49 protein-coding genes and 1 pseudogene (1 of these 50 running past the window's edge) are annotated in these 54,250 nt (G+C 58.4%); 22 read left to right on the top strand and 28 right to left on the bottom strand.

From position 1 onward, the window contains the following. The 5 genes and pseudogenes from glyA to ACR0JA_RS20635 form a co-directional block, all read right to left on the bottom strand. Positions 1 to 172: pseudogene (gene glyA, locus ACR0JA_RS20655) on the bottom strand (serine hydroxymethyltransferase); the annotation flags it as partial. A gap of 70 nt (positions 173 to 242) precedes the next feature. Next, on the bottom strand, positions 243 to 1,214 hold the full coding sequence (locus tag ACR0JA_RS20650; RefSeq protein ID WP_480579188.1) for a 2-hydroxyacid dehydrogenase: 972 nt from the start codon (positions 1,212 to 1,214) through the stop codon (positions 243 to 245). Next, entirely contained in the window at positions 1,214 to 2,101 is an 888-nt protein-coding gene (gene sucD / locus ACR0JA_RS20645) for a succinate--CoA ligase subunit alpha (protein WP_480579185.1), read from the bottom strand. The genes ACR0JA_RS20650 and sucD overlap by 1 nt, the downstream gene beginning before the upstream one ends. Further along, positions 2,101 to 3,297, bottom strand: a complete 1,197-nt coding sequence (locus ACR0JA_RS20640; protein ID WP_480579182.1) for a malate--CoA ligase subunit beta — start codon at positions 3,295 to 3,297, stop codon at positions 2,101 to 2,103. The genes sucD and ACR0JA_RS20640 overlap by 1 nt, the downstream gene beginning before the upstream one ends. Positions 3,298 to 3,325: 28 nt before the next feature. Then, positions 3,326 to 4,567 (bottom strand): pyridoxal-phosphate-dependent aminotransferase family protein, encoded by a 1,242-nt coding sequence (locus ACR0JA_RS20635; RefSeq protein ID WP_480579179.1) that lies wholly within the window; start codon positions 4,565 to 4,567, stop codon positions 3,326 to 3,328. 221 nt (positions 4,568 to 4,788) lie between these two features. On the opposite strand from ACR0JA_RS20635, the gene ACR0JA_RS20630 reads away from it, so the two are divergent. From ACR0JA_RS20630 to ACR0JA_RS20605, 6 genes are all read left to right on the top strand, one after another. Then, positions 4,789 to 5,418: a response regulator transcription factor gene (locus ACR0JA_RS20630; RefSeq protein WP_480579176.1), complete on the top strand. Its 630-nt coding sequence runs from the start codon at positions 4,789 to 4,791 to the stop codon at positions 5,416 to 5,418. A gap of 181 nt (positions 5,419 to 5,599) precedes the next feature. After that, entirely contained in the window at positions 5,600 to 6,613 is a 1,014-nt protein-coding gene (locus tag ACR0JA_RS20625) for an NAD-dependent epimerase/dehydratase family protein (RefSeq protein WP_480579173.1), read from the top strand. 141 nt (positions 6,614 to 6,754) lie between these two features. Further along, complete coding sequence (locus tag ACR0JA_RS20620; RefSeq protein WP_480579170.1) at positions 6,755 to 8,302, top strand: trimethylamine methyltransferase family protein; 1,548 nt, start codon at positions 6,755 to 6,757, stop codon at positions 8,300 to 8,302. A gap of 108 nt (positions 8,303 to 8,410) precedes the next feature. After that, complete coding sequence (locus ACR0JA_RS20615) at positions 8,411 to 9,514, top strand: mandelate racemase/muconate lactonizing enzyme family protein (RefSeq protein WP_480579167.1); 1,104 nt, start codon at positions 8,411 to 8,413, stop codon at positions 9,512 to 9,514. A 17-nt stretch (positions 9,515 to 9,531) separates the two neighbouring features. Continuing rightward, positions 9,532 to 10,263, top strand: coding sequence for an SDR family NAD(P)-dependent oxidoreductase (locus ACR0JA_RS20610; RefSeq protein WP_480579164.1), 732 nt, complete (start codon positions 9,532 to 9,534; stop codon positions 10,261 to 10,263). Continuing rightward, positions 10,260 to 10,994, top strand: coding sequence for an SDR family NAD(P)-dependent oxidoreductase (locus ACR0JA_RS20605; RefSeq protein ID WP_480579161.1), 735 nt, complete (start codon positions 10,260 to 10,262; stop codon positions 10,992 to 10,994). Before ACR0JA_RS20610 ends, ACR0JA_RS20605 begins: the two co-directional genes overlap by 4 nt. Positions 10,995 to 11,003: 9 nt before the next feature. Here ACR0JA_RS20605 and ACR0JA_RS20600 read toward each other — a convergent pair whose 3' ends face one another. Genes ACR0JA_RS20600 through ACR0JA_RS20585 form a run of 4 tightly spaced genes read right to left on the bottom strand, consistent with a single transcriptional unit; the run spans position 11,004 to position 15,479 of the window. Beyond that, a complete protein-coding gene (locus tag ACR0JA_RS20600; RefSeq protein WP_480579158.1) occupies positions 11,004 to 12,344 on the bottom strand; it encodes an NAD(P)/FAD-dependent oxidoreductase in 1,341 nt (446 codons plus the stop codon). Further along, on the bottom strand, positions 12,341 to 13,837 hold the full coding sequence (locus tag ACR0JA_RS20595) for an aldehyde dehydrogenase (protein WP_480579156.1): 1,497 nt from the start codon (positions 13,835 to 13,837) through the stop codon (positions 12,341 to 12,343). The genes ACR0JA_RS20600 and ACR0JA_RS20595 overlap by 4 nt, the downstream gene beginning before the upstream one ends. A 5-nt stretch (positions 13,838 to 13,842) precedes the next feature. Beyond that, on the bottom strand, positions 13,843 to 14,760 hold the full coding sequence (locus tag ACR0JA_RS20590) for a dihydrodipicolinate synthase family protein (protein ID WP_480579153.1): 918 nt from the start codon (positions 14,758 to 14,760) through the stop codon (positions 13,843 to 13,845). 8 nt (positions 14,761 to 14,768) lie between these two features. Beyond that, positions 14,769 to 15,479 (bottom strand): GntR family transcriptional regulator, encoded by a 711-nt coding sequence (locus tag ACR0JA_RS20585; RefSeq protein ID WP_480579150.1) that lies wholly within the window; start codon positions 15,477 to 15,479, stop codon positions 14,769 to 14,771. Positions 15,480 to 15,951: 472 nt separating this feature from the next. Between ACR0JA_RS20585 and ACR0JA_RS20580 the strand changes: the two genes are divergently transcribed. Beyond that, positions 15,952 to 16,902: a GlxA family transcriptional regulator gene (locus ACR0JA_RS20580; protein WP_480579147.1), complete on the top strand. Its 951-nt coding sequence runs from the start codon at positions 15,952 to 15,954 to the stop codon at positions 16,900 to 16,902. 14 nt (positions 16,903 to 16,916) lie between these two features. On the opposite strand, the gene ACR0JA_RS20575 is transcribed toward ACR0JA_RS20580, so the two are convergent. After that, a complete protein-coding gene (locus ACR0JA_RS20575) occupies positions 16,917 to 18,035 on the bottom strand; it encodes a mandelate racemase/muconate lactonizing enzyme family protein (RefSeq protein WP_480579144.1) in 1,119 nt (372 codons plus the stop codon). 621 nt (positions 18,036 to 18,656) lie between these two features. On the opposite strand from ACR0JA_RS20575, the gene ACR0JA_RS20570 reads away from it, so the two are divergent. After that, complete coding sequence (locus ACR0JA_RS20570) at positions 18,657 to 20,480, top strand: BCCT family transporter (RefSeq protein WP_480579141.1); 1,824 nt, start codon at positions 18,657 to 18,659, stop codon at positions 20,478 to 20,480. Between the two features lie 492 nt (positions 20,481 to 20,972). Here ACR0JA_RS20570 and ACR0JA_RS20565 read toward each other — a convergent pair whose 3' ends face one another. The 4 genes from ACR0JA_RS20565 to bcoG form a co-directional block, all read right to left on the bottom strand. Next, entirely contained in the window at positions 20,973 to 22,481 is a 1,509-nt protein-coding gene (locus tag ACR0JA_RS20565; RefSeq protein WP_480579139.1) for a hypothetical protein, read from the bottom strand. Between the two features lie 203 nt (positions 22,482 to 22,684). Next, positions 22,685 to 24,109, bottom strand: coding sequence for a carnitine 3-dehydrogenase (locus ACR0JA_RS20560; protein WP_480579136.1), 1,425 nt, complete (start codon positions 24,107 to 24,109; stop codon positions 22,685 to 22,687). Continuing rightward, positions 24,106 to 24,870 carry an SDR family oxidoreductase gene (locus ACR0JA_RS20555; protein WP_480579133.1) on the bottom strand — a complete coding sequence of 255 codons (765 nt, stop codon included), beginning with the start codon at positions 24,868 to 24,870 and terminating at the stop codon, positions 24,106 to 24,108. The genes ACR0JA_RS20560 and ACR0JA_RS20555 overlap by 4 nt, the downstream gene beginning before the upstream one ends. Next, on the bottom strand, positions 24,867 to 25,784 hold the full coding sequence (bcoG, locus tag ACR0JA_RS20550) for a 3-dehydrocarnitine:acetyl-CoA trimethylamine transferase BcoG (protein WP_480579130.1): 918 nt from the start codon (positions 25,782 to 25,784) through the stop codon (positions 24,867 to 24,869). Before bcoG ends, ACR0JA_RS20555 begins: the two co-directional genes overlap by 4 nt. A gap of 385 nt (positions 25,785 to 26,169) precedes the next feature. On the opposite strand from bcoG, the gene nadA reads away from it, so the two are divergent. Genes nadA through nadC form a run of 3 tightly spaced genes read left to right on the top strand, consistent with a single transcriptional unit; the run spans position 26,170 to position 29,641 of the window. Beyond that, on the top strand, positions 26,170 to 27,222 hold the full coding sequence (gene nadA / locus ACR0JA_RS20545) for a quinolinate synthase NadA (protein ID WP_480579128.1): 1,053 nt from the start codon (positions 26,170 to 26,172) through the stop codon (positions 27,220 to 27,222). Positions 27,223 to 27,230: 8 nt separating this feature from the next. Next, a complete protein-coding gene (locus tag ACR0JA_RS20540) occupies positions 27,231 to 28,796 on the top strand; it encodes an L-aspartate oxidase (RefSeq protein WP_480579125.1) in 1,566 nt (521 codons plus the stop codon). Beyond that, the gene (gene nadC, locus ACR0JA_RS20535) at positions 28,793 to 29,641 is read left to right on the top strand and encodes a carboxylating nicotinate-nucleotide diphosphorylase (RefSeq protein WP_480579121.1); all 849 of its coding nucleotides are present in this window, start codon (positions 28,793 to 28,795) and stop codon (positions 29,639 to 29,641) included. The genes ACR0JA_RS20540 and nadC overlap by 4 nt, the downstream gene beginning before the upstream one ends. A 25-nt stretch (positions 29,642 to 29,666) precedes the next feature. Here the strand turns inward: nadC and ACR0JA_RS20530 are convergent, their stop codons facing one another. The 8 genes from ACR0JA_RS20530 to ACR0JA_RS20495 all read right to left on the bottom strand — a co-directional run bounded on the left by ACR0JA_RS20530 (position 29,667) and on the right by ACR0JA_RS20495 (position 37,502). Next, entirely contained in the window at positions 29,667 to 30,395 is a 729-nt protein-coding gene (locus tag ACR0JA_RS20530; protein ID WP_480579118.1) for a metallophosphoesterase family protein, read from the bottom strand. 31 nt (positions 30,396 to 30,426) lie between these two features. After that, positions 30,427 to 31,482 carry an aldolase/citrate lyase family protein gene (locus ACR0JA_RS20525; protein ID WP_480579115.1) on the bottom strand — a complete coding sequence of 352 codons (1,056 nt, stop codon included), beginning with the start codon at positions 31,480 to 31,482 and terminating at the stop codon, positions 30,427 to 30,429. 12 nt (positions 31,483 to 31,494) lie between these two features. Next, positions 31,495 to 32,295, bottom strand: coding sequence for a 2-oxo-hept-4-ene-1,7-dioate hydratase (gene hpaH, locus ACR0JA_RS20520; RefSeq protein WP_480579112.1), 801 nt, complete (start codon positions 32,293 to 32,295; stop codon positions 31,495 to 31,497). Continuing rightward, positions 32,292 to 33,146 (bottom strand): fumarylacetoacetate hydrolase family protein, encoded by an 855-nt coding sequence (locus ACR0JA_RS20515; RefSeq protein ID WP_480579109.1) that lies wholly within the window; start codon positions 33,144 to 33,146, stop codon positions 32,292 to 32,294. The genes hpaH and ACR0JA_RS20515 overlap by 4 nt, the downstream gene beginning before the upstream one ends. Then, positions 33,143 to 34,540, bottom strand: coding sequence for a pyridoxal phosphate-dependent decarboxylase family protein (locus tag ACR0JA_RS20510; RefSeq protein ID WP_480579106.1), 1,398 nt, complete (start codon positions 34,538 to 34,540; stop codon positions 33,143 to 33,145). Before ACR0JA_RS20510 ends, ACR0JA_RS20515 begins: the two co-directional genes overlap by 4 nt. A 44-nt stretch (positions 34,541 to 34,584) precedes the next feature. After that, positions 34,585 to 35,427, bottom strand: a complete 843-nt coding sequence (gene hpaD, locus ACR0JA_RS20505) for a 3,4-dihydroxyphenylacetate 2,3-dioxygenase (RefSeq protein ID WP_480579103.1) — start codon at positions 35,425 to 35,427, stop codon at positions 34,585 to 34,587. 164 nt (positions 35,428 to 35,591) lie between these two features. Beyond that, positions 35,592 to 37,100: a 5-carboxymethyl-2-hydroxymuconate semialdehyde dehydrogenase gene (hpaE, locus tag ACR0JA_RS20500; protein WP_480579100.1), complete on the bottom strand. Its 1,509-nt coding sequence runs from the start codon at positions 37,098 to 37,100 to the stop codon at positions 35,592 to 35,594. Positions 37,101 to 37,103: 3 nt separating this feature from the next. Next, complete coding sequence (locus ACR0JA_RS20495; protein WP_480579098.1) at positions 37,104 to 37,502, bottom strand: 5-carboxymethyl-2-hydroxymuconate Delta-isomerase; 399 nt, start codon at positions 37,500 to 37,502, stop codon at positions 37,104 to 37,106. Between the two features lie 106 nt (positions 37,503 to 37,608). On the opposite strand from ACR0JA_RS20495, the gene hpaR reads away from it, so the two are divergent. Beyond that, complete coding sequence (gene hpaR, locus ACR0JA_RS20490) at positions 37,609 to 38,049, top strand: homoprotocatechuate degradation operon regulator HpaR (protein WP_480579095.1); 441 nt, start codon at positions 37,609 to 37,611, stop codon at positions 38,047 to 38,049. Between the two features lie 32 nt (positions 38,050 to 38,081). On the opposite strand, the gene ACR0JA_RS20485 is transcribed toward hpaR, so the two are convergent. Both ACR0JA_RS20485 and ACR0JA_RS20480 read right to left on the bottom strand, forming a co-directional pair. Continuing rightward, complete coding sequence (locus tag ACR0JA_RS20485; RefSeq protein WP_480579092.1) at positions 38,082 to 39,434, bottom strand: aminotransferase class III-fold pyridoxal phosphate-dependent enzyme; 1,353 nt, start codon at positions 39,432 to 39,434, stop codon at positions 38,082 to 38,084. Between the two features lie 34 nt (positions 39,435 to 39,468). Further along, positions 39,469 to 40,248, bottom strand: coding sequence for an IclR family transcriptional regulator (locus tag ACR0JA_RS20480; protein WP_480579089.1), 780 nt, complete (start codon positions 40,246 to 40,248; stop codon positions 39,469 to 39,471). Positions 40,249 to 40,356: 108 nt separating this feature from the next. Between ACR0JA_RS20480 and ACR0JA_RS20475 the strand changes: the two genes are divergently transcribed. Genes ACR0JA_RS20475 through ACR0JA_RS20455 form a run of 5 tightly spaced genes read left to right on the top strand, consistent with a single transcriptional unit; the run spans position 40,357 to position 46,197 of the window. Further along, a complete protein-coding gene (locus tag ACR0JA_RS20475) occupies positions 40,357 to 41,286 on the top strand; it encodes a tripartite tricarboxylate transporter substrate binding protein (RefSeq protein ID WP_480579086.1) in 930 nt (309 codons plus the stop codon). Positions 41,287 to 41,344: 58 nt separating this feature from the next. Beyond that, entirely contained in the window at positions 41,345 to 41,881 is a 537-nt protein-coding gene (locus ACR0JA_RS20470) for a tripartite tricarboxylate transporter TctB family protein (RefSeq protein WP_480579083.1), read from the top strand. 9 nt (positions 41,882 to 41,890) lie between these two features. Next, a complete protein-coding gene (locus tag ACR0JA_RS20465; protein WP_480579080.1) occupies positions 41,891 to 43,423 on the top strand; it encodes a tripartite tricarboxylate transporter permease in 1,533 nt (510 codons plus the stop codon). 7 nt (positions 43,424 to 43,430) lie between these two features. Further along, positions 43,431 to 44,915, top strand: coding sequence for an aldehyde dehydrogenase (locus ACR0JA_RS20460; RefSeq protein WP_480579077.1), 1,485 nt, complete (start codon positions 43,431 to 43,433; stop codon positions 44,913 to 44,915). A 28-nt stretch (positions 44,916 to 44,943) separates the two neighbouring features. Further along, a complete protein-coding gene (locus tag ACR0JA_RS20455) occupies positions 44,944 to 46,197 on the top strand; it encodes a Tm-1-like ATP-binding domain-containing protein (RefSeq protein WP_480579074.1) in 1,254 nt (417 codons plus the stop codon). Between the two features lie 72 nt (positions 46,198 to 46,269). On the opposite strand, the gene ACR0JA_RS20450 is transcribed toward ACR0JA_RS20455, so the two are convergent. From ACR0JA_RS20450 to paaG, 4 genes are read right to left on the bottom strand one after another with little or no spacing between them, the layout of a single operon-like run. Further along, positions 46,270 to 46,866, bottom strand: a complete 597-nt coding sequence (locus ACR0JA_RS20450; protein WP_480579071.1) for a TetR/AcrR family transcriptional regulator — start codon at positions 46,864 to 46,866, stop codon at positions 46,270 to 46,272. A 3-nt stretch (positions 46,867 to 46,869) separates the two neighbouring features. After that, positions 46,870 to 48,180 carry a phenylacetate--CoA ligase PaaK gene (paaK, locus tag ACR0JA_RS20445; RefSeq protein ID WP_480579068.1) on the bottom strand — a complete coding sequence of 437 codons (1,311 nt, stop codon included), beginning with the start codon at positions 48,178 to 48,180 and terminating at the stop codon, positions 46,870 to 46,872. Positions 48,181 to 48,204: 24 nt separating this feature from the next. Further along, on the bottom strand, positions 48,205 to 48,630 hold the full coding sequence (paaI, locus tag ACR0JA_RS20440; RefSeq protein WP_480579065.1) for a hydroxyphenylacetyl-CoA thioesterase PaaI: 426 nt from the start codon (positions 48,628 to 48,630) through the stop codon (positions 48,205 to 48,207). Positions 48,631 to 48,632: 2 nt separating this feature from the next. Beyond that, the gene (gene paaG, locus ACR0JA_RS20435) at positions 48,633 to 49,418 is read right to left on the bottom strand and encodes a 2-(1,2-epoxy-1,2-dihydrophenyl)acetyl-CoA isomerase PaaG (RefSeq protein ID WP_480579062.1); all 786 of its coding nucleotides are present in this window, start codon (positions 49,416 to 49,418) and stop codon (positions 48,633 to 48,635) included. Positions 49,419 to 49,680: 262 nt separating this feature from the next. Between paaG and ACR0JA_RS20430 the strand changes: the two genes are divergently transcribed. From ACR0JA_RS20430 to paaZ, 5 genes are all read left to right on the top strand, one after another. Then, the gene (locus tag ACR0JA_RS20430) at positions 49,681 to 50,700 is read left to right on the top strand and encodes a TRAP transporter substrate-binding protein (RefSeq protein ID WP_480579059.1); all 1,020 of its coding nucleotides are present in this window, start codon (positions 49,681 to 49,683) and stop codon (positions 50,698 to 50,700) included. A 57-nt stretch (positions 50,701 to 50,757) separates the two neighbouring features. Beyond that, a complete protein-coding gene (locus ACR0JA_RS20425) occupies positions 50,758 to 51,264 on the top strand; it encodes a TRAP transporter small permease (RefSeq protein ID WP_480579056.1) in 507 nt (168 codons plus the stop codon). Continuing rightward, positions 51,261 to 52,613: a TRAP transporter large permease gene (locus tag ACR0JA_RS20420; RefSeq protein WP_480579053.1), complete on the top strand. Its 1,353-nt coding sequence runs from the start codon at positions 51,261 to 51,263 to the stop codon at positions 52,611 to 52,613. Before ACR0JA_RS20425 ends, ACR0JA_RS20420 begins: the two co-directional genes overlap by 4 nt. Positions 52,614 to 52,852: 239 nt before the next feature. Further along, on the top strand, positions 52,853 to 53,800 hold the full coding sequence (locus ACR0JA_RS20415) for a cytochrome P450 (RefSeq protein WP_480579050.1): 948 nt from the start codon (positions 52,853 to 52,855) through the stop codon (positions 53,798 to 53,800). A 122-nt stretch (positions 53,801 to 53,922) separates the two neighbouring features. Beyond that, positions 53,923 to 54,250, top strand: partial view of a phenylacetic acid degradation bifunctional protein PaaZ gene (paaZ, locus tag ACR0JA_RS20410; protein ID WP_480579047.1) — the 5' end (the start) only. The gene runs 1,700 nt beyond the window's last position; the window shows 328 of its 2,028 coding nt (coding positions 1-328); its start codon is at positions 53,923 to 53,925; its stop codon lies off the right edge, out of view.

Genomic DNA, 54,250 nt, shown 5'->3' with positions numbered 1-54,250 from the left:
TCACCGAGCCCTGCGCCTCCATCACGGCGGCAGAGACGATGTTCTCGGATGCGATCAACTCGATCTCGTCGCGCTGACGGCCCAGCTCGGACGTGATCGAGCCATAAAGCTCGGGGTCGCGATCCGAAAGGGATTGAGTGAAAAAACCGTTTGTTCGATGAGGGGCATTCACGGTTCAGATCTCCTGAAAAAGAGGGTGAAACCGCCGTGCGGCAGTATCGGTCTAGATATCGAAATGGGTCTCAGATCACGCGGTCGCGCGGCTCACGGCCTGAGAAAAAGTCGCTCAGGTTGTCGAGGACGCGGAACCCCATGGCCTCGCGGGCTTCGCGGGTGGCACTGCCGAGGTGGGGCAACATCACGAGGTTATCGCATTGCAGAAGGTCCGGACTGATGCGGGGTTCCCCGCTAAACACGTCCAGCGCCGCACCACCGATCATGTCGAACATAAGGGCCTGAATCAGAGCCCATTCGTCGATCACCTCACCTCGCGCCGTGTTGATCAGGAAAGCGTCAGACTTCATCAGATTCAACCTGCGCGCATTGATCAGGTGACGGTTTGCGGCGCCACCGGGGCAGTGGAGCGACACGAAATCGCATCGCGGCAGCAACTCATCGACCGTATCGACCTGCGTCGCATTGCACCGGGCCAGAACCTCTGGTGCGATCTGGCTGCGATTATGTACGATGATCTCCATCCCGAACCCGTGATGCGCCCGGCGGGCCATTTCCTGCCCGATGCGACCATACCCGATGATGCCCAGCGTCTTGCCGCTGACTTTGGTGCCGATCAGATGCGTGGGCCGCCAGCCGGTCCAGTTGCCGGCGCGTAGCTCGCGCTCGCCTTCGCTTGCGCGGCGCGCCACCATCAGCAGCAGGGTCATCGCGATATCGGCGGTGCACTCGGACAGAACATCGGGCGTATTGGTCACGGTCATGCCCAACCCACGCGCGGATGGCTCGCAGATGTGGCTGTAGCCGACCCCGTAATTGGCAAGGATCTTTGTCTGCGCCCGGCCGACATCCAAAGCCTCGGCGCTGAGCGCGTCGGTAACTGTTGGCAGCACCGCGTCATAAGATTTCAGCGCTTGCCGGAGCTCGGCTGGAGACATGGGCGCATCCCCGGTATTCAGAACCGTGTTGTAGTTTTCGGCCAGCTGCGCCTCGACTGCGGCGGGCCAGCGACGGGTAACAAGGACCGAAGGTTTGACCATTACGCGGCCTCCATCACTCGGGCGATCGTTTCGCCGATAACGGCCGGATTTTCGGCCACGGTCACGCCGGCAGCAGACAGAATCTCGACCTTTTCGCTGGCGCTTTCTCCAAAGGCCGAGATGATGGCACCGGCGTGGCCCATGGTTCGACCCTTGGGCGCGGTCATTCCGGCCACGTAGGCAACCACCGGCTTGGTGACGTGGTCGCGGATATAGACTGCGGCTTCGGCCTCTTGCGGGCCGCCTATTTCGCCGATCATGGCGATGATTTCGGTATCCTTGTCCTGTTCGAAACGCTCCAGAATGTCACGGAAGGACGACCCGTTAATCGGATCGCCGCCGATGCCGACGCTGGTCGACACACCGATCCCACGCTCTTTCAGTTGAGCCGCTGCCTCGTATCCGAGGGTGCCGGATCGGCCGATGATGCCCACGTTCCCGGGCAGATAGATATGACCGGGCATGATCCCCAACAGCGACTTACCGGGGCTGATTGTTCCCGCGCAGTTCGGGCCGGTCAGAACCATACGTTTGTCCTTGGGATAGCGATACATGTACCGCTTGACCCGGATCATGTCCTGCGCCGGAATGCCATCCGTTATGCAGACGCAATAGCGGATGCCAGCGTCTGCGGCCTCCATGATTGAATCCGCGGCAAACGGAGGTGGCACAAACACAAGGCTGGCATCAGCGCCCGTCGCTTGGACAGCCTGCTTGACGGTGTCGAAAACCGGCACACCCTCGACGGTTTCGCCGCCCTTGCCGGGAACCACACCACCCACCACATTGGTGCCATAGCGCAGCATGTCCTTGGTATGGAACCGGGCCATGCGCCCGGTGATGCCCTGTACGATAACTCGGGTTTCACGATCGAGAAGAATGCTCATTACACAGCCCTCATCCTGGTGCCTTGGTTCAGGTCGTTTTTCCATGCGCCGACGGCGCGTTCGGCTGCTTCCATCAGCGTTGTGGCGCGGATGATCGGCAGGCCGGATTGGGCCAGAATCTTCTGGCCTTCCTCGACATTTGTTCCAGCCAGACGGACGATGACAGGGATATCGATATTGAGCTCGCGCAGCGCCTGCACGACGCCTTCGGCTACCCAGTCACAACGGTTTATACCGGCAAAGATGTTGACCAGCACCGCCTGAACATTGTCATCGGACAGAACCAGACGAAACGCCTTGGCCACACGCTCGGGCGAGGCGCCACCGCCAATGTCGAGGAAGTTGGCCGGTTCTCCTCCGGCCAGCTTGATCGTGTCCATGGTTGCCATGGCCAGCCCGGCACCGTTAACGATGCAGCCGATATTGCCTTCCAACCCGACATAGGACAGTCCGCGATCCGCCGCGCGGCTTTCGCGCGGGTCTTCCTGACTTTTGTCGCGCAGTTCCGCGATTTGCGGATGGCGGAACAAAGCGTTGTCATCAAAGCTCATTTTGGCATCCAGCGCCAGAACGCGGTCATCGCCGGTGATCACCAGAGGGTTGATTTCAACCATGGTTGCATCGAGGTTGCGGAAGGCGGAGTAACAGCCCCGCAACGTGCGCACCATTTGCTGAACCAGTCGCGGCTCCAGCCCCAACTCAAAGGCGATCTCTCGCGCCTGGAATTCTTGCAGTCCGACTGCGGGTTCGACGATTGAACGAACGATGCTATCGGGACGTTCAGCCGAGATTTCTTCGATCTCCATGCCGCCTTCGGATGAGGCCACGATCATTACGCGTTGGCTGGACCGGTCCAGAACGAAGCCCAGATAGATTTCGCGGTCAATCGGAACGGCGGATTCGACGTAGACACGGTAGATACCTTTGCCCTCGGGTCCGGTCTGATGCGTAACCAGCTTGCGACCAAACATCTCGTCACATGCTTCGTGAATTTCGTTCTCCGAATTGCACAGTTTGACGCCGCCAGCCTTGCCCCGGCCTCCGGCGTGGACCTGCGCCTTGACGATCCATTTGTCGCCGCCCAACTCGCGCGCGCGGTAGGCGGCTTGTTCGGGGCTGTAGGCCAGCGCCCCCGAAGGGATGGCGACGCCAAAGTTCGCAAGAACCTCTTTCGCCTGATATTCATGGATATCCATCTGCATTCCTCCCGTTCATGCAGTCCGACTAGGCGGCGATCGATGTGCCGTAACGGCTTTCGAGCAGCGCCTCGACCTCTTCGAAATCGACATTGGCCCCCAGTTCTCGCATGGCTTCGGCAAACAAGCGCACGATCCGGCTGACGGCTTTTCGGTTCAATTGGTTGAGGATGCCGATGCGGACCTGGACCGGCGCGCTGAGCGTCGGCCAAATGCCAAAGCCGCGTGCCCGACAGTTCTGCACCAATTCCATTTCGCGCCCCGCAAGCGATGGCGGCAGGTTCAGGACAACAAGGCTGGGCATGTCGGATGTCACTTCGCAGCCAAGTGCGGTGACCGCATCGCGCAGCACCTGTTCGTGAATCCGGTATGAGGTGGCGCGTTTTGCCAACCCATCCGACAGTGTCAGCCGCAGGGATTCGTGGAACGCGGCCACCGCATAGCCCGAATGCGTGCGGTGATAGGTTCCCTTCTCGACGTCCTGCCCGTCGACAACGCCCCAGTGGCGGGCTTCGAATATCGGATTGTGGACATAGGAATATGCGCCAGTCGAATTGATCGTACTGATATAGGCGTCCGTGAAACTGACAGGTGCGTAGGTCAAAGGCAGGCAGCACAGGCCTTTTTGCGGGCACGATGCCCAACCCGCGATACCGGGATAATCGTCAATCCGGAACTCATCGACGCCCAGCGACGAGACCGCATCGATAAGGCCCATTGTCCCATGCCGTTCGCAGGCATCCGAGAAACCGCGCAGATCGTTGATGCGACCCGAGCCGGTCTCCCAATGCGCCATGAACGCCCATTTGGGTTTGTGCCGTGCCAGCGCCTTTTCGACCATCTCGCCGGTGACAGGTTCGCCATGCGGGATCTCGATTACCGTGACGCTTGCCGCTTGAGGGTCAAGCGGGCTGGCGGCGTGTTCTTCGGGCGTGGCTGCCTTGATCCGCAAAGTCAGGCTATCAATGCCCGAGAAGGTGCCATTGGCGAAAGCGACAACCTTGTCGCCTGGCATGACGGCCGAAAACATGGTGTCCAGCGCGCTCCAGCCGGTGCCGGCGACCGCAAAAGTATAGGTGTTGTCAGTGCCCCAGATCTGCCGCAGCATGTGTTTGCATTCAATCATGCCGCGCAGAACATCACCCTGCATGTGGTCGGCGACCCCGGCATTGGCGAACGCCTGCAACACACGGGCATCCGTGTTGCCGGGGCCGGGACCCGCCGCAAGCGTGTCGGGGATTTCAAGCGCAGGGAAGATCTGAAATGTCATCGTTAAATATCCTCGGCAATTGGTCGGGCGCTGACGCCATGTTTGTGGTTTCGCCGACAGAAAATCCGAAACTTGCCATATGACGCAACGTAACATACTACTGCTAATGGGCATCCATATTGGTGGGTAAAAAACTACCCAAAAGTGTAAGAATGCCGTTGTATGCCAAGAAAGAAGCCACCCATACGGGTAGTATTGGAAAAATTGGACAGTGAAAACAAATGGCTGAGTATTCGCATTCTCCGATAGACATCATGTTGGCAGACAACAATCCGCTGGTCTTGTCAGCGATGTCCGAAATTTTCGAGCGCGACCCGCGATTCTCTCTGGTGGCGACTTCGGCAACCGCCGAAGGGTTTCTTGGCGCCGTGATGCGCGTACCGGTGAAGGTCTGCGTTGTGGCGTGGAACCTGCCGGTTCTGGGGGCGGCGAAGTTGATCGAAGTGCTGCGCGAGCAGGAAAACGCCCCGCGCTTTGTGATCTATGGCGACGAGGCGGGTGATATTCCGCGACTGGCAATGCAGGCAGGTGCCGCCGGTTTCGCACCCAGGTCAGGCGAGGTCGAGGGTCTATTGGAGACATGCATCGATGTCGCTGCCGGGAAGATGGCGTTCCCCTTCATCGACGTCCGAAAAATGCAGCGGGATCCGATCCAAAACCTGTCGCGCAAGGAGCGGGTGATTTTGGAAGCATTGGCCAAAGGGCTATCAAATCGCGAACTTTCAAAGGAACTGCAAATTTCGACAAATACGGTGAAGTTTCACCTGTCGAATATCTATGAAAAGCTTTCGGTCAAGAACCGGGCGCAGGCGATTGCATTTTATTACTCGACCAATCAGGGATCAGGATAGGCACCCCAAAAAACACACGACCGTGAATTTCTTGCCGAGGTCCTGACTTGACGCTCCGGATTGCAGACCCGATGTGTTCCGCAAGGGCTTGATGCCGAATTGTTGGTTTGAACAATGATCCTATTGGCATCATAAGCACACAGGCGCGCAAACACATGAAAAAGAACAGGGAAGCAGACGGGTGCAAAAAGTACTGATTACGGGCACAGCCGGGTTTATCGGGTTTCACCTCGCCAGGTTGCTGCTTGCGAACGGAGACCGGGTACACGGATTTGACGGGATGACGGACTATTATGACGTCCGTCTGAAACAGCGCCGACATGCGACCCTGCTGCAAAACCCCAATTTCTCGTGTGACGAGGCGATGCTGGAAGATGTTGCGCGATTTGATGCTGCTGCAGATGGTTTCGAGCCGGATGTCATCGTGCATCTGGCTGGTCAGGCGGGTGTTCGCTACAGCCTCGATAACCCGCGCTCGTATATTGAGAGCAATATCGTCGGCACGTTCAACGTCATGGAAGCAGCACGTCGTCACAAGGTCCGACATCTGTTGATGGCGTCGACCTCTTCCGTTTATGGCGCCAACACCGACATGCCTTACACCGAATGCGATAAGGCCGATACACAACTGACCATTTATGCGGCGACGAAAAAGGCCAATGAGAGCATGGGGCATTCCTACGCCCATCTCTGGGACCTGCCCACCACCATGTTCCGCTTTTTTACAGTCTATGGAACCTGGGGTCGGCCTGACCTTGCGTATTACAAATTTGTTAACGCGATACTGGAAGACAGGCCGATCGACATTTACAACCACGGCAACATGTACCGTGATTTCACCTATGTGGACGATCTGGTGCGTGCGATCTCACTTCTTATCAAAGCGGTGCCTGAGCGCCCGGAAAATCCCGAAGACATTGAAGAGGGCGACAGCCTGAGCCCGGTTGCGCCCTACCGCGTTGTCAACATCGGCAACTCGGACAAAGTGAAACTTCTGGATTTCATTGACGCAATCGAAGACGCGCTGGGCAAGAAGGCCATTCGAAACTACATGGACATGCAAATGGGTGATGTTCCCGCGACCTGGGCGGATACGGATCTGCTTCAACGTCTGACCGGATATCGCCCTCAGACGGATTTCAAGGATGGAATTAAGAAATTCGTCGACTGGTTCCGTGAGTATTACGGCAAGTAGACCTCGGGTTTCGCCCATCGTTACAAATTTCTCGGGGCCCGCATCCTGAACCATGTCGTTTCCTGCAACGTCGCATCGCATTCGGAGACGTGGGCAGCTGTCGAATCTCTCAATAAATGATTGAGATTGGAGATACGCCAGATGAATATTCGAACTGCTTCGCGCTCTGGAGGGCGCTCGGCGCGCCGTGCAATACGTACGGCGCCGAACTTTCAGATGCTACCCGGCCTGACCCGCAGCATTCCCGAATGTGAGGTGATGGATGGCAGCCAGGTTGAACGCATCGACGCCGCGGCCATGGACATTCTGGAAAATGTTGGTGTTCAGTTTCGCGACCCCATCGCGTTGGAAGACTGGAAGAAAGCCGGCGCCAAGGTCGTGGGCGAATTGGTCTATCTGGATCGCAACATGGTGCGCGAACTGATCGCGACCATCCCGGCCCAGTTTACCTATCATGCGCGCAACCCGGCCAATAACCTCAAGCTGGGCGGGAAGCACTCGGTGTTCGTGCCGATGACCGGTGCGCCGTATCTGCGCGATCTGGACGATGTGCGCCGCAATCCGCTGCTCGAAGATCTGGCGATGTTCCACAAGCTGAGCCACATGATGCCAGCTATGCACAGTTCGGCCCACCATATCGTCGAACCCTACGATCACCCGATCAGTCAGCGGCACCTGCGCATTACATATTCGTCGATGAAGTACTCCGACAAGATGTTCATGGGCATGACCACCTCGCCCAAGAACGCAGAGGACGTCATGGACATGTGCGATATCCTGTTTGGGGCGGATTTTATTGACGACCACCCTGTCACCACCGGCAACTGCAACGGCAACAGCCCGCTTGTCTGGGACGAGACGATGCTGGGCGCGATGCGTGCCTTCTGCCGCCGTAATCAGCCGGTTCTGTGCTCGCCCTTTGTTCTGGGCGGCGCAAACACCCCGGCGTCGGTGCCCGCCACGGTGGCGCAGCTGACCGCCGAGGCGCTGTCGGCACTGGCCTATACGCAGGTGATCCGCAAGGGGTCGCCCGCGATATGGGGACATTACCTGTCGACCGTGTCGATGAAGTCCGGCGCGCCGATGGCGGGCACGCCCGAAATCAGCCTGATGAACTTCATGATCGGGCAGATGGCGCGGTATTATGATGTACCGTGGCGCACCTCGAACACGTTGGGCGGAGCCAAGACGTTTGACGCGCAGGCGGGGTATGAATCCGCAACGACGCTCAGCGCAGTTCTTCACGCGGGGGCCAATTACATTTGGCATTCGGCAGGGTGGAACGAGGCTGGTATGCACTGCTCGGTTGCGAAGTTCATCGTCGACGCAGAACAATGTGCCATGGCCTATCGCATGGCCGAAGGACCGAAATGGGATGATTTCGATCAGGCCGTTGCGGCAGTTCCGGATGTTGGGCCGGGCGGACACTATCTGGGCCACCCGCATACCCAGGACAACTTCCAGACAGCGTTCTTCATGCCCGAGCTGTTCGACAATAACTCGATCGAGCAATGGCAGGCCGAAGGCAGCGTCGAAATTACCGAACGTGCATTGAAACACGCCAGGAAACTGCTGGCCGAATATCAGGAGCCGAAACTGGACGAAGCCAAGAACGAAGAGCTTCTGGACTATATCGCGCGCCGTGAACGGGAGATTCCGGCAGCCGACGAGTTGAACCAAAGCTACTGAAAAGGTCTACCCGATATTGCGCACCACTCAATCTGGTCGCAGTGTTCATTTGACCGCAGGGTTCTGTGGGCCCTGCGGTTCAGTCCTAAACAAATGACGGGAATTTCGATGAGAATATCCGAGATCCACATCTACCAGCATGATCTGCCTGTCAAAAACGGCCCCTACACAATGGCCAATGCGCAGGTCTGGGCACTGGATACGACCCTGATAAAGCTGGTTGCCGACAACGGGCTTGTTGGCTGGGGTGAGGTCTGTCCCGTTGGCCCGACCTATGCCGAGGCTCATGCGAAAGGCGCGCGCGCGGCGCTGGCCGAGATGGCGCCAGGATTGATCGGGTCTGAGGTGTTGCCGCTGACCCTGCACCGCAGGATGGAGGGGCTGCTGAACGGTCACAACTACGCCAAGGCCAGTATCGACATCGCGGTGCATGATCTGCTGGGCAAACATCTAGGAGTTCCGGTTTGCGATCTTTTGGGCGGCTCCAACACGAACAAGGTGCCGTCCTATTACGCGACGGGTGTTGGCGCACCCGACGATATTGCACGCTTGGCAGGCGAGAAGCTGGCAGAAGGGTATCCGCGCCTGCAAGTCAAAGTAGGCGGGCGTCCGGTTGAACTGGACATCGAAACCATTCGCAAGGTCTGGGAGGTGATCAAAGGCTCGGGCATGCGTCTTGCGGTCGATGGCAATCGGGGTTGGACCACACGCGATGCGCTGCGTGTCAGCCGGGAGTGTCCTGAGATTCCGTTCATCATGGAACAACCCTGCAACACGATCGAAGATTTGCAGAAGATCAGACCTCAGGTCAGTCACGCGATCTACATGGATGAAAACAGCACCAGCCTGAATACGGTGATCTCTGCAGCGGGCACCGGCTTGGTGGACGGCTTTGGCATGAAAGTCACCCGTATCGGCGGGTTGCAGCACATGTGTACCTTCCGCGAGATTTGCGAAGCGCGAAACCTGCCGCATACCTGCGACGACAGTTGGGGTGGCGACATCATCGCGGCCGCGTGTACGCACATGGGCGCAACCGTCCGGCCTGACCTGCTGGAAGGTGTTTGGCTGGCGGCTCCATACATTGAAACCAACTACGACCCGGAAAACGGTATCCAGATCAAAGATGGGCATATCGAATTGCCCACCGGTCCGGGGCTGGGCATCGTCCCTGACGAGGACCGGTTTGGTGAGCCGGTCGCGTCGTTCTGAAGGCGGGGGAAGATTACATGGACCTGACGGGAAAGGCGGCGCTTGTAACCGGTGCGGCCGGAGGTATCGGTGCATCACTGGTGGCGCGTCTGCGCGACGCTGGGGCACAGGTGGCCGTGGCGGATCGTACCGTGGATGGCCTCAAGGCCGACGCGCATCTGCCCGGTGATTTGCTGGACCCAGCTTATGCTGATGGATTGCCCGCGGCTGCGGCCCACGCGCTGGGCGCGTTGGATATCGTCGTCAATAACGCCGGTATCATCACCCGCGGTGCTGTCACGGCAACCTCGGATGACGACTGGTCGCTGTCGCTGGGCGTGAATGTCGAGGCACCGTTCCGCATCTGCCGCGCGGCGATCCCGATCATGGCCGAGACGGGCGGCGGTGCGATCGTCAACACGGCGTCCTGCTGGGGATTGCGCCCGGGACCCAATCATGCGGTCTACTGTATGACCAAAGCGGCCATCGCCTCGCTGACACAATGTATGGGTATGGACCACGCCCATCAGGGTATCCGCATCAATGCGGTTTGCCCGAACGAGGTGAACACGCCAATGTTGCGTTCAGGTTTTGCCAAGCGCGGTTTTGATCCCGATACCGCCGTCGCCGAATTGGGTCAGACAGTTCCTCTGGGGCGTATCGCCGAACCCGAAGATATTGCAGATGTCATCATGTTTCTCGTCTCGGACGCGTCACGCTACATGTGCGGAGCGCTGATCGAGGTTAACGGAGGGAAGCCTGTGTCATGAACCGGTTCGAAGGCAAGGTGGCGCTTGTCACTGGCGGGCGCAGCGGCATCGGAAAGGCCATAGCAACGCGTCTACAACAGGAAGGCGCGCGGGTGTTCACCGCGCAGCGCGGCGCGGATACCGTGTTCGAGAGCATCGCTGCCGATTTCACCGATCCCCTTTGCCCGGACCGGGTGATGGACGAACTGATCGGCAAAGCCGGTCAATTGCACGTGCTGGTGAACAACGCCGGAATGATGCAGGAGGCTTCGGTCGAGGACATGAGCCTTGAGGATTGGCAGCGTACCATAATGGTCAATCTGACCGCCCCGTTCCTGATGATCAAAGCGGCGCTGCCGCATCTGCGTGCAACCCGAGGCAGTATTGTCAATACCGGCTCGATCGAGGGGTTGGGCAGCAATCCCGGACATGCCGCCTATTGCGCCTCCAAGGCCGGGCTGCACGGGTTAACCCGCGCTGTGGCTGTGGATCACGGCGCTGAGGGTATCCGCTGCAACGCGGTGGCGCCGGGTTGGATCGATACCGAACTGAACGTAGATTTTGTCGAATCTATGCCGGATCCCGAGAGATTCCGCAGCGAAATCAGCCGCATCCACCCCGTCGCGCGTACGGGCGCGCCTGAAGAAGTGGCCGCGCTCGTCGCGTTTCTTGCAGCAGAAGAAGCGGGCTTTATCACCGGTCAGATCTATACGGTCGACGGTGGCCGTATGGCCAAACTCAGCCTGCCGTAACGGGCGGGCTTATTCCTTGCCCGACCGCCATTCTTTCCAGATCAGATAGCTGTTCGCCCCAAGCGCGGCGAACGGTTCCGGTGGTAGTCGAGACGGCCTCGGTTGAGCCAGAAAGTGATCGGCAATCTTGGATCCGCCTTGCGTGATCAATTCGGCAACACCCATACCCTGTAACGTGCCGCGCGCGATGCCGAGCCCGTTCTGGCAACAGGCCGAAAATACCCCGTCGTCCAACTCGCCAAACGCGGCGGACCCGTTGCGACTGAGGCACAGCATGCCCGCCCAACGGTGTTCCATGCGCACGTCCGGCAGATGCGGAAACCTTTCACGGAACTTGCGGTCATGCACCCACCCGGCGTTGCGCAGGCGCATGGGGCTGGTTTCGATTGTCGGATGAAAGCTGGAGCAAGTGCGGATCAGAATGCGATCCCCATAGCTGCCCGAAATGCGTCGGACCGACGTTCCCATCGGGTTGGCCGGCGTCACGGCCCAGCGCGTCTGACCACCCAGTGTTTTGATCTGTTCCGGAGTCAGCGGTTCCGTCATCGAAGCATAGAGACAGATATGCATCAGCCGTCTTTGATAGAATCCAAAGCTCTCGAGATGACCATTATTGGCCAGCGCGATGCGCCCGGTTGTCACCTTGGCTTTGGGCGTTTTGACGACCCAGCTGCTACCTTGCCGTTCAAAGCCGGTTGCGGGTGAGTTTTCGTAGACGCCGATCGTTTCGGCCAACCGCTGCGACAGCGCCCGGATATAGGCTGCGGGCTGGATCATCACGGTGCCCGGTGCATAGAGGCCCGAGGTATAGTGCGGGCTCCCGGTGATGTCCTGCATCTGTTGCTGGTCATACAACGTATACGGTTCGCCCAGTTGATCGAGATGGGTTGCGAATGCGCGGTTGTGCCGATCGCCCGCCCGGGTCGCGGCGGCGTTGAACTTTCCACAAGGGTCGAACATGTCCTGCGGCAATTTACAAAGCTCCGCGACCTCGGATGCAAAACCGATTGCCTTGCGGTTCAGCGCAATAGCGGCCCGATCCGCTTCCAGCCCGTCCCCGGCGTAGTTTTCCGAGGCCAGATCATGTGGCAGGTCGATCATGAACCCCGAATTGCGTCCGGCAGAGCCTTCGGCAAACCGCCCTGCCTCGAGCACAGTGACCTTCAGGCTTGGGTCTAGCTGCGTAAGGCGCTGCGCCGCGCTGAGCCCGGCAAACCCACCGCCGATGATGGTGACATCGGCGGTGTGATCCTCGGTCAGCTCGGGCAGGCCGGTCTGGGGCGGCAAGATTGCATTCCACCCCGCTGCACCGGTTTGCCGAGGGAGACGTTTGGCGTCATATCGGCTCACTCAACCGCCTCGTCAGCGTCGTCAGCCAAATCGATCCAGATGGTTTTCAACTGAGTGTATTGATCATGCGCATGGACCGAGTTGTCGCGTCCGCCAAAGCCTGATTGCTTGTAGCCACCAAACGGGGTCGAGATATCGCCCTCGCCAAAGCTGTTGACCGTCACGGTACCCGCCCGCAGCGCGCGGGCGCCGCGGATGGCGCGTTTGGCGTTGGAAGTAAAGAGTGACGCGCAAAGACCATAGTCTGTGTCGTTGCCAACCGCGATAGCCTCGTCAAAGCCCGAGATTTCGATCACCGACAGGATCGGGCCAAAGATTTCCTCCTGCGCCAGTTCGGTCGAATTGTCGGCAACTTCCACAACCGTCGCCTCGACAAATCCGTCCTCTGCCTTGCCACCGATCACCACGTTCTCGGCCTTGTCGAGATAGGAGCAGACCTTGGCAAAATGCGCCGCGGACACAAGCGCGCCCATGCGGGTTTCCGGGTCCAGCGGGTCGCCGACATTCCACTGTTTGGTATGATGCGCGATGCGCTCCAGCAACTCTGCCTTGACGTCCTTGTGCACGATCAGGCGCGAGCTGGCCGAGCAATTCTCGCCCATGTTCCAGAACGCGCCATTTACCAGATGCTGGGCGACGCGATCCAGGTTCTCGGCATCGTCCATGACGATGGCGGGGTTCTTGCCACCCATTTCCAGCACGATCTCTTTGGCGTTCGACTCTGCCGAATAGGTCAGGAATTTCTTGCCAGTGACGGTCGATCCGGTAAAGGACACCATGTCGATATCCATGTGTCGGCCAATCGGCTCACCGACATCAGCGCCGCCACCGGGAACGACATTGAGAACGCCTGCCGGAATACCCGCCTCCATCGCCAGTTCGGCCACGCGCAGCGCGGTCAGCGTAGTTTCAGCGGCGGGCTTGATGACCAGCGAACAGCCTGCGGCCAAAGCCGGACCGATCTTCCACGCCAGCATCAGCAGCGGGAAGTTCCAAGGCAACACCAAGCCTACCACGCCGATCGGTTCGCGCACGACCATGGCGATGTGGTCATCGCTGGCAGGGCTGACCTGATCGTATATCTTGTCGACCGCCTCGGCATGCCATTTCAGGCAGTGGATGGTTTCGGGCACATCTACGGTTTCGCAGTCGTAGATGGTCTTGCCGCTGTCGATGCTTTCCATCACCGCCAGCTCACGTGCGTTACGCGTCATCAGTTTGCAGAGACGGATCAGAACATCCTTGCGTTCGGACGGGTGCAGTTTCGACCAGCGACCATCGTCAAACGCTTCGCGCGCCTTTTCGACGGCAAAGTCGACATCTTCGGCGCCGCAAGCGGCGATTTCCGTCATAGTCTCTCCGGTCGCCGGGTTGGTGCTGGTAAAGGTCTTGCCGGAGATCGCCGGGCGGAACCCGCCATTGATGAAGGCATTGTTGGGCAGGGTCAGCCCTGAAGCGATGGATTTGTATTCGTCCTGTGTCAGCAGATCCATGTCTCTTACCCCTCGGCCACGATATCGGCGATTTTGCGTTTCAGAACGCGCATGACCTGTTCCAGCGCGCGTTTGTCATCTTTGTTCAAACCCTTCAGCGGCGCGCGCATCGCGCCCGCGTCGATCCCGTTTATGGTTACGCCATGCTTGATGGTCTGGATGAACTTGCCGCCCTGTTCCAGCACGCGCATCAACGGCAGCATCGCGCTCATGATCCGGCGACCCTTGTCGAAATTCCCTTCGACGACACAAGCATTGTACAGCGCCACGTGTTCCGTCGGTAAGAAGTTCGATCCGCCGCAAACCCAGAACGGCGCACCCCAGGCAAAGAATTCCAGCGCCTGATCGTCCATACCGCAGCCAAGTTGGATATGCGGATAGTCCCGCGCCAGCAGGTGCACCCGGTTGATATCACCCGAGCTTTCCTTGATGCCGCAGAAGTTGCGGCTGCGTCCGACGCGGTCAAGGAACTCTTCCCCCATCATGGTGCCAGTACGGTGCGGATAGTTGTACAACATCACCGGCAAGTCTGCCGCTTTGTCGATTGCCAGAGCATTCAGCGCGTTTTCCCGGTCGGTTGGCACCGAATAGGCCGGGCTGGCCAGCAGAATCGCATCCGCGCCGATCTCGCGCGCGCCAGCAGCCAACGCAACCGAGTCCGGTGTCATCATTGCGCCGGTACCGACAACAAGCGGCAAACGGCCCTTGAGGCGTTCATGGGTGAACTTTGCCACCTCAAGCCGTTCGGCGACGGGTTGGGCATAGTTTTCACCGGTCGATCCGCCCGATATCAGGCCGTGCACGCCATTTTCGATCAGATATTCGATCACATCCGACAATGCGTCCCAGTTTACGCTGCCGTCCTCGTGAAAGGGGGTCACCACAGGGGTGTATATCCCTTCGAATTTGAACAGGGGTGTCATCTAAGTCCTCATGCAGGGGTTTTGCGCTCCACAGAACCCAGCGGCATGTCCAACCCGGCGGGCATGACAAACAGCTCGATCCTGTCACGCGACAGGTTCCAATGATCTATTGCCAGTTGCGCTGCGGCTACGTCGTCACCTGCTTCGATAGCGGCGATAATGGCGTCATGCTGTGCGCTGGCTTCACTCAGGCTTTCCACCATCTGGTGATCCTGCGGGCGATAAAATGTCATCCCGATGCGGGCGTGATCGATCAGCAGTCGCTGAAAAGACGGGGCAAGGTAGATGTTATCCGCCATCTCGCCCGTGATTTCGTGAAACCGGTTGTTGGCCATTGCGCGTTCGGCGCCCGAGCCGCTGCGCAAGGCGGCTTTGAAAGTCATCTGCGCCTGTTTCAACTCGGCGATTTGCGGTTCGGTCGCGTGTTTGGCTGCCAATTGCAACACAGCGCCATACATCATTGGCGCGGCAAGAAAGAAATCCCGCAGGGTCATGTGCGACATTTCACTGACCCGCGCTCCGCGATTTTCCCGCAAATCGACATAGCCTTCCCCTGCCAGCTGGCGCAGAACCTCGCGCAGCGGCGTACGGGACAGTTCGAACTCTTCCGACAGACTGGATTCGTCCAGATCAGCGCCCGGTCGCAGCGTCAGCGTCATGATGGCGGCTCTCAGGTACTCATACAGTTCTGTTTTCTTACGTTTGGATGCGTCTTTCATTCCAATCTCCGCAGTTGCATCCGCGCGATTCGACCGGAAAGGCGGTCATTTTTGCCTTGCAACCATATTGTCTTTCGGATGTATTAAAATAAAATACAAAATGTGTACAGAAAAAACCGCAAGCTGTTCAAGCGCGGATACCAAAGGAACGGCCTTGATGGATATTGAATGCGCGGCGGCATGCGGCACTGACGGAGATCGCATCGTTGCAGCTAATGACCTTCGATCAACCAGCCCGAATGCACTCTGTGGCGACATGGGTCAAAATTGACATGGGCGCTGTTTCGACACAGAAATAAACCAGCGGGTGGCAGCTCTTCCAGGCCTGTCACCCCCTGGATCGTAGCAAACTACACCAAACAAGACAGCTGCCTCGTTCCCCGCCTGCAAAGCAACAAAAACGGGCCTGTTCGAGCTGAAAAGAGAGCGGGGTTTGCCCCCGCAGATGTTGCGACAAGAAACGAAGGACGCCATGCCCAAGCCCCAGCATTTTGTCTTTTTGCTCATTGAAGAGTTCTCGCACCTGGCGTTTTCCTGTGCGGTCGAACCGCTGCGGATCGCGAACCTTGTGGCCGGTGAAGAGCTGTATGAATGGTCGATCTTGTCCGAGGACGGGGAAACGGCGACTTGCTCGAACGGGACGAAGACCGTTGTTGATGGCGGTATTTCAACAATCCCGAAATGCGACCGGATATTCGTTCTGTCGGGCATAAACATGCAGGCGCACGCCTCGCGTACCTTGTTGGCTACCCTCAGACGGCAACGCGCGATGGGAACCCGGATCGGAGCTTTATGCTCTGGCGCGTGGCTGCTTGCCGAGGCCGGCTTTCTGGACGGGTCCGAGGCGGCGATACACTGGGAATATCACGACAGCTTTATGGAGGCGTTTCCCGAGGTCAATCTTGTACGAAGCGTATTCACCGTTGAAGGCAAGTTCATCACAGCTTCTGGCGGCACCGCCACCGCCGATCTGATGCTGCATCTGATCGAACAGGATCACGGTTCCGATCTTGCCGTGTCGATCTCGGATCAGATGGTGTACAACGCTGTTCGCAATTCCACTGCAGAACAGAGGGTGTCGATCCAATCGCGAAGCGGGATGCGCAATGCCCATCTGGCCAATGCGATCCAGCTTATGGAACGCAGTATCGAGGCACCGGTCTCGCCATCGGAAATTGCCGAGGAAATCGGAATTTCAACCCGGCAGTTAGAGCGGTTGTTCGGCAAATACCTAAACGCTTCTCCCAAGAAGTATTTCATGGAGATGCGTCTGGATCGCGCGCGCAAACTGCTGTTGCAGACCGAGGCTTCGGTGACCGAGGTGGCGCTGGCCTGTGGGTTCAAGAACCCGGGCCATTTCTCACGCGTCTACCGAACCAGCTTTGGCGTCACGCCGCATCTGCAAAGGAACAAGATCGGGTAGGTCGAGATACGGCCTCACCACGACGCAATAGGGTCGCCCAATACCGAACGGTCGACCGTGATCCCAAGCCCCGGTGCAGTCGGAGGCAGAACGCCGCCATCCTTTACCGGTGCATCAAATGCCGCCGTTTTCAGTGTCACCATGTCCCGGCAATCCAGAATGCAGCGCAGATAGCGTTCGGGCACCGTAGCACCAAGATGCACGATTCCGGCAAAGGCAATGGCAGAGCCAACCGTATCCTGAACGCTGATTGTCAGACCCGCAGAACGGCAGATGTCGCGATGGCGACGTCCCCGGGTCAGGCCACCTGCCTTTGAGATCTTCAGTCCGATCCCGTCCGCGATGTCCTGGGACACGATCTGAGTGATATCCTGATCCTGCTGCGCCAATTCATCGATGATGATGGGCACATTGCAGCGTTTGCGCAGAGACAATGTCTCGCGCCAAGAGGCGCACGGTGCCTCAAGTACAAAGTCCAGCCCGTCGGGCAGCAGTCGAAGCATGCGCAGCGCGGTTTCGGGCATCATGCCACCATTGGCGTCGACAATGAAATACTCCCCCGGTTGCCGGTCGGCCAGCGCGGTCGCGATCCGGTCGGCATCCAACGCAGGCCCACCTTCGGAATCCAGCGCGCCCACCTTGATCGAGTGACCAAGGTATCCCATCGCGCGGTGTTCGGCGACACGCTGGCGCATATCCTCGGGATCACCGGCGTAAATTGACGAGATTGTCGGCAGGCGATTTCCGGTCGCACCGCCAAGCAATTCGCAAACCGGCATATTCACCGCCTTACCGAACACGTCCCAGCAGGCGATATCCAACGCGGTCTTGGCGTGATTGTGACCAACCAGCGCCTCGTCCATCGTGTCATTGATGCGATCGACCTGGCGCGGGTCACGACCTATCAGATGCGGTGCGATCTCTTCGATGCCGGCGCGGACCCCGCGCGCATGCGCAGCGATATAGGTTGATCCGAACGGGGTGCTTTCGCCCCAGCCCTCCAAACCGGTATCGGTCTCGATCCGCACGATCGCTGCGTCAAAGCTGTGATATGCGCGCCCGCCGGACAACTGGTAGGTTCCGCCCGCATAGGGCAACGCGACTTCGAACAGTTCGATCTTACGTATCTTCATCCGTGACCCCCGGGCGGTTCCAGAACCAGTTCTACAGTGCTTATACCGGCAATAAAGTCTTCTCGGGCAGACGCAATATCCTTGTGCAGAGAGGTGGCGAACCGTGCCGAAGTTAAATGATCCATTCACCTTCGGAATGTAGACGGTCCACACGTATTTGTTGGGGATCGCATGTCTTCGGTTTAGGCTGATTCATCTGAGTTTTAGTTTTTTTGTCGTTGTGCACCTCATAAATATAGCTTGAAGCTGCGTTTGACCGTTATGTTTCGACTTATGTCGTCAAAATTGACGAATGTGTCGGTTCTGACCGAACGCAAGTGTTGCTTAATCTGTAGTGAGGCAGACCAAGAAACCAAGTGCTCAAGCTGTCGCCACGGGCGCTTTTGCCGAGCCAAAACTGAAGGGCACGACGTGTATCGTACGATGTCGTCGTGACCCGGAACCGCTTAATGGGAAACGCCTGAAAACAGGCTGCTTAATCGGAGATTGTCACGAAACACCACTTACGTACGCGGAAACGTCATACGAACTGTGGAACGTCTCGACCCCTGGACGCAAACAAAATGAACTCGCTGCGCTGGCAGCCAAAAACAAAGAATATAATCGACACGGAGGAACAATATGTCGGTACCCGAACCCTTCACTGATCTCGAGATAGAAACGGCGGACGCCGGTTTCTACGAGAACTACAGCGTTCCCATCGCGCTGATCAGTAAATCAATCATGGTCGCCCTCGTGCTATGGGCACTTGTTTTCCCGGCCAACGCCAATGGCACGCTGGGCAGCCTGAACAGCAAACTTCTGGAAAGCTTCAACAGCTTCTATGTGGTCATTGTCGGCCTGTTCTTCTTCTTTCTCGCAATCGTGGCGCTGATCCCGTCCACCGGCAAGCGGATCATGGGTACACCGGGAGAGAAGCCAGAGTTTTCGAATTTCTCGTGGTTCTCAATGATGTTCGGAGCCGGTTTGGGCGTTGGCCTGATGGTCTTTGCGACCGCTGAGCCACTGGGCTTGTGGGGATCGAACCCGGTTGTGGTTGCCGGAGACGTTCCGGGCAATCAGCCCGAAGCGATCCAGTCAGCCTATCGGTATACATACCTGCACTACGGTTTCCATGCCTGGGCCATCTATGTGGTGACCGGTCTGTCGCTGGCTTACTATGCCTATACACGCGACATGCCTCTGACCATTCGCGCGGCTCTTACACCGCTGTTCGGTCGCCTGATGAATGGCTTCCTTGGCCATCTGGTCGATGTGCTCGGTGTTGTGGCCACGATCCTGGGTGTTTCGGTCACCATCGGATATGGCGTCAGCCAGTTCATTGACGGTGTCTATGCCATCACGGGCATGGAATGGGTCATGAATCTGGGCGGAGAGGTTCCGACACCCAGCAAGGTTGGCCTGATCTCGGGTCTGGTCGTCATCATGGGGCTGTCTATCATCTCGGCTGTTTCGGGTGTTGGCCGCGGCGTCAAATACCTGTCGAACCTGAACCTTGTGCTGTCGATCATCCTGCTCGGTACGTTCATCATCTTCGGTTCGTTCGTCTTTGCCATGACCACCTACGGCTCGGCGATGGTCGACTATATCCTGCACTTCCTTTCGCTCAGCTTTGGCGCCTATGGCCCGCTTTCGGCGGAAGCCTTTGCAGCGGCTCTGCCGGCAGAGGCGCAGGCGCATGCCGCCGACCTGATGGGCGGCGCGACCAACGCCTGGGGCAGCTTTGACGGCTTCAAGAGTGGTCTGGAGGGCGCAGCGGCCGAACTGGACGAAGCAACTCTGGCGGCAGCTTACGCAGCCGGTGAGCAGGGTCGCCAGTTTGGCTGGCAGGCCGGTTGGACGACCTTCTACTGGGCCTGGTGGATTGCGTTCTCGCCCTTTGTTGGCCTGTTCCTGGCGCGCATCTCCAAGGGTCGTACGGTCCGCGAGTTCATCCTGGGCTGCGTATTCGCACCGGCGCTGGTGTGCTTTGCCTGGATGACTGTTCTGGGCGGCACCGCGATTGATCTTGAGCTGGCAGGCGCCGCAGAAGGCGCGATCATCGGGGCATCGAACACCAACAAACTGTTCGTGACGCTGTCCTACATGATCGACGGTGGGCTGCTGTCCATGCTGAACGTCATGTGCGTGATCCTGATCATGACCTTCCTGGTGACGTCTGCAGACTCGGGCATTCTGGTGATGAACACCATCATGTCCGGCGGAAGCCAGGAGACCGGCATCAAGCATCGCATCATCTGGGGTGTGATCCTGACCGCCGTGATCGGAGCCCTGATCCTGGCGGCGGGTGAAAACAACCCGATGGACGCATTGCGGAACGCGATGATCATCGGCGCTTTGCCGTTCACCATGGTCATGGGCCTGATGATGGTCTCGCTTGCCAAGGCGCTGTATCGCGACAGTCAGCGAGACAAACACGCAGCATCGGCGCAAGCGGCCGAATAAACCTGATGCGAACAATCAGCGCGCCGTCTTGAAAAAGGCGGCGCGTTTTCTTTTGGAAAGCCAGATCCTCCGGTTTCTCGCACGCTGCGCTTGAGGGCGCTGCCGAAATTTCTAGAGCCAGATATGTGCCCGAGGGTCCAATTCGAGCGTTGGAAACGTTGTCGTTCCAACAATGTGATGAAGCTTGGTTCCAACCGGCGCTTTAGGATCAAAAAAACCGGCCCAAGGGCTCTGCCAGGTTGCGTCTTCTGCCAATGCCAGCTGGGTCAGGACGTTGGCGCAACCAACGAAATGAAGTTCGCTGCCGAACATGACGCTGTCATTGTAGAGACCCAGGCCCTGGGTTCAACTACTACATGATCGGCAATCACAAGAAGCTGATTATTAATACTAGCGGCATTTATGATGCATTCAGAGTCAACGCGTTTAGGGCTTAACGTGGGATACCAAAATGCGAGTTTTGTCAGTCTTCCACGGGAGTGGTTTATGCGGCTAGCGCGCTCGGGCTTTCCTGCGAAGCTTGGTATATTCGCCATGGTAGGGAAAGTCGCCAAGACCAAGGTCATGGTAAGAGACCATACTGCGAACGAGGCCATTTCTAAGCCGCGATCTGGGCCGAACGGCTGCCGTCAGTTGGATCAGGCGCCGATCATTGAATGGGTTGACGACAAAGCCGTCGACAAATGCCGTGAATTCGAGCGTTTGAGAGGACGGTAACCAGAGTTCGATATGTGCCAGGTCATAGAGGCGGGTTCTTGCTTGCAACGGCAGCGTGTCCATCCAGGCCTGATACCGGGCGACCAGCTGGTCATAGATGCTTGCCTCCTCTTTGGTTCGCGTTGCATCGGGCCATTGTCTGCGCAGCGCAACGACTCCGGTCGTCGCATTTATTGGCATGCGCACGACGCCGCGCCGCCACTTGTTGGCGCGGGTCATCTCAACGCCGGTGCCGCGCAATACAACATCGACCCGGGGCGAGGCGGCTACAAACCGAATCCAGGCCTGACGCAAGCCGTAGCACCATCCTGTGCGCAGCAGGGATCTTTGGTATTCGGCATCAAACTCCTCATCCGTCATGATGTTTTGGATGCGCGGGGATTGCCGCGTAAGCACCAGAAACGGAACGCTGAGGTATTCGGCCAGAATTCGACCGAGTTCCGAGTCGATCTTTGTCGACCAGTTCAGGTCGTAGCAGTAAAAGCTCTTGATCTTGTCGAGCACCGGAATGGCGCTGCCCAATATGATGCGAGAGTCTCTGCCGGCAGTTATCGGAAGGGCGCAATCATAGGTCTCGGCCAGGGCTGCGACATTGCGCGTCATGCGTGCTGAGGCTTGCTCGAACAGCGCCTCTTCGTCGTCCCGAAGGTTCTCGAACTCGGTGTGTTCGTGGGGCCAGAACCGGTGCTGAGTGACGTCGGCCAGGTCCAGATAGTGGTTGGGGGTCAGTCTTGTGACATTCTGGTCGCTGGTGTCGCCAAACAGCAGGAACTGCTTACGCGCCTCGACCTTTTCGAGGTCGTAGCCAGGTGGTGGATCAAGCTCGCCTGACACGGCAAGGGCGACGCTGGATGCAACGACTTTGGTGTTTGTGTTGTAGACAACCGGTAGGTTGCCCGAGGGATCGCCGTAGACACGCAGATCGCCGGTATGCGCCGTAAGGATCACAAACCGCCCTGCCAAATCCTCGATCCATTGGTCCAGCGTATTGTCTGGGCCCAACTCTGCTTTTTCGCCCAAACACGTGCCTTCCGGCGAAATCGCAATGCCAAAAACGTACCCGAACAGATTGCCGTTCTGATCCATCAATCGACAGCTTGGCAGCATCGGACAATGTTCGATGAACCAGCCGCCAAGCTGTTTGTCGCACCATGTTGGATCCAGCGACGCCGGCGATTGTGCGGCGCGAAACTGGTATCTGAATACCTGCGTAAAATCCCAGCCTTCTGCTTTGCAGCGTTCATTTGCCAGGGATTTGGAAGAACGCGTCTTTGTGTTGTTCATTGTGATACTGGAAGAGTTCGCCCGACTTTTTCAGAAGGATGCGCACGCCCAATCGGGTTTCGCAACAGGAGTAGGTGGATTTTTCGAAGAAAACCCATCGAAAGTGGGAAAAACGCTTCCGAACGCGAATGTTCCGGGCCGGCGTCTTCCATCGATATCGAAAGAAGACGCCAATCGCCCAATCTGGCCGGGTTAGACTGGGGTCAACCTCTTTGCCCAACGTACCGCCCTGCGCCCTCTGGCAACGGCAGTTCGGCGTGGCTTTGTGCGTGGGCTGCAAGCTTGGTGGCAACATCCTCGGATGGAAGAGAGGTTTTGCGCGCGTTCAGATCCATGTGCAGCAGCAGCGTCTCGACTGTCGCGGCTACCTCTCCATTTTGTCCGTGCAGCCGGTGGAACAGGTGCATGATCTTGCCGTCACCGCGCAAGACCTGAGTGGTTACCGTAAGACGGTCACCGGCATGCAGTTCTGACTGATACTGCACAAAATTCTCGACCGTGAAATAGCTGTTGCCAGCTGCCACATAATCGGCATCCGCACCGATCATCACCATGAACTGGTCGGTCGCTTGGGCCGAAACTTCAACATAATGAGCCTCATTCATGTGGCCATTATAGTCTGTCCAGCTTTGCGGGATTACGCGATCGACAGTTATTGGCAGGTCGTGGCCTTCCGGGTCAGGGAAGGTGGCTTCGTGAGCATTCAGAACACTGCCGGCGCCGCTGTCGGTCTTCTTCAGCGCGCGCATCATGCCGATCAGGTTGTCGTCGCGCAGGCGTTCAAGCTCGCGGATGGACATGTGACCGGATTGCGCATCCGACTGGCCGGCGATCAGGTCGACCAATTCGTCGGTGAATTCGGGCACATCCATCAGCTTGGTCCAGGGCCACTCCAGCGCGGGTCCGAACTGCGCCATGAAGTGCTTCATCCCGGCCTCGCCGCCAGCGATCCGGTAGGTCTCGAACAGACCCATCTGCGCCCACCGGATGCCAAAGCCCATGCGGATTGCTTCGTCGATCTCTTCCGTCGTGGCAATGCCGTCCTTGACCAGCCACAGGGCCTCGCGCCAGACCGCCTCGAGGAAACGGTCCGCAATATGCGCGTCGATCTCTTTGCGGACGAACAGAGGGTACATACCGATCGACCGCAGAATATCTGACGCCTTGGCGCAGGTATCAGCATCACCCACCAGTTCGATCAACGGCAGCAGATAGACCGGGTTGAAAGGGTGCGCAACGACCACGCGGCCACCCTTTTCGTTCAGTTCAGAGGGTTTGAAACCCGAGGTCGATGAGCCGATAATTGCATCGGCCGGGGCCAGATCGTTGATCTGGGCGTGGATCTTGTGCTTGAGGTCCAGACGTTCGGGAACGCTTTCTTGAACCCACGCAGCCCCTGCCAGTGCCTCGCCCACATCGTCATGAAAGGTCAGAGTGCCTTCGGCAGGCAATGCCTTGTCGTAAAGCGCGGGCAGGGCGCGTCGGGCGTTGGCCAATACCTCGCCGATCTTGCGTTCCGCTTCAGGGTCGGGATCAAAGACTGATACGTTCCACCCGTTCAGCAGGAACCGGGCAGCCCAGCCGCCGCCGATGACGCCGCCGCCGAAGATGGTTGCTTTCTGTGTCATGGGGCAAGGGTCTCCGTATGGCCATCAATGGACAAAATCTGTCCGGAAATCTTGTTGCCTGCGTCCGAGGCAAGGAAATGAATGCTGTTCGCGACGTCCTGGGCGGTGACCCATGTCTTCATGGATACTCCGGTCACATAAGCAGCCCGCATTGTGTCTATGGATTCACCGTGGGCCACCGCTTCGTTGGCCAGCACACGCTCCATCCTGTCGCCCTCGACCGCGCCCGGGCAGATTGCGTTGACGCGGACCCCATGGGGGCCAAGTTCCATCGCCAGCGTCTTGGTCATGCCAATGACAGCCCACTTTGCCGCAGCATAGGGTGAACGCATGGGGTATCCCATGATGCCCGCGGTTGAGGAGGTCATCGTGATAAGACCGCCTTTCTGCGCCTTCATCACGCGTGCTGCCCAGCGACAGGTCAGATAGGATCCATGCAGGTTGGTGGCGATGCAGTGTTGCCAGTCATCGTAACGCAGATCCTCGATCGCTCCGGCAGGGCCGCCGGTTCCGGCATTGGCGCAGACCACGTCGACACCGCCCCATTCAGCCTCGACCGCATTCAGAAAGGCGTCCATATCCTTCTCGGAGGTCACGTCAGCCACGGCTGCGATCGCTTTGGGATGCGCCGTGGCAAAGTCATCAACCGCAGAAGGGTCAGCATCGCAGATTGCGATGCGCGCGCCGTCCCGCAGGAACCGTTCGGCGATGGCACGTCCGATACCGGACGCGCCTGCCGTGACAAGAACGCGCTGGTTCATCTGACGACAGGCGCGCGTTTTGTCAGGCCCAGTTTTTCGCGCACCGCCTCGGGTCCGATGATCTTGGCGCCCATGTTCTCGACTATTGTCACCGCGCGCTCGACCAGTTGCGCGTTCGTTGCCAGTACACCCTTTTCCAGAAACAGGTTATCCTCCAGGCCAACGCGGACATTGCCGCCAGCCAGAATTGACTGCGCAACATAGGGCATTTGATCTCGACCCAGCGCGAAGGCCGACCAGGTCCAGTCGGATGGGACGTTGTTGACCATCGCCATGAAGGTGTTGATGTCGTTCGGCGCCCCCCATGGCACGCCCATGCACAATTGAACCAATGCGTTGGGTTCCAGAATCCCCTCGTTCACCAGTTGCTTGGCAAACCACAGATGTCCGGTGTCAAAGGCTTCGATCTCGGGCTTGACACCCAGGTCGGTCATCATCTGACCCATCGCCCGCAGCATCCCGGGGGTGTTGGTCATGACATAATCGGCTTCGGCAAAGTTCATGGTGCCGCAGTCCAGGGTGCAGATTTCGGGCAGGCATTCTGCGATATGGGCCATCCTCTCGGTCGCTCCGACCATGTCGGTCCCTGCTTCGTTGACCGGCAGCGGATTTTCGGTCGAGCCGAATACCATGTCCCCTCCCATACCTGCGGTCAGGTTCAGAACCATATCGACCTCGGCATCGCGGATACGGTCGGTGACCTCGCGATAGAGGCCCGGATCGCGCGCGGGCGCGCCGGTTTCAGGATCGCGCACGTGGCAGTGAACAACGGCCGCACCAGCCTTGGCCGCATCGATTGCAGAATTCGCGATCTGCTCGGGCGATCGTGGCACATGCGGGGATTTGTCCTGAGTGCCGCCCGAGCCGGTTATGGCGCAAGTGATGAATACGTCACGGTTCATTGCGAGGGGCATGTTGCTCTCCTTCGATCGACATTTGAGGTCTGGCTGGCCCAGAGATAGGCCAATACTCCGGGGTTTGCGGGGTCGTTCAGTGCTCATCCGGGTCGCGTGAGCGTAGCCGGGGCATAGTTGCCAGATCGATACATTTTTCGTCTATCCAGAACCATTTTTCGACAAATTGACTGAAAGGCCCGAACAAAGTCGCAACTCAATTGATTGATCAATGGCCAAACAATGACAATTGGTTCCGATCTCGCGTCCTCGTCGGGATCGGTTCAGTCAGAACATTCTGCGACAAATTGCTAATTCGGAATATCGTTCTGGTCCCGGTGGTGGCCATTCCGAAACAAACTCAATATTAAAGGCGCCACGTGTTCATCAGGCAGAAAACAATCCCGTGTTCGACCTACCGGCGCAGCGTGCGCATCTTTCCGAGAAATACGATCTGACCCCATCGCCCGAGTTGGCGGCAAGCATGAGCGGTCTCTACGACCGCATGTCGCGTGTGGTCTCGCCGATGGACTGGGCGATCTATGCGCCCTACATCAAGGCAATCAACGATCTGAAGGTTCAGCGCAACGCGGTCATTCTGGGCCACAACTACATGACGCCCGAGATTTACCACGGCATATCCGATTTCGGTGGCGATAGCCTGCAACTAGCCATCAAGGCGACCGAGGTCGAGGCGGATGTGATCGTGCAATGCGGCGTTCATTTCATGGCCGAGACATCCAAGATTCTAAGTCCCGAAAAAACCGTGTTGATGCCGGATATGGAAGCCGGGTGTTCGCTGGCGGAATCGATCACGGCCGACGGGATAGAAGAGATGCGCCGCCGCTATCCGGGCGCGCCGGTCGTCTCATATGTGAACACCACAGCCGAGGTCAAAGCGGCCTCTGATATCTGTTGCACCTCATCCAATGCAGCGCAAATCGTCGCTGCGCAGGACAGCGACACGGTTATCATGACGCCGGATCAGTATCTGGCACAGAATGTCGCGCGCGATGTGCCGCAGAAAAACGTGGTTTGGTGGGAAGGCTCATGCATCGTGCATGAGCAGTACAGCGCCAGCGATCTGCGTGATTTCCGTGAATGGAATCCAGGCACCCGATTGATCGCGCATCCCGAATGCCCACCGGATGTGGTGGCCGAGGCCGATTTCTCGGGCTCCACCAGCGGGATCATCAAATACGTCACGGATGAAAAGCCCGAAAAGGCGCTGCTGATCACAGAATGCTCGATGGCATCCAACATTGCCGACGAGCTGCCCGAGGTCGAGTTTGTCGGCCCCTGCAACATGTGTCCCTACATGAAGAAGATCACGCTTGAGAAAGTGCTGTTTGCGCTGGATACAATGACCGGTCAGGTCGAGGTCGATGCGGAGATCGCAGACAAGGCGCGCCTGTCGGTTCAGCGCATGATCGACCTGTCACGCAAGCTGGGCCTCTGATCGGGGCAATGCAAACCGTCACCACCTCACGTGTGGTTATCATCGGTGCCGGTCTGGCTGCGGTGTACGCGGCGTTGAAACTGGCACCGCGCCCGGTTGCCATCCTTTCGCCGGAACCGCTTGGCTCGGGTGCAAGTTCGGCCTGGGCGCAGGGCGGGGTTGCCGCCGCCATGGATCCTGCGGACAGCGCCGAAGCACACGCGGATGACACGATGCGCGCAGGTGCAGGGGTTGTGCTTCGCGATGTGGCCGAGTTTGTGACCCAAGCCGCGCCGGATCACGTTCTTGATCTGTCTGATCTTGGCACAGGATTCGACCGCACCGCCGATGGGGGCTTTGTCCAGTCCCGCGAGGCTGCGCACTCGGCCGCGCGCGTTGTGCGGGTCAAGGGCGATCAGGCCGGGACTGAAATCATGCGTGCGCTGATCGCGGCGGTGCGCCGGACGCCATCGATCCAAGTCATCGAAGGCGCGCAGGCCATTGGACTTGAAAGCGATGGATCGCGGGTCAGTGGGGTCTACCTTACCCGGGCGGACGCGCCGGATGCGCAACCGCTGCTGCTGCGCGGTGCAGCACATGTGCTTGCTGCGGGCGGTTCTGCCGGGCTGTATGCCCGAACGACAAACCCGGCCCGGATTCGGGGGCAGGGGATCGGCATGGCAGCCCGCGCAGGCGCGCAGATTGCAGACGCCGAGTTTGTGCAGTTTCATCCGACCGCTATTGACGCGGGTGAGGACCCGGCACCGCTGGCGACCGAGGCGTTGCGCGGCGACGGCGCGGTTCTTGTTGTTAAAACAGGGCACCGATTCATGCCGGAGCTGCATCCGGATGCGGAATTGGCACCGCGCGATATCGTCGCCCGTGCCGTTTACCTGCAATCCGAGGCTGACCGGCGCCCGGCGCTCGATACGCGTACAGCGCTTGGGTCTGAGATTGCTGAACAGTTTCCTGCCGTGACCGAGGCCTGCCGCCGCAATGGTATTGATCCCGTTTCGCAAACGATTCCAGTGGTGGCCGCTGCGCACTACCACATGGGTGGTGTGGCCACGGATATGTCGGGTCGCAGCTCTCTGCGTGGGTTGTGGGTTTGTGGCGAGGCGGCCTCGACCGGGCTGCACGGGGCCAATCGGTTGGCTTCAAATGGCCTGCTGGAGGCACTGGTCTTTGCCCGCGCCTGTGCGCTGGATATCGCCGCCGAGGTGCCTGCGAGTGATGCGCCGACACTTGAACTGGCGCTTCCAAAAGGGGTGGACGGAAACCAGGCGGATACGGTCGACAAGCTGCGGAATTTGATGACTCGATTTGTTGGCGTGGTGCGTGACGGTGCTGGACTGCGTGAAGCCCTACGTGGCATCGCGGCGCTCGAAGCTGATAACGCCGGGTCACCGTCCTTTCTCAACATGACCGCGACGGCCACCCTGATCGCGGCTGCGGCGCTTTTGCGTAAGGAAAGCCGAGGTGCGCATTACCGGTCCGATTTTCCACAGACCAGGCATGAGCCGGGCCAGCGGTCCATGCTGACACTGCAAGATGCCATCAAGATACGCGACAAAATCGCAAAGGAAGCCCCATGACCGTTCCCGCTCTTCCCGACCTGATCCTGGAACCTCTGGTGCGTTCGGCGCTGATGGAGGATTTGGGCGCAAATGGCGACATCACCTCGCAAACGGTGATCCCGCCCGGCGCGACCTATCGCGCCCGAATGAACGCGCGCGAGGATACGGTGGTCTCGGGGATGAAGCTGGCCGCGATGGCTTTTCGGCTGGTCGATCCCGCGCTGAAAGTGACCCACCTTGTGCAGGACGGGCAGCGTCGCGCGCGTGGGGAAACGTTGATGGAAATCGACGGCAATGCAACCTCGATCCTGATGGCCGAGCGGGTTGCCTTGAACTTTGCTGGGCGTCTCAGTGGGATCGCAACCGCGACCTCTGGTCTGGTGGCCGAGACCATCGGAACAAAAGCGCGTATCACATGCACCCGCAAGACGACGCCGGGACTGCGAATGGTTGAAAAGCAAGCGGTGTTACATGGCGGCGGGTTCAACCATCGCTTTTCGCTGTCCGATGCAATTCTGATCAAGGACAACCACATCGCCGCCGCAGGCGGTGTACGCGCAGTGCTTGAGGCCACGAAAGCCCGCGCCTCGCACATGATGAAGGTTGAGATCGAAGTCGATCATCTGGACCAGCTGGCGGAGGTTCTCGAAGTTGGTGGCGCAGATGCTGTGTTGCTGGACAACATGACACCTAGCCAACTGGCCGAGGCGGTGGCGCTGGTGCAGGGTCGATTGACGACCGAAGCCTCGGGCAATGTAACCCGCGAGACTGTCGCGAAAATTGCGGCAACCGGAGTGGATTACATCTCGTCCGGTGCGTTGACGCATTCCTACCGGACCGTTGATCTGGGGCTGGATTTTTGACACCCGGCGCCGATTTGCGATTGCATTAGGCCAAGACTGGGCTGCGTCCGTCCGCCCCCAGAACCCAACATTTGGGTCCATCGAAAACAGCGACGGTCAATGCATGACCATAGCCTGCGCCGGTGTCGAGATTGATCCGGTTTCCGTGATGTTCCGGCCTGCGCACAGGCGTGTGCCCATGCACCACCAGCCAAGGATGAGCGGCCCGGTAGTCGAGAAACGCCTCGCGGATCCAGATCATGTCGTCGGGATCCTGCTGGCTCAACGGTACCCCGGGTTGAATACCCGCGTGAACGAACAGCATGTCGTTCTCAAGATGATAGGGCTGAAGCTGGCGTAGAAAGTCGATGTGGGCTTGCGGAACGGCGGCCTTGGCGCGGGTGTGTACCTGATAGGTTCGATCACCATCTGCCACTTCGACCCCGTAGGATTTCAATGTCTCAATCCCGCCAATGCGGGGATGCAACCAGTGATAGCCAAGCAGTAACCTGGCATCATTGCGCGGGTAGTCTTCAAGGAACATCGCGCACATCTGATCGTGATTGCCCCGCAGAAAGATCCAGTCACGCCCTTGGCGTTGACCCTGCAGCAACAGGTCCAACACAGCGGAGCTGTCCGGCCCCCGATCCGTGTAGTCGCCCAGAAAGACGATTCTGGCATCGGTGCCGCCGTCAGCTTCAATGCGCGCCAATGCTTCGAGCAGCATCTCGTGCTGACCGTGGATATCCCCAATGGCGTAGATGGGATCAGACATCGCGCTCACGTCAAGCCAGCATCATGGCAGATCAATCGGCCCAATCGATCTTGAAGTCTTCGCGGAAGGCAAATCGAACCAGATGCGCCTCGATCACCTGCTGCCAACGCGCCAGATCGCCACGCGGTCCAGTTTCGGCCAGGATCGACAAGCTTTCGTTCGTCGCCGAGAGCTTGACCCGGTTCCCTTCGGGAAAGGCAACACTACCGTGATCAGCATCAAATGAAACTTCGGCCTTGTGCGACCAATGTTTGCACAGCTGTTGCAGGTATCTGCTGGCGGCTTCGGTCTGGGCGATGCCTGTCACGCTTTGATCCGGCAACAGGGTCAGGGCGGTTTCGGCGGCCTGACGTATCGAATTGGCAAACAAGGTAATATCGATGTCAGTCGCCAGAAATGTGACACCCAAATCCAGACATTGGCGCTGCATCACAGGGTCCAGTGTCAGGATACCCGCAGCCTTGCCTGCTGCCACAATGCGGGTCAGGGAGTCCGTAACCGCGTCGACAACTTCGGGATGGGCGGCATTGCCGAGATGCCCCATATCGGCGGCCAGATCGGCGGGGCCGACAAAGACACCGTCCACATCGGTGGTCAAAATATCATCCAGCGCCGCAAGACCGGCGCGATTTTCCACCTGCACCAACAGGCAGACCTGATCATCTGCCGTTTTCAGATAGTCGGGAATAGCGGCAAATTGCGAGGCGCGGGCCAGGGACGATCCGACGCCGCGAACGCCATGCGGCGGATATTGCACCGCCCGGACCAATTCGCGCGCGTGATCGCCGCTTTCGACCATCGGCACCAGAATACTCTGAACGCCGGCGTCCAGGTATTGTTTGATCATCCAGGTCTCGCCGATTGGCAGACGTGCGACCGGGTGACTGCCAGACGCTTCGATCACCCTTACTTGCTCCAGGATCGAGCGCAGGTCGTTGGGGGCATGTTCGCCGTCAACCAGCAACCAGTCGAACTGTGCGGTGGCGGCGACCTCGGCGGCGTAGGCGTCACCCATCGCGATCCAGCACCCGATCTGAGGGCGACCCGCGGCAAGCGCTGCTTTGAAACTGTTATTTGGCGCAGGCATCAGGATGCTCCTTCAGGCAAAGTTGATGTCGACCGATCCGAACGGACCAAAATCGGCATGAATTTTTGTGCCCGACGGGCATTCGACGGGGCGGATGAAACTGCCCGACAATATCAGCTGACCGGGTTCGATACGTTGGCCGTATTGGGCCATGCGGCGGGCCAGCCAGACGACGCTTTCGACCGGATCGTTCAGCACGCCCGCACCCAATCCGGTTTCCTCAATCTCGTTATTGCGGAAGGTCAGCGCGCCGACCCAGCGCAGATCGAAGGCGTCGACGGCGTGGCGTTCCCGGCCCAGAACGACACCCGCATTCGCGGCGTTGTCGCTGATGGTGTCATAGACTGTGCGCGCCTGCCCGGTCTCAGGGTCGATCCTTTGGATGCGGGTGTCGAGGATTTCGATTGAGGGCGCGACAAAGTCGGTGGCTGCAATGATATCGTCTCGCGTGACGTTGTCACCGCCGATAGCCGACTTCATGACAAAGGCAATCTCGGCCTCGATCCGCGGTTGAATGAAGCGATTTGCGGGAACGGTACTGCCGTGCTCAAAGACCATGTTGTCGAACAGAATACCGCTGTCGGGGATGTCGATGTTCAATGCATATTGCATCGCCTTTGAGGTCAGCCCGATCTTCCAGCCGATCACCTTACGTCCCTCGGCCAGTTTCTGGCGATAGATGGCGTTCTGCACCTCATAGGCGTCATCCATACCCATTTCGGGATGGCGTCGCGTCAGCAATCCGATCTGCGCGCGCATGGTCTCGGCCCGCAGCAGATCGGCAGCAGCGCGGGCGTGATCCTCGGGCGTCATACCTGTTCGTCCTCGATGGTGTTGCGGAGCGTGCCGATGCCGTCGACCGAAACTTCGACCACGTCGCCGGGGATCAGGTATTTCGGAGGATCGAACCGCGCGCCTGCGCCGGTGGGGGTTCCGGTGACAATGATGTCGCCCGGCTGCAAGGTCATGAAAGTCGAAATATATTCGATCTCGCGCCGGATCGGGAACATCATGCGATCCAACGTGTCGTCCTGGCGCAATTCGCCGTTCACTCGGGTCTGAATGCGAGCCTCGTCCAGTTGCGCCGCATCGGTGAACGGAACCAGCCAAGGGCCGATTGAACCCGAGCGGTCCCAGTTCTTTCCCGGCGTAACGTTGAACTTGGCATGGCGAACCCAGTCGCGGATCGTCCCTTCATTGCACAACGTCAACGCGGCGATGTGGTCATAGGCATCGGCCTGGGCAATGCGGCGGCCCGATTTGCCAATGACGATTGCGACCTCGCCTTCATAGTCCAACTGGGGGCTTTCCGGCGGTCGGATCAATGGCAGGTCGTGCCCGGTGAAGCCGCTTGCGAAACGTGGAAAGAGTGACATGTATTCTGGCTGATCGCTGCCATCTTTGTATTCCGCATTTCGATCGGGAAAGTTTACCCCCACGCAGATGATCCGGCGGGCATCGGGCAGAACCATTTCAAAGTTGAAATCGGTGTGTGTTACCGATCTACCCTCGGCCGCCAGACTCAATTGATCGAAGCTTCCGGCGGCAATCACTTCATACAGGCTGGCATGATCGGGGAAGGCATCGTTCAGCGCAATCGCCCCGTCGTCGGTAATAGCCCCAAAAAAGGTCTCGCCTTTGGCGGTGTAGGTCGCAAAATTCACGTGAGAGTCTCCCAGACGTCGCGGATCGCGTCAGCAGCCATCAAGACGTGCTCGCGCGTGGTGTCAAATTGCCCAACTTGAAAACGGATGATCTTGCGGCCTTCAAACAGGCCTTGGGTCAGATAGATCCGGCCATCGTCATTCAACGCGTCCACCAGTCGTTGCTGCATGTCGTCATCACCTGGGCAGCGGAAGGAAAACAGGCTCAGGATCGGGCCAGTGGTGATTTCAAACCCATCCATCGCCCCAATAATGTCGGCCAATTCCTGCGCCCAAGCCACATGGTTCCGAATACGCGTGCGCAACCCTTCCAAACCGTAGGACCGCAGAAGGAACCAGATCTTCAACGCCCGGAACCGGCGGCCCAGAGGGATGGTCCATTCTGAGTAATTGGTAACGTCCGCTCCGGTGGTCTTGAGGTATTCCGGTTCGATTTTCAGCGTGTTCAACTGCGGTGTGGGGTCCTTGAGGAACTGGATGGCGCAGTCGAATTGCGCGCCCAACCACTTATGCGGATTGAAAACGATGCTGTCATACCTTTCTGCACCGGACCAGAATACTTCCCGAAACTCCGGGCAGATCATGGCTGACCCGGCCCAGGCGGCATCTAGATGGGAATAAAGATCGTAACTCTGCGCAATATCGGCGACAGCGTTAAGGTCGTCACAGGCGCCGACCCCGGTCGCTCCGGTGGTCGCAATGATGCCAGCCGGAATATGCCCGGCGGCGATATCTGCCTGAATTGCGGCCTCCAATGCGGATGGGTCGACAGCAAATGTCGGGCCTTTGCTTGGGAGCTTGACCAGATTGTTTTGGCCGATCCCCGAAACCCAACACGCCCGATCAACCGACGAATGTACCTGGGCTGAACAGTAGATACGCAGCGCGCCTTTGGCGTACATTCCGTCGCGATTGCTCGAGTAACCGGTGGCGCGTTCCCGCATGGTCAATACGGCCGACAAAGTCGCGGATGATGCGCTGTCCTGAATGACCCCGGTGATGCCATCCGGAAGGCCAAGTGCCTGGCGCAGCCAGTCGACCATGACGGTTTCAACTTCGGTAGCTGCGGGCGAGGTCTGCCACAACATGCATTGCGCAGCAATTGCCGTCACCAGCTGTTCGGCCAGCATCGAAGGCGGTGCGGCGTTGGCGGAGAAATAGGCAAAGAAACGCGGATGCTGCCAATGGGTCATGCCCGGCATCACGATCTGTTCGAAATCGGTCAAGATGGCCTCCATCGGCTGACCGGTTTCTGGTGGTGCAGGTTCCAGTTGTCGCGCAATTTCACCCGGTGCAGTCTGTGCGCGAACGGGCCGGTCCGGCAGTGAGGTGTGATACTCCGCAGCCCATCTGGAAATGTGCTGGCCCCAATGTGAAAACTCGTCCCAATTCATTATTGCTGCGCCCTTGATTGCCGAGTGGTCCCGGTGCCTGTCTCTTAGACCGAAAAGCTGATGTTGGCCTGTCCCGTGCCCGAACTGCCAAAGTACGGGGTGTAAATGTCGATCTCACCCTTGTAGCTGCCCCATCCAAGCGCGCCGAACAACAGCGCAGTGTCGTTCATGGCGCATTCGCCGGTGCATTTTTTGGCATAGTCCGGCAAAAGCTCGAGAAACTCCTCGAACCGGCCCTGTTCCCACAGCTCCAGCACCCGCAGGTCCATCTGCCGGTTGAACTCTCCATTGACCGCGTTCAGCCCGTCGACGGACCGTTCGTTTGGCGTAAAATCGTGGCTCAGAGAGCCCGACGCCAGAACAGAGACATTCCGGTCCGAACGGCGGATGCCTTCTGCGATGGCTTCGCCCCAAACGCGGTTTTCGGCGATCGATGAGAACTGATTGACGGCCACCGGCAGCACTCGGGCATTGACGCCTTCATTGATGAAATACATCGGCAACAGCGTGCCGTACTCCATTCCCATGTCCGGATGCGAATGGCCCAGCGCGCGTTCGCCGCGCTCGCGCAGAACGTCGAGGATTGTTTCCCCCAACGCGTGGTCGCCGCGATAGTCGAACTCCATATCCGCCAGCATATGTGGCAGTTCATGGCTGATGAAGCGGCCTTTGTGGTGCTCTTTCGTGTTCAGGTGAAAGCCCTGATTGGTAATCCAGTGAGTGTCGAAGATGATGAACGTATCGACGTTGCGGTCGATTGCGTCCTGGCGCAGCCGGGCGTAGCCGTCAATTGCAGATTGCCGGATGCCTTTGTATTTCGGCATTGTGTGGGACATCCAGATGCTTGGCACATGTGTGATCTTCGCGGCCTGTACAATCTTTCCCATGGCAGTTCCTCCTTATGAAAGGTGACGATCGATCGCCCTGGCAGAGGCGAGAGTTCGAACATCGATTGGTCCAACCCGAACGTGGATTTTAGACCATGTGTTTATGCGCGTATCCTATTCCAACTTGTTGTGTTGCACCCCGGCGGGACGCCACGAAGTACGGTTTACTTGCCCAGTTGCATAATCTTGTGCTGGCCCGTGGCAAAGCCAATATGTTTCTGTTCCATGTAGAATTCGAATGACCAGTCGCCGCCGTCGCGACCAATGCCCGATGCCTTGACCCCGCCAAAGGGGGTTGGCAGGTGGCGGACATTCTCGGAATTCACCCAGATCATCCCGGCTTCGAGCTTGTCGGTAAAGCGCAGGGCGCGGGTCAGATCGTTGGTCCAGACATAACCGGTCAGGCCGTATGGGGTGTCGTTGGCGACCGCCAACGCCTCGTCCTCGGACGAGAATGGAATGGCTGTCAGCACCGGGCCAAAGATTTCCTCGCGCGCGATGCGCATCTGGTTGTTGGCGTTGGTAAACAGGGTCGGTCGCACAAAATACCCCTGATCACCGACCTTTACACCGCCGGCTGCCACGGTTGCGCCGTCCTCTTTGGCGATGTCAAAATAGCTGGTAACCTTGTTATAGTGCTCTTCGGTTACAAGTGGGCCGATTTCAGTTGCTGGGTCCAGAGGGTGGCCAACTTTGATGTTGTTCACGCGCTCGATCAATCTGGCCTCGAATTCATCCTTGATCGATTCCTGGATCAGCAGGCGCGAGGATGAGGTGCAGCGCTCACCATTGATCGAATAGATCATGAAGATCACCGCGTCCAGCGCGCGGTCCAGATCGGCGTCGTCAAACACGATGACCGGGTTCTTGCCGCCCAATTCCAGATGCATCCGCTTGAGCGTATCGGCCCCCTGTTTTGTGATGATGGCGCCGGTGCGGCTTTCACCGACAAAGGCGATGGCCTTGATCAACGGGTGTTCCGTCAGGGCTTTGCCTGCATCCGGTCCAAAGCCATTGACCGTGTTCAGCACGCCTTTGGGCAATCCGGCCTCTTCGGCGATTTCCACCAGCAAACGGGCAGACAGCGGTGAATCTTCGGCAGGCTTGTGGACCACGGTGCAACCGGCGGCCAGAGCAGGTGCGATTTTCCAGGTCGACAGCATAAAGGGGGTGTTCCACGGCGTGATCACGCCAACCGGGCCAATCGGCACGCGTGTCGTGATATTCATCAGAGTGGGCGATTTCAGATGTTGGCCGTCGCGGGCCAGTATTACCTGATCGGCGAAATAGCGGAAATTCTCGGCCCCGCGTAGCGCGGCCTTGGACATGAACCTCATGGTCTGGCCAGTGTCCCAACATTCGCACAGTGCGATTTCTTCGGCGCGGGCCTCAATGGCATCGGAGACGTTCAACAGAATACGGCGGCGTTCTGAGGCAGGCATATCGCGCCATTCGGCGAATGCCGCATGGGCGGCTTTGGCGGCTGCGTCAATGTCCTCGGCGGTGCCGTGTGCGACGTCACAGATCACCGACTTGTCGACGGGTGAGGTTGTTTGAAACACACCGGCCGCGCCGCTTCGGTCCTGACCCGCAATTCGGTTCCGGATACCGGTTTCCTTGAAACGGGCCAGAAATCTGTCGAGTTTTTCGATATTTGTATCCAGTGCGCTCATGCTTCAGGTCTCCTGAGTGGTCGCGGCCAAATGATCCCGGATTGTGCCGGTCTTTGGCGAAAAATGAGGGTCGATATCGCGCATCTCAAGCGAGAGCGCGATCGAATGCTGCAAGAAGGCAGACGCCAGATACGTTTTGACCGCATCAAAAATGCGCGTCGTGGCGTCCTGCTTGATGTCGTCTGGCCGACCGCCGCGCAGGCGGATCGATATATCGATGAATCCGTGGGCCGGATTGCCATCCGCAATTGCAAAGTGATCGACCCGCGTTGCCCGCACACGTATGCCCGGCAGTGGAAAGGTGTCGATCCCAGCCGCAGTTGCCCGAATGCATTCGCATAGGCCACCCATGTCGATCTCGTCTTCCAGATTGCCGGAATACTCGACGTGAAAATGAGGCATCAGCTCTCCTCCAATTAGTAAACATGTTTAGTAAAATGGAGTGCAACTGTCAAGTCCTTGCCTTGTTAATCTTTGCAATCCCCTGACCGGCGTTTTACAAAGCGACATGAAGATCGAAAGCCAAACAAGAAGTACAACGCGTTCGCTGCCCATTGCGCTGCTGCGCGCACGCGAGACTGTCATGGCCCCAATCCGGGACATGCTGAACGGCATTCACCTGACAGAGCAGAAATGGCGCATCCTGCGGGTTCTGGACGAATTGGGGGAGGTTGAACAAAGCACGATCGCCAAAGAAGCCTGCCTGCTTTTGCCCAGCTTGACCCGGATTCTGCGCACCATGGAGGCCGAAGGCCAGATCAGTCGCCGCCAGGATAGCAATGACAAGCGATGCACGCAGGTCAGTATCACCGAAGAGGGCCGCAGGATTCTGGAGGAAAACATGAATACCTCGCGGGAAATCTATCACAGCATCGAGGCGCAGATGGGTCCGGAGAAGCTGAGGCAATTGTTGGATCTTCTGGAAGAATTGCAGTCGGTGAAAGTCTGACCCCGCCGGCAAGGACGGGGTCTCTACCGCAATTATAGACTCGCCAGTCCGGTATCCAGCGCTGACAGTATCTTGGCGACATCGTCCGAGGTGACGACAAGCGGCGGCGACAGGATGATGTTGTTGCCCGACACACGTACCATCACGCCGTCTTCATAGGCCGCTTTCTGAACCTGCAACGGAAGGTGTTTGGCGATGGGTGCCTTCGTCGCACGATCCGAGACCAGCTCGAGCGCACACATCAGGCCCTCGCCCCCGCGCACATCTCCGATCGCGTCGTGTTTGTCGGCCAGTATCTTTAGCCCAGCAAAAAGTTCATCGCCACGGACCGCAGCGTTTTCCCAAACCCGAAGACGGTTGATTTCCGATAGTGCCGCCAGCGCGGCCGCCGCCCCTACAGGATGGCCGGAATAGGTATAGCCCTGATCGACGCTTGCCTTGCCGGTTGTGTCGCTCTCGAACACTTCGGCGATCGAGCCGGATATCATCGCCGCACCAAACGGGAAATAGCCATTTGTTATGGCTTTGGCCGTGGCCATTATATCAGGCTGCACGCCCCAATGGCGCGCGCCGCTTTCGCTGCCGGTTCTGCCAAACGCAGTGATGATTTCGTCCGAGATCAGCAGCACGCCGTGTTTCGAGCAGACTTCGCGCACCATCGGCATAAAGCTCTTGTGCGGCGGAATCACCCCGCCTGCGCCCAGGACCGGCTCCATGATAAAGGCGGCGACGGTGTTGGCACCCTGAAACGCGATCTCGGCCTCCAACGCTTTGACGCAGAGCTGTGCCAGGCGCGCGGGGTCGGTCTCGTCGAACGGATTGCGATAGGTCCAGGGGGCGGGAACATGAAAGCAGCCCGGCATCATCGGTTCGTAAATCGCGCGGAACTTTTGGTTTCCGTTGACGGAAGCCGCCGCAAAATGCGTCCCGTGGTAACCTTGTTTCAGGCTGATGAATTTGGTGCGCCCGGCCTCGCCCCGGATCTTGTGATACTGACGTGCCAGTTTGAGCGCTACTTCGACCGAGTCAGAGCCGCCTGATGTGAAGAACGCACGTGTCAGCCCATCGGGGGCAAAGAACTGAGCCAGCTCATAGGACAGCTCGATCGCCTTGTCGTTGCTGGTCCCGCGAAAGGTCGAGTAATAGGGCAGGGCGTTCAGTTGATCGGCAATGGCCTGTTTCACGGGGTCGCAGGAATAGCCCAAGTTGACGTTCCACAACCCCCCAACAGCATCGAGTGCCCTGTGTCCATCAATGTCGACAATGCTGACCCCGTCGCCGCCTGTCAGGATTGTCGGCGGGTTCTGCTGACTGTCAGCGGGGTGCGCCATCGGGTGCCAGAAATGACGGGCGTTGTTTTCCTTCAGAAAGTTGGAGTCTTTCATTTTTACGTATCTCCGGGGTTTGGCCGCCGTTTGGTCAGGGCAGAAATTCGGTTGGAAAGCTCTCGGGCAACTGACCGCCGAAATTTGCTGTCAGTGTGTGCGAGAGGGTGTGGAGCGAGGCCAGAATCGCAGGCAATAGTTCTGACGTCGCGCGGATTGCGGGGACGGCGAACGACACTGTGCCAAGGGCAATGCGGTCAATGCCGAAGACCGGCGCGGCAAAACCGTGGACGCCGGTTTCGTAGGTGCCTTCGCTGGTGGACCAGCCCTTCTGATGGATGTATTCGACCCGGTCCTGAATTTGCATGGGTTCGGTCAGTGTGGTTTCGGTATAGCTCTGCAAATTGCCCTGGTTAAGTTGCTGGGACAGTGACTCCGGTCCAAAGGCCAGCAAACACAGCCCCGATGCCGTTGCATTGATCGGAAGAACCTCGGTCGGGTCCAGACTTACCCGAACGCTATGTTGTGTCGCCTCAACCACCAGCGCCGTTTTCAATGCGCCTTTCTCAAGCAGGGACAGGTGCAGGCTTTCGCCGACCTCTTGCATCGCTGCACGCATCTGCGCGCGCGCACCTTCGAGGCCGGGCTTTGCAATCTCGCGCAGCGCCGCCAGCCGCAGCGCGGCAGGTCCGATCATATAGGATTTGGACATCGGATTTTGTTCGATGAGGCCGAATTCTTCCAATGCTCGGAGATGTCTGAGCGTCGTCGCCTTGTTCGCTCCGGACAGGCGCGAAAGCTGACTCAGTCCGATTTCTGGCCGTGAGTTCGAAAAGTATTCTAACATTTTCAGAGCGTTAAGCGCGGTTCCCATCCTCGGGCTCTCCTTGGGTTACCTAATACTTGACAGAATAAAATTAACAAAGCAATATTAAATTCGCTAACACGGTTCAAATAATGAACCAAACACTGGGAGGTGTAAATGAAGAAGTTTCTCGCAGCCGCGGTGATGGCAGCCTCTGCAACCGCAGCCTTGGCCGAATATCCAGAAAAGCCGGTTTCCTTTGTGGTTCCATGGCCTCCGGGTGATCTGGAAGATGTTCTGACCCGGATGATTGCGGATGAGTTCCAGGCGATGTACGGCGTTCCGGCGGCCGTGGTGAACAAGCCTGGCGGCGGCGGCGGCCCGTTCCCGGGCGCTGTCGAGGTGGCCACGGCCCCGGCGGACGGCTACACCATCGGGTCCTTTGTGATTGGCGTGCCGGTGATCGGGCCCGAGATTGGCATTCCCGAGCTAAACCCAAATCCGTTCGACCCGATCGGGATCTTCCTGACCTACCCTTTCGTGATCGCATCAAGCAAGGACGCGCCTTTCTCAAGCTGGCAAGAGCTGGCGGAATACGGCAAGGATAACGACGTGGCGCTTGGGCATTTCGGGTCGGTGCTGCCGCCCACACAGGTGACCTTTGCGGCAGCTGTCGGCAGCGGCTTCGACTTTGCCAGCGAGGCAGCGTTCGATGCGTTGGATTGCAACACATTGGCATCGGGCGATGTGGACGTGATCAACACCACGCTTCAGCTGGTGCTTCCATGTCTGGATCAGGTGAACGTCCTGGCCAGCATCGGTGGCGAGCGGATTTCGCTGGTGCCGGACACACCAACGGTTGTCGAGCTTAACCCGGATCTGCCCCTGGCCTTGTGGAACGGTCTGTTCGTCCACAAGGACACGCCAGCCGACGCGCGCGAAAAGATCTCGGCTGCCGCGCAAAAGGCGCTGCAATCTGACAAGGCCAAGGAACTGGCGGCAGAAACCGGGGCGCTGATCTATTGGCAAGACCCGGATGCATCCAACGCGCAGATTGAGCAGGACAAAGCCTCATTCGCGAAAATCGAAGAGATACTGGGCGAGTAAGACTCAGACAGGCGCGGGACACAGTCTCGCGCCCATTCTCTAGGTTGGGAAGGGAACAATGATCGCAAAGACGCTTCAGGACATGTTCAAAAGATATCGCCGACCGGGTGATGTCGTGTTTGCGGTGCTGTTTCTGGCATTCTCGGTCTTCCTGTTGTCCCAACTGGGCACGCAGACCGAGGTCGTAAAGCGGACCAAGTGGTTTTCGCAGCCGTCATTGTGGCCCACGATTGCGGTCTGGTGCATGGTTGCGTTCGCTCTCCTGCATTGGCTTAGCTCGGCGATGTCGCCCCGGATTGAGGGTCGCTGGGCCGAGGTCGGGTTCTGGCTGAGGTCTTTCGAATATGTCCTCTACTTCCTGATCTATGTGCTGCTGGTTCCACAACTGGGCTACCTGCCGTCAACCGTTTTGTTCGCGATCTTCCTGACCCTTCGTACCGGGTTTCGCGGCGCCCGCGCCGTTGGCGTAGCCGCGTTGTTCGGCTTTGTGGTCACCATCGTGTTCCGCGCTTTTCTGCAGGTCAAAATACCGGCTGGCGCGGTCTACGAGTATCTTCCTGACTCCGTGCGCGCTTTTGCGCTGACCTATCTGTAAGGGGCCACTATGGAAACGCTTGCTTCCGGCATCTCGATCCTGTTGCAGTGGCAGGTCATCGTCGCGCTGCTGATCGGGTCCATTGGCGGTGTCATTATCGGCGCTTTGCCTGGGGTCGGCGCGGCTGTCGCCATCGCCATCCTGCTGCCCGCCACCTTTGCCTTTGAACCTATCGTTGGACTGACCCTGTTGTTGGGCATCTACGGTTCGTCCATGTATGGCGGGGCCATTCCCGCAATTTTGATCAACACGCCCGGCACAGCGGTCAATGCACTGACCACCTATGACGGGTTTCCGATGACGAAACGTGGACAGGGGCACCGGGCGCTGTCGCTGGCCTATTCGGCCTCGTTCTTCGGAGGCGTTTTCGCAATCCTCTGCCTGATGGTCTTGTCACCGGTTCTGGCGCTTGTCGCACCGCATTTCGGCAGTCGCGAGATCTTTTTGGCCGCGCTTTTGGGCATTGTTCTGGTTGTACTGGCGCATCGGGGGCAAATCTTTGCCGCCGGGATGCTGGCCGCATTTGGCATCTTCCTGAACACCGTCGGGCTTGAGCCGGTGAAATACACTCGGCGATTCACCTTCGAGCAAAGCTGGCTTGCCTCGGGCGTTGATCTTATTGTTGTCGTTCTGGGTCTGTTTGCGATCAGTCAGGCGTTTCTGCTGCTCTTGGAAAAGAACCACGCGCCGGGCGATACCCATGTCAGCGGAAACATCTTTGCCGGGTTGAAAGAGCTTCTGGGCCTGAAGCGCGTCGCGACTGTATCCTCAAGCATCGGCGTTTTTATGGGGATGGTGCCGGGGACAGGTGAGTTCACCTCGCAATTTCTGTCCTATACCTACGCGCAAAAGACGTCCAAGGCCCCCGAGAAATTCGGGGACGGTTCGCCCGAAGGTTTGGTGGCCTCTGAGGCCGCGAACAATGCCGTGCCCGGCGCTGCGATGATCCCCCTTCTGGCTTTGGGCATCCCGGGCGAGGCGCTTACGGCGATGATGCTGTCAGTGTTTTATGTTCACAACGTGATCCCCGGTCCGCAGCTGTTCGAAAACCAGATGGATTTCGTCATGGCGCTGTATATGGCGTTGATCCTTCTTAACGTGATCGTGCTGGTGTTCTTGCTGTTTTCGACGAACCTGCTGCTCAAGATCATTCAGATACCGACGCGTTTTCTTGGCGTGATGATCCTGATCCTGGCCTTTGTCGGAGTCTACAGCTTGCGCAACTCGATCACCGATTGCGCCATCGCGGCCGGGTTCGGGGTGTTTGGCCTGATCCTCAAACGGCTGGACCTACCGATTGTGCCAATCATTCTGGGCATGGTGCTGGGCGGGATAATGGAAACCAAACTGCGCAGCGCCATGGCGCGGGTGAAAACGCCGCTCGATTTCATTGACCGACCCATCGCGGCCATCTTGTTTGCTCTGATCGTGCTGATCCTGATCCTGCACTTCCGTACGCTGTACGCCGAATTCCAGAACAAACTGAAACCTGAGCCGAATATGCCGCCCGTGGACTCTGACCATCCGAACCAGCAGGGATAAGTGAACAATGGATCAATCAGCCATCGATGCGTTGCGCCACCTCCCAGTGACGGACCGCTCACTTCTGATCGACGGGAAACACGCCGAGGCCGCTGAAGGTGGGCAGTTGGAGGTCATCTCACCAATCGACGGCCGTGTACTGTGCCGGATTGCGGGAGGCACTCCGGCAGATATGGAGAGGGCAATTGCCGCGGCCCGCACCGCCTTTGAGGATGGACGCTGGTCGCGTCAGGCGCCCGCAGCGCGCAAAAAGGTACTGCTAAGACTGGCGGAGCTGATCGAGAAGCACGCGCTGGAACTGGCAGTTCTGGGGGTGCGCGACAATGGCACCGAGATCAATATGGCCATCAAGGCCGAGCCAATGTCGGCAGCGGGTACCTTCCGATACTATGCCGAGGCAATCGACAAGATTTACGGCCAGATCGCGCCGACAGACGAAAACGTTCTGGGGCTTGTGCATCACGCGCCCGTTGGCGTAGTCGGGGCGATTGTACCCTGGAACATGCCGATGATGATCGGCGCGTGGAAAATCGCACCAGCGTTGGCAGCGGGCAATTCTCTGGTTCTTAAGCCGGCGGAAACGGCCTCGCTGACCCTATTGCGGCTTGTTGAACTGGCGCATGAGGCCGGTTTGCCTGATGGCGTTCTGAACGTTGTCACCGGCAAGGGCAGTGTCGTCGGCGAGACACTGGCGTTGTCGATGGATGTGGATGTTCTGGTCTTCACCGGCTCAGGCGCGACGGGGCGACGGCTGTTGGAATATTCGGCGCGGTCCAACCTGAAACGCTGCTATCTGGAATTGGGTGGCAAGTCCCCCAACATCGTCTTCAACGATGCCCCCGATCTGGCGCAGGCGGCGCAGGTATCGGCGGCGGGGATATTCCGCAATTCCGGCCAGATCTGCGTCGCGGGTTCGCGCTTGCTGGTGCAGCGGGACATTCATGAAGAGTTCGTCACCGAGATCGTCAAATACGCGAAAGCCTTTCGCGTTGGCGATCCGCTGGATCTTGGCAATCAGATCGGTGCAGTGCATTCGATGCCCGAACTGGAAAGCAACCTGAACTTCGTTGCCAAGGCCGAAGCCGAAGGCGCGGAACGTCGCACCGGTGGCGATCGCATCCTGACCGAAACCGGAGGCTACTACATGGCGCCTACTGTGATGGACGGGGTCCGGCCCTCAGACAACCTGTTCCGTAACGAGGTGTTTGGCCCGGTTCTGGCGGTAACACCTTTCAGCGACGAAGACGAGGCGCTGCGCCTTGCCAACGATAGTGTCTATGGGTTGGCCGCCGGTGTCTGGACCGCGAATCTCAGCCGGGCGCATCGCATGGTCGCGGGCATCCGTGCGGGTGTTGTGCACGTGAACACCTATGGTGGTGCCGATGGCACGGTACCGTTGGGTGGTGTCAAACAGTCCGGCAATGGTCACGACAAATCGCTTCACGCGATGGAGAAATACTTCGATCTGAAAACAGCCTGGATCCAGCTGTAAATCGATCCTATGAACAGAGGAGAACCCCGTGGGCGACAAGACGATTTTGCTGATCGGAACCTACGACACCAAGGACCCCGAGATGCGCTTTATCGAAGAGTGCATCCGGGCGCAGGGTGGCGATGTTGTCACGATGGACGTCTCGGTTCTTGGCGACCCGACAATGCCAACGGATATCTCGAAACACGATGTTGCAGCCGCTGGCGGTATGTCCATCGACCAGGTGATCGCGCTCGGGGATGAAAACAAGGCGTTTCGCGTCATGTCGCAGGGTGCCGCGAATGTGGTGGCGCAGGCCTATGCCGAAGGTCGCTTTGACGGGATGCTCGCCACCGGCGGCACCATGGGCACCGATCTGGCGTTGGACTGCGCGCAGGCCCTTCCAATGGGGGTGCCGAAATATATCGTTTCGACCGTCAGCTTCTCGCCATTAATCCCGCCACACCGGTTGGCCCCGGATATCCAGATGATCCTCTGGGCGGGGGGGCTTTATGGCATGAACTCGGTTTGCCGGTCCTCATTGAGCCAGGCGGCCGGTGCCGTCCTGGGCGCTACCCGAGCGGTTCAGTTTCCCCGGCGCGACAGGCCAATGATTGGCATGACGTCGTTGGGGTCGTCCTGCCTGCGCTACATGAAAACGTTGAAGCCCGCGCTGGAATCCCGAGGCTACGAAGTGGCCGTGTTCCATTCGACCGGCATGGGCGGCATGGCATTCGAGAAACTTGCGCGCGAAGGTGCGTTCTGTTGCGTGATGGATTTCTGCATGCAGGAATTCGCCAATATGCTGGCCGGTTCGCTGGTGTCCTCGGGGCAGGATCGTTTGACCAATGCCGGGCATGCGGCCGTGCCACAGATGGTGGCTCCGGGCGCGTTGGACCTGCTGGATTTCGCCGGTTGGCAGGAGACCCCCGAGCGATACGCCGACCGCCCGTTCCACGAGCATAACCGTCTGATCAAAAGCGCGGTCTTCAACGCGCAAGAACGGCGCGAAACGGTTCGGGAAATTGCAAGCCGACTTTCGGCTGCCACGGGGCCGACCCATTTCTTCCTTCCATTGGAGGGCATCGAGGAATGGGACCGGGTCGGCGGCGACGCCCATGACCCCGAAGCGCGTGCTGCCATGATAGATGAAGTCCGTAAGGTGCTGCCCCGAGCCACGCCGACAACCGAAGTGGCGGCGCATATCAATGACACCGGCTTTGCCGAGGCTGTTCTGGAGAAATTTGACGCCTGGGTCGCCGAGGGCATTGTTGAAAAGGGCAGGGTGTCTGACACCGACTGACCTGAGTAAACTGTCGGTTCCGACCAGGCAAATTTTGTCTGCTCCGGTAGCCCGCATCGACAAGAGAAAGATCTACAGCTTTCGAACCCCGTGCATCGTCAAGGTGCTGACCAGGTCGGCATAGTCTTCGCGGGCCTCGGGCCCGGCACCGGTGTTCCACATATAGTACCAGTTCAACATGCCAAAGACCGACATTGTCGCGGCCCGCAGCTTGTCCTTGTCGCCATCGAAGGTTTCAGGCGAAAGGTCGCTTAGGATGTCTCGGACAAAGTTCACCAGCTCAATCTGATAGCCGCGCAGATGCTTCTGCTGTTCGGCGGTCAGGGCGGTCATGCCGCTGATCTGAACGCGGTGTTCGTCATCCGCGCCCTGATAGGCAAGCAGAATTTCCCGAACCACTTTTTGCATCTTTTGTTCCGGTGTAAGCCCTTCGACGTCGACATTGCAAATCCGGTCGCGAAGCTCGCGCAGATAGGTATCGAGGATGTCGTATAGAATGGCATCCTTACTGTCGTAATAGTGGTATATGTTGGCCTTCGATATCCCGCATTCTTTCGCCAGAAGGGTCATCGAGGCGCGGTCAAACCCCTGACCGGCAAACACCTTGGCGGCTGTTTTCAGGATTTGTTTCCGCTTTTGATCGTGGTCTTTGGCGATTGTTCGGGCCAAGGTTTATTCCTTATCACGGTTGTCTACTATTCGCTTCGCCTTGCCTTGCGAGCGTTCGACGGTGCCTGGGTCACCTACTATAATTTCTGTGGACACGCCAACGACGTCCTTTATCCGCTTGGTCAGCATGCGCGCGGCGGCTGTTTGGGACAGCTCATCAGCCGCATCTGGCTTTGCTTCGACATAGACCCGCATCGCGTCCATCCGACCGGCCTTGTACAGCTCGATCTGGTAGTAAGGCGCAAGGCCACCTGTCGCCATGACCTGTTCTTCGATCTGGCTGGGGAACACGTTGACACCGCGCAGGATCATCATGTCGTCGCTGCGACCGGTGATTTTAGCCATCCGGCGCATCGATCGCGCCGTTCCCGGCATAAGCCGTGTCAGGTCGCGCGTTCTATAGCGCACCATCGGCAAACCTTCTTTGGTCAGGGTCGTGAATACCAGTTCGCCGGTTTCGCCATCGGGCAGGATTTCTCCGGTTGCGGGGTCGATGATTTCCGGCAGAAAATGGTCCTCCCAGATGACCGGTCCATCTTTGGTTTCAACGCATTCATTGGCGACGCCGGGACCCATGATCTCGGACAGGCCGTAGATATCAACCGCGTGCATATCAAAGGCGGCTTCGACCTCGCGGCGCATCGCGTCGGTCCAGGGTTCGGCGCCGAAGACGCCAACCTTGAGCGAGCTTTCTCGCGGGTCGTGTCCCACCTTGTGAAACTGTTCGAGGATATTGAGCATATAGGACGGTGTGACCATGATCCCGTCGGGCTGAAAGTCGGTGATCAGACCAACCTGCTTTTCCGTTTGTCCGCCCGACATCGGCACAACGGTCGCGCCCAGGCGTTCGATGCCGTAATGTGCGCCCAACCCGCCGGTGAAGAGGCCATAACCATAGGCGTTGTGGATCAGATCCCCTTTGCGCAGCCCAGCGGCCCTAAGCGATCGCGCGCCAAGATCTGCCCAGTTTTCGATATCGGTCCGGGTATATCCCACGACCGTGGGTTTACCGGTTGTGCCGGACGAGGCATGCAGACGGATAATTTCGCTTCGCGGGACGGCAAACATCCCGAATGGGTAATGGTCGCGCAAGTCGTTCTTGTAGGTGAAGGGAAATCTCGAAAGGTCTGATAGCTGCTTCAGATCGTCGGGATGGACACCCGCCTCGTCAAAGCGCTGCCTGTACATCGCGACATTTTCATAGGCATGACGAAGGGACCATTTCAAACGCTCAAGCTGTGTTGCGCGGATTTCATCGATCGAAGCAATCTCGATTGGATCCAGGTCGGATTTCTTTGGGCTCAGATCTTCCATCGCGGTGTTCCTCCGGGCGCGCGGTTATTCTGCAAAGTTCTGACCGCCGGTTGCACGCGACATTCCGCGAAATTCAGCGATCAGTGTGTTGTCCTGATTGATTATTCGAACGTCATAGATGCCGCTGCGCCCGGCCAGATTGACCTCGGTCGCGGTGGCGGTCAGACGATCCCCCTTATGGCCGGGGGCGAGATAGCTCATCACCGTATGCTGACCGACGGTCGACACATTACGGCTGTTGCAGGCAAAGGCGAATGCACTGTCGGCCAGCGCGTGGGTGATGCCACCGTGGCAGATGCCGTGGCCATTGCAGTGATGCGCCGCGACCGTCAGCGCCAGAGTGGCGCGGCCTTCATCCACCTCGACAATTTCCATCCCGAACCATTTGCTGGCTTCGTCGTTTGCCCACATCGCTGCCGCCGATCGCGTGGCACGTTCCTTGGGTGTCATGTTCATTTCCCCTGAAACACAGGCGCGCGCTTTTCGAGAAAGCTGCTCACGCCTTCGGCATAATCCGCGCTTTCGCCACAGGTTTTCATTGCCTCGGCTTCGACATCCAATTGATCCGACAGCGAGGTGGTAGCAGCCATCTGAATGCATTGCTTTGTAAGGCCCAATCCAAGGGTGGGGCCATTGGCAAATTCTGCGGCGAGCTTGCGCGCTTCTACCATCAGTTGATCGTCCGGCAACGCCTTCCAGATCAGGCCCCACTCTTCAGCCTGCTTTGCGGGCAATGGCTGGGCGGTCAATGCAAGACCCTTGGCACGCGCCTCGCCCAGAAGGCGGGGCAGGTGCCAGCTACCGCCGGTATCGGGGATCAGTCCGACTTTGGCGAAACTCTGAATGAACTTTGCGCTATCTGCGGCCAGGACCATGTCGCACGCCAGGGCAAGGTTTGCTCCTGCGCCCGCAGCGACGCCGTTCACGGCGCAGATAACCGGGAAATTCAGCGACCGGATCAGACGCACCAGAGGCGCATAGAAAGCGCGCACGGTTTCACCAAGATCCGGCGGCCCGTCCAACTTGGATGGGTCGCGATCACCGAGATCCTGTCCGGCGCAGAAGCCGAGCCCTTCACCCGTCAGCAAAACGGCACGCGCCTTGGTGTCGCGTGCAGACTCTAGCGCTTCGCGCAAAGCGAGGTGCATCTCGTCATTGAAGGCGTTCAGCTTGTCGGGACGATTCAGAGTGATTTCGACCCAGTTCCCGTGATCTTCTACAAGAAGCGTATCGCTCATTCGGTTTCACCTGTTCTCGCTGCAACTAAAACATTGCATTAACCGAACGGTTGGTCAATATATAAACACAAACCGAATCCGACCCATTGCTTCGGGCGGTCTTTGCCCGGACTTGTGCTGCGCAAGGCGCGACCGGGACTCTGAAATCAGCCCGCCGACGGCAACGATGTGGCGCCGATGGAGGGCCGCCGGAGCATTGATGGTTACAAAAAGTGCAATTAACGCATCTGTTACACATGTTTCTTAGGGAGGAGACAGACACATGAAGTTCACCAGATTGAACACGCTATTGGCCTCGGCGGCGCTGGCCGTTGCCGGTGGCGTTGCGATGGCCGCCGAACATACGTTGACCATTTCCAGCTGGGCGCCTCCGACCCATGGCATCAACGCGATGATGTGGCCGAAATTCGTCGAAATGGTTGAAGAGGCCACCGACGGCAAAGTGACTGCTGAGCTGAAGCTGGGCATTGCACCACCGCCGGCGCAGATGGACCTGATCATGGATGGGGCGGCGGATGCGTCGATCATCTTCCACGGCTACCAGCCTGGCCGTTTTGTCACCACCAAGATGATCGAACTGCCCGGCTATGAAGGATCGGCCGAGGCCGCATCGGTCGCCTATTGGCGCACCTATGACCAGCACCTCAAGGCCGCAGACGAACATCGCGGAGTGAAGGTGATAGCCCTGCATACCCATGGACCGGCGCAGTTGCATTCCAGCAACCCGGTGACATCTCTGGACGAAGTTTCGGGCCTGAAGGTTCGCATTCCCGGCGGTGTCGGCGGTGATGTTGGCACGGCGCTGGGCGCAACCGGTATTCAGGTTCCGGCCCCCAAGGTCTATGAGACGCTGGCTTCAAAGGCAGCGGACGGGGTGGTCATGCCCTTCGAATCCCGCAAGGGGTTCAAGCTGACCGAAGTGGCGCAGAACGTTTATGAGGTTCCCGGCGGCCTCTATCGCGGATCGTTTGCGTTCATCATGAACGAAGACACTTTCGCCGACTTGCCAGAAGATTTGCAGCAGGCATTGGAAGAGCAGGTGTTCGGAGAACCGCTGAGCCGCGAAATCGGCAAGATCTGGGATCAGATCGACGCAATCGGTCGCGAAGCCACGGAAGGCACCGATGGCAACGCCATCAACGCGGCCTCGGCCGAAGACCTTGAAAAGTTCAATGCGATTGCAGCTGACGTGCGCACCAAGGTCATCGCCGAAGTCAATGATGCCGGGGTGGATGCGCAGGCCGCCTATGACATGATCGTCAATGAAATGGCCGGCCAATAAGGCGCTTTGGTCGGCGGTTTCAGATCGCCGACCCTTCTCATTCGCTGGGATCCAATGATGCACAACCTTGTGACTATTGCGCGTCGCATTAGCTTTGCGCCCACGCTGCTGGCATGTGTGGCGCTATTCGTTCTGATGGTGATGACATTCTGTGATGTCGTTCTGCGATCGGTTTTCAACGCTCCGATTGAGGCGGCAACAGAGTTGACGCGCATTCTGATGGCCATCCTCGTGTTTTCGGTCTTGCCGATGATCTCGGCGTCACAGGGCCAGATCGCGGTTGACCTGACGGATGGGTTGTTTTTGCGACTGCGCCTGAGCCGTGCCCGGGATGCTGTCGTGTATCTGGCCTCGGGCATCATGTTGATCTGGCCGATCCAGCGCGTCTGGATCCTGTCCGAGCGTGCGCGCGAATATGGCGACGTGACCGAGTATCTGTCGATCCCGGTGTTCTACGTCGGATGGTTCATCACCGCTTCGACCGCAATCACGGCCGCCGCAATGATCGTCACCGGCCTGTTGCACATCTTTGCCCCACAATCGTTATCGGAGCACCCTAAATGACAGCGGCACTGATCGGATTCGCCCTTGTCCTCATCCTGGTGCTGGTGCGCCTTCCCATCGTTTTTGCGATGGGGCTCGTCGGCACGCTGGGCTTCGCCTATGAGCGCGGTGGCAGCATCTTTTCCGAACGCGGGCTCAAGGCCGCCATGTCCATGGTGGGTCGCCAGATCACCGATACCGCCCAGGATTACGGCCTGTCGGTCATTCCGCTGTTCATCCTGATGGGGTTGTTCGTGAACAAAGGGGGTCTGGCGCGCGAGCTTTATGCGGTTTCCAATGCCTTTCTTGGGCACTTCCGCGGCGGTATCGCGATGGCAACGGTTGCGGCCTGTGGCGGATTCTCGGCGATCTGCGGGTCCTCGCTTGCGACGGCAGCAACAATGTCAAAGGTCGCCATGCCCGAAATGCGCCGCTATGGCTATTCGGATGAACTGTCGACCGCATCAATCGCCGCGGGGGGAACGCTGGGTATTCTTATCCCGCCATCGGTGATCCTTGTGATCTATGGACTGCTGACCGAAACTTCGATCGGCAAACTTTTTGTCGCGGGTATTCTTCCCGGCGTTCTGGGTATCCTGTTCTATCTGTTCGCTGTTCGTTGGACGGTCTGGCGCAAGCCCACCTCGGGTCCGGCGGGCGAACGCCACGACTGGGGCGAACGGTTGTCGGCCTTGCGGTCCGTCTGGGCGGTCCTGCTTTTGTTTTTTCTGGTGATCGGCGGTCTGTACGGTGTTTTCGACTTTTACCCGCTGAACCTGACCTTCAGCCCGACTGAGGCAGCGGGCATGGGGGCGATGGGTGCCTTTCTGATTGCTTTGACCCGAGGCGGGCTGACATTGGGATCGACTTTCGAGGTCTTGAAAGAAACCGCGTTTACGGCAGCGGCCCTGTTTTCGGTTCTGATCGGCGCGCAGATTTTTTCGAACTTCATCAACCTTGCAGGCTTGCCCGAGGCGTTGATCGCCTTGGTGACAGCCTACGATGTGCCGCCCTTTGCCGTGATCCTGATGATCCTGGGCATCTACATTGTTCTTGGCTGCGTATTTGAATCGCTTTCAATGCTATTGCTGACCGTCCCGATCTTTTTCCCACTGGTGACGTCGCTTGGTTATGATCCCATTTGGTTCGGCATCGTCGTCGTTGTCGTGACCGAGATCAGCCTGATAACACCGCCTGTCGGTCTGAACGTTTTCATTCTGAAAGGTGTTGTGGGTGATGTATCGACCGGAACGATTTTCAAAGGTGTGACACCATTTTGGGTGGCAGATATCTTCCGGTTGGCGTTGATCGTACTGGTGCCGTGGCTTGTCCTGGTATTACCCGAACAAATGGGGGCGATGGGCCATTGACCTTCTCGCTTACCGCGCTGCCTAGGGGCTTTCACGCGGATCCGTACCCATTCTATGCCCAACTGCGAGAGGATATGCCCGTCTGCCCGCAGCCCGACGGGTCGATGATCCTGTCGCGCTATGCGGATTTGGATCGGGTATATCGGGATACCAAGCGGTTCATTTCTGACAAAAAAACTGTATTTGGACCAAAATATGGAGTCGGGAGCCCTTTGTACGAACACCATACGACGAGTTTGGTGTTCAATGACCCCCCGCTTCATACCCGCGTGCGTCGCGTGATGGTCGGGGCCATGAACCCCCGTGCGCTGGCGCAGATGGAGCCGGGTCTGATCGAATTGGTCGACAGCCTTCTGGACCAAATGCAGGACAGACAGGATGTCGAGATTATCGAGGATTTTGCAGGGGCAATCCCGATCGAAATCATCGGCAACCTGTTGGGCATTCCCCGGTCCGAACGTGGCCCGCTAAGAGGCTGGTCGCTGGCCATCCTTGGCGCGTTGGAACCAAAGCTGACGCCAGAGCAGGAGGCGCGGGGCAACGAGGCCGTTTTGGAGTTCAAGGCGTTTCTTCGACATGTGATCGACGACCGTCGGGCCCATCCTGGCGACCCCGCGTCGGACGTGCTGACCCGGTTGTTGCAGGACGATGCAGACGGCGGGCTAAGCGAAACGGAACTGTATCAGAACTGCATCTTCATTCTGAATGCGGGCCACGAAACGACGACGAACCTGATCGGCAATGCGTTGGACTTGCTGGACCGACATCGCGACAAGCGGGCAGTGTTGTTGGGAAATCCGGATCGGATCACCACCGCGGTCGACGAGTTTCTGCGATTGGAAAGCCCAAACCAGTTCGGCAACCGCCTGACCACCCAGGATGTAGAGTTCCACGGCCATACCATTCCGGCAGGCACGGACATCCATCTATGTATCGGTGCTGCCAACCGGGATCCGAGGCAGTTCGATTGGCCGGACGAGATGATGCTGGATCGCCGTCCCAACAAGCACCACGCATTCGCTGGTGGGCCGCATACCTGTGTCGGCCTGTCGCTGGCACGGATGGAAGGCATCGTGGCGGTCGGACGATTTCTGAAACGCTTTCCAGACTACCGGATCAACGAAGGGGCCAAACGGGGTGCTCGTATTCGGTTTCGTGGGTTCGCTCAGCTTCCGGCGCGTGTTTGAGGTTTTGGTTTCGGGACGTGGTCGTCAAAACTATTGACCGACCGTACGGTTAAATATAAACCAAAACCAAGACGCACACATCTTCTGGCGAAATGCCATACAGGGATGAGGAGACGCTCAAAATGATCCAACAGGTATCAAGTTTCGCGGCAGGTAAGCGGGTTCCGCCCGCTGAAGGCGCTCGCTCTATCGCAAGCGCGGTGACCGGGGAGGTCATTGCAACGGCGGGCAACACCGCGCTGGATGTGCAGGGAATGCTGGATTATGCGCGCAATGTTGGTGGGCCAGCGCTTCGCAAACTGACGTTTCACGAACGCGCAAAGATGCTCAAGGCGTTAGCGACCCATTTGGGCCAGAACAAACAGGTCCTATACGATCTGTCGTTCAACACAGGCGCGACGCAATCAGACCACTTGATCGATGTCGACGGCGGCATCGGCACGATGTTCG

This window comes from Ruegeria sp. AM4 (assembly GCF_056540665.1).
The sequence above is the reverse complement of the archived record's forward strand: the minus strand, read 5'-3'. Positions and strand labels throughout refer to the sequence as shown.

Excerpts from the sequence above, each read along its gene's own strand:
- ACR0JA_RS20640 (WP_480579182.1), bottom strand. The coding sequence starts at position 3,297 with ATGGATATCCATGAATATCAGGCGAAAGAGGTTCTTGCGAACTTTGGC.
- ACR0JA_RS20615 (WP_480579167.1), top strand. The coding sequence starts at position 8,411 with ATGAGAATATCCGAGATCCACATCTACCAGCATGATCTGCCTGTCAAA.
- ACR0JA_RS20620 (WP_480579170.1), top strand. The coding sequence starts at position 6,755 with ATGAATATTCGAACTGCTTCGCGCTCTGGAGGGCGCTCGGCGCGCCGT.
- hpaR (WP_480579095.1), top strand. The coding sequence starts at position 37,609 with ATGAAGATCGAAAGCCAAACAAGAAGTACAACGCGTTCGCTGCCCATT.
- ACR0JA_RS20650 (WP_480579188.1), bottom strand. The coding sequence starts at position 1,214 with ATGGTCAAACCTTCGGTCCTTGTTACCCGTCGCTGGCCCGCCGCAGTC.
- ACR0JA_RS20465 (WP_480579080.1), top strand. The coding sequence starts at position 41,891 with ATGGAAACGCTTGCTTCCGGCATCTCGATCCTGTTGCAGTGGCAGGTC.
- ACR0JA_RS20425 (WP_480579056.1), top strand. The coding sequence starts at position 50,758 with ATGCACAACCTTGTGACTATTGCGCGTCGCATTAGCTTTGCGCCCACG.
- ACR0JA_RS20635 (WP_480579179.1), bottom strand. The coding sequence starts at position 4,567 with ATGACATTTCAGATCTTCCCTGCGCTTGAAATCCCCGACACGCTTGCG.
- sucD (WP_480579185.1), bottom strand. The coding sequence starts at position 2,101 with ATGAGCATTCTTCTCGATCGTGAAACCCGAGTTATCGTACAGGGCATC.
- ACR0JA_RS20555 (WP_480579133.1), bottom strand. The coding sequence starts at position 24,870 with ATGAACCAGCGCGTTCTTGTCACGGCAGGCGCGTCCGGTATCGGACGT.
- ACR0JA_RS20510 (WP_480579106.1), bottom strand. The coding sequence starts at position 34,540 with ATGAATTGGGACGAGTTTTCACATTGGGGCCAGCACATTTCCAGATGG.
- ACR0JA_RS20595 (WP_480579156.1), bottom strand. The coding sequence starts at position 13,837 with ATGGATCTGCTGACACAGGACGAATACAAATCCATCGCTTCAGGGCTG.
- ACR0JA_RS20420 (WP_480579053.1), top strand. The coding sequence starts at position 51,261 with ATGACAGCGGCACTGATCGGATTCGCCCTTGTCCTCATCCTGGTGCTG.
- ACR0JA_RS20565 (WP_480579139.1), bottom strand. The coding sequence starts at position 22,481 with ATGAACAACACAAAGACGCGTTCTTCCAAATCCCTGGCAAATGAACGC.
- ACR0JA_RS20495 (WP_480579098.1), bottom strand. The coding sequence starts at position 37,502 with ATGCCTCATTTTCACGTCGAGTATTCCGGCAATCTGGAAGACGAGATC.
- ACR0JA_RS20605 (WP_480579161.1), top strand. The coding sequence starts at position 10,260 with ATGAACCGGTTCGAAGGCAAGGTGGCGCTTGTCACTGGCGGGCGCAGC.
- ACR0JA_RS20460 (WP_480579077.1), top strand. The coding sequence starts at position 43,431 with ATGGATCAATCAGCCATCGATGCGTTGCGCCACCTCCCAGTGACGGAC.
- paaK (WP_480579068.1), bottom strand. The coding sequence starts at position 48,180 with ATGGAAGATCTGAGCCCAAAGAAATCCGACCTGGATCCAATCGAGATT.
- paaI (WP_480579065.1), bottom strand. The coding sequence starts at position 48,630 with ATGACACCCAAGGAACGTGCCACGCGATCGGCGGCAGCGATGTGGGCA.
- ACR0JA_RS20530 (WP_480579118.1), bottom strand. The coding sequence starts at position 30,395 with ATGTCTGATCCCATCTACGCCATTGGGGATATCCACGGTCAGCACGAG.
- hpaE (WP_480579100.1), bottom strand. The coding sequence starts at position 37,100 with ATGAGCGCACTGGATACAAATATCGAAAAACTCGACAGATTTCTGGCC.
- ACR0JA_RS20575 (WP_480579144.1), bottom strand. The coding sequence starts at position 18,035 with ATGAAGATACGTAAGATCGAACTGTTCGAAGTCGCGTTGCCCTATGCG.
- ACR0JA_RS20610 (WP_480579164.1), top strand. The coding sequence starts at position 9,532 with ATGGACCTGACGGGAAAGGCGGCGCTTGTAACCGGTGCGGCCGGAGGT.
- ACR0JA_RS20570 (WP_480579141.1), top strand. The coding sequence starts at position 18,657 with ATGTCGGTACCCGAACCCTTCACTGATCTCGAGATAGAAACGGCGGAC.
- ACR0JA_RS20470 (WP_480579083.1), top strand. The coding sequence starts at position 41,345 with ATGATCGCAAAGACGCTTCAGGACATGTTCAAAAGATATCGCCGACCG.
- ACR0JA_RS20540 (WP_480579125.1), top strand. The coding sequence starts at position 27,231 with ATGCAAACCGTCACCACCTCACGTGTGGTTATCATCGGTGCCGGTCTG.
- ACR0JA_RS20630 (WP_480579176.1), top strand. The coding sequence starts at position 4,789 with ATGGCTGAGTATTCGCATTCTCCGATAGACATCATGTTGGCAGACAAC.
- ACR0JA_RS20480 (WP_480579089.1), bottom strand. The coding sequence starts at position 40,248 with ATGGGAACCGCGCTTAACGCTCTGAAAATGTTAGAATACTTTTCGAAC.
- ACR0JA_RS20580 (WP_480579147.1), top strand. The coding sequence starts at position 15,952 with ATGCCCAAGCCCCAGCATTTTGTCTTTTTGCTCATTGAAGAGTTCTCG.
- hpaH (WP_480579112.1), bottom strand. The coding sequence starts at position 32,295 with ATGACGCCCGAGGATCACGCCCGCGCTGCTGCCGATCTGCTGCGGGCC.
- ACR0JA_RS20525 (WP_480579115.1), bottom strand. The coding sequence starts at position 31,482 with ATGCCTGCGCCAAATAACAGTTTCAAAGCAGCGCTTGCCGCGGGTCGC.
- paaG (WP_480579062.1), bottom strand. The coding sequence starts at position 49,418 with ATGAGCGATACGCTTCTTGTAGAAGATCACGGGAACTGGGTCGAAATC.
- bcoG (WP_480579130.1), bottom strand. The coding sequence starts at position 25,784 with ATGCCCCTCGCAATGAACCGTGACGTATTCATCACTTGCGCCATAACC.
- ACR0JA_RS20590 (WP_480579153.1), bottom strand. The coding sequence starts at position 14,760 with ATGACACCCCTGTTCAAATTCGAAGGGATATACACCCCTGTGGTGACC.
- ACR0JA_RS20485 (WP_480579092.1), bottom strand. The coding sequence starts at position 39,434 with ATGAAAGACTCCAACTTTCTGAAGGAAAACAACGCCCGTCATTTCTGG.
- ACR0JA_RS20430 (WP_480579059.1), top strand. The coding sequence starts at position 49,681 with ATGAAGTTCACCAGATTGAACACGCTATTGGCCTCGGCGGCGCTGGCC.
- ACR0JA_RS20585 (WP_480579150.1), bottom strand. The coding sequence starts at position 15,479 with ATGAAAGACGCATCCAAACGTAAGAAAACAGAACTGTATGAGTACCTG.
- nadC (WP_480579121.1), top strand. The coding sequence starts at position 28,793 with ATGACCGTTCCCGCTCTTCCCGACCTGATCCTGGAACCTCTGGTGCGT.
- hpaD (WP_480579103.1), bottom strand. The coding sequence starts at position 35,427 with ATGGGAAAGATTGTACAGGCCGCGAAGATCACACATGTGCCAAGCATC.
- ACR0JA_RS20560 (WP_480579136.1), bottom strand. The coding sequence starts at position 24,109 with ATGACACAGAAAGCAACCATCTTCGGCGGCGGCGTCATCGGCGGCGGC.
- ACR0JA_RS20475 (WP_480579086.1), top strand. The coding sequence starts at position 40,357 with ATGAAGAAGTTTCTCGCAGCCGCGGTGATGGCAGCCTCTGCAACCGCA.